62 protein-coding genes and 4 tRNA genes (2 of these 66 only partly in view) are annotated in these 56,995 nt (G+C 39.2%); 27 read left to right on the top strand and 39 right to left on the bottom strand.

Annotated features, from left to right (window positions below):
• The 3 genes in view from E6C50_RS11420 to udk are tightly spaced (at most 22 nt apart) and all read right to left on the bottom strand, a layout consistent with a single transcriptional unit that may run on beyond the window.
• Nucleotides 1-391: the start of a methylmalonyl-CoA mutase subunit beta gene (locus E6C50_RS11420; RefSeq protein ID WP_136403359.1), read on the bottom strand. The gene continues 974 nt to the left of window position 1, outside the view; 391 of the gene's 1,365 nt are visible here — the first part of the coding sequence; its start codon is at nt 389-391; its stop codon lies off the left edge, out of view.
• 9 nt (nt 392-400) lie between these two features.
• Entirely contained in the window at nt 401-748 is a 348-nt protein-coding gene (locus E6C50_RS11415; RefSeq protein ID WP_230979000.1) for an FtsB family cell division protein, read from the bottom strand.
• Nucleotides 749-770: 22 nt separating this feature from the next.
• Complete coding sequence (udk, locus tag E6C50_RS11410) at nt 771-1,379, bottom strand: uridine kinase (RefSeq protein WP_136403358.1); 609 nt, start codon at nt 1,377-1,379, stop codon at nt 771-773.
• A gap of 157 nt (nt 1,380-1,536) precedes the next feature.
• On the opposite strand from udk, the gene E6C50_RS11405 reads away from it, so the two are divergent.
• The 6 genes from E6C50_RS11405 (at nt 1,537) to E6C50_RS17665 (ending at nt 5,217) form a co-directional block, all read left to right on the top strand.
• The gene (locus E6C50_RS11405) at nt 1,537-2,106 is read left to right on the top strand and encodes a Crp/Fnr family transcriptional regulator (protein ID WP_136403357.1); all 570 of its coding nucleotides are present in this window, start codon (nt 1,537-1,539) and stop codon (nt 2,104-2,106) included.
• Nucleotides 2,107-2,169: 63 nt separating this feature from the next.
• Nucleotides 2,170-3,138 carry a quinone oxidoreductase family protein gene (locus tag E6C50_RS11400; RefSeq protein ID WP_136403356.1) on the top strand — a complete coding sequence of 323 codons (969 nt, stop codon included), beginning with the start codon at nt 2,170-2,172 and terminating at the stop codon, nt 3,136-3,138.
• A gap of 81 nt (nt 3,139-3,219) precedes the next feature.
• Complete coding sequence (locus E6C50_RS11395; RefSeq protein ID WP_136403355.1) at nt 3,220-3,501, top strand: putative quinol monooxygenase; 282 nt, start codon at nt 3,220-3,222, stop codon at nt 3,499-3,501.
• A 10-nt stretch (nt 3,502-3,511) separates the two neighbouring features.
• Nucleotides 3,512-4,183: an energy transducer TonB gene (locus E6C50_RS11390; RefSeq protein ID WP_168732792.1), complete on the top strand. Its 672-nt coding sequence runs from the start codon at nt 3,512-3,514 to the stop codon at nt 4,181-4,183.
• Between the two features lie 54 nt (nt 4,184-4,237).
• The gene (locus tag E6C50_RS11385; RefSeq protein WP_136403353.1) at nt 4,238-4,909 is read left to right on the top strand and encodes an energy transducer TonB; all 672 of its coding nucleotides are present in this window, start codon (nt 4,238-4,240) and stop codon (nt 4,907-4,909) included.
• Nucleotides 4,910-5,070: 161 nt separating this feature from the next.
• Nucleotides 5,071-5,217 carry a hypothetical protein gene (locus E6C50_RS17665; RefSeq protein ID WP_168732791.1) on the top strand — a complete coding sequence of 49 codons (147 nt, stop codon included), beginning with the start codon at nt 5,071-5,073 and terminating at the stop codon, nt 5,215-5,217.
• Between the two features lie 75 nt (nt 5,218-5,292).
• Here the strand turns inward: E6C50_RS17665 and E6C50_RS11380 are convergent, their stop codons facing one another.
• Nucleotides 5,293-5,511 carry a helix-turn-helix domain-containing protein gene (locus tag E6C50_RS11380; RefSeq protein ID WP_136403352.1) on the bottom strand — a complete coding sequence of 73 codons (219 nt, stop codon included), beginning with the start codon at nt 5,509-5,511 and terminating at the stop codon, nt 5,293-5,295.
• 93 nt (nt 5,512-5,604) lie between these two features.
• Between E6C50_RS11380 and E6C50_RS11375 the strand changes: the two genes are divergently transcribed.
• Both E6C50_RS11375 and E6C50_RS17850 read left to right on the top strand, forming a co-directional pair.
• Nucleotides 5,605-5,808 (top strand): SymE family type I addiction module toxin, encoded by a 204-nt coding sequence (locus tag E6C50_RS11375; protein WP_136403351.1) that lies wholly within the window; start codon nt 5,605-5,607, stop codon nt 5,806-5,808.
• Nucleotides 5,809-5,902: 94 nt separating this feature from the next.
• The gene (locus tag E6C50_RS17850) at nt 5,903-7,066 is read left to right on the top strand and encodes a hypothetical protein (protein WP_211089539.1); all 1,164 of its coding nucleotides are present in this window, start codon (nt 5,903-5,905) and stop codon (nt 7,064-7,066) included.
• A 68-nt stretch (nt 7,067-7,134) separates the two neighbouring features.
• Here the strand turns inward: E6C50_RS17850 and E6C50_RS11365 are convergent, their stop codons facing one another.
• The 10 genes from E6C50_RS11365 to E6C50_RS11335 form a co-directional block, all read right to left on the bottom strand.
• A complete protein-coding gene (locus tag E6C50_RS11365; RefSeq protein WP_136403350.1) occupies nt 7,135-7,335 on the bottom strand; it encodes a hypothetical protein in 201 nt (66 codons plus the stop codon).
• A 185-nt stretch (nt 7,336-7,520) separates the two neighbouring features.
• A complete protein-coding gene (locus E6C50_RS11360) occupies nt 7,521-8,048 on the bottom strand; it encodes a hypothetical protein (protein ID WP_136403349.1) in 528 nt (175 codons plus the stop codon).
• Between the two features lie 42 nt (nt 8,049-8,090).
• Nucleotides 8,091-8,633, bottom strand: a complete 543-nt coding sequence (locus E6C50_RS11355; RefSeq protein ID WP_136403348.1) for a hypothetical protein — start codon at nt 8,631-8,633, stop codon at nt 8,091-8,093.
• 11 nt (nt 8,634-8,644) lie between these two features.
• A complete protein-coding gene (locus tag E6C50_RS11350) occupies nt 8,645-9,124 on the bottom strand; it encodes a TPM domain-containing protein (protein ID WP_168732790.1) in 480 nt (159 codons plus the stop codon).
• Between the two features lie 97 nt (nt 9,125-9,221).
• Nucleotides 9,222-9,734: a hypothetical protein gene (locus E6C50_RS11345; RefSeq protein ID WP_136403346.1), complete on the bottom strand. Its 513-nt coding sequence runs from the start codon at nt 9,732-9,734 to the stop codon at nt 9,222-9,224.
• 226 nt (nt 9,735-9,960) lie between these two features.
• A complete protein-coding gene (locus E6C50_RS11340) occupies nt 9,961-11,175 on the bottom strand; it encodes an ImmA/IrrE family metallo-endopeptidase (protein WP_136403345.1) in 1,215 nt (404 codons plus the stop codon).
• A gap of 536 nt (nt 11,176-11,711) precedes the next feature.
• Nucleotides 11,712-11,773, bottom strand: a tRNA-Ala gene (locus E6C50_RS17660).
• A 56-nt stretch (nt 11,774-11,829) separates the two neighbouring features.
• A tRNA-Ala gene (locus tag E6C50_RS17655) sits at nt 11,830-11,891 on the bottom strand.
• A 55-nt stretch (nt 11,892-11,946) separates the two neighbouring features.
• Nucleotides 11,947-12,011: transfer RNA gene (locus tag E6C50_RS17650), tRNA-OTHER, on the bottom strand.
• Between the two features lie 49 nt (nt 12,012-12,060).
• Nucleotides 12,061-12,135: transfer RNA gene (locus E6C50_RS11335), tRNA-Pro, on the bottom strand.
• Nucleotides 12,136-12,303: 168 nt separating this feature from the next.
• Between E6C50_RS11335 and trxB the strand changes: the two genes are divergently transcribed.
• Nucleotides 12,304-13,251, top strand: a complete 948-nt coding sequence (gene trxB / locus E6C50_RS11330; RefSeq protein ID WP_136403344.1) for a thioredoxin-disulfide reductase — start codon at nt 12,304-12,306, stop codon at nt 13,249-13,251.
• Nucleotides 13,252-13,305: 54 nt separating this feature from the next.
• Here the strand turns inward: trxB and E6C50_RS11325 are convergent, their stop codons facing one another.
• From E6C50_RS11325 to E6C50_RS11305, 5 genes are all read right to left on the bottom strand, one after another.
• Nucleotides 13,306-14,139, bottom strand: a complete 834-nt coding sequence (locus tag E6C50_RS11325) for a GIN domain-containing protein (protein ID WP_136403343.1) — start codon at nt 14,137-14,139, stop codon at nt 13,306-13,308.
• 122 nt (nt 14,140-14,261) lie between these two features.
• Nucleotides 14,262-15,005 (bottom strand): head GIN domain-containing protein, encoded by a 744-nt coding sequence (locus tag E6C50_RS11320; protein ID WP_168732789.1) that lies wholly within the window; start codon nt 15,003-15,005, stop codon nt 14,262-14,264.
• 84 nt (nt 15,006-15,089) lie between these two features.
• The gene (locus E6C50_RS11315) at nt 15,090-16,823 is read right to left on the bottom strand and encodes a PspC domain-containing protein (protein WP_136403341.1); all 1,734 of its coding nucleotides are present in this window, start codon (nt 16,821-16,823) and stop codon (nt 15,090-15,092) included.
• 2 nt (nt 16,824-16,825) lie between these two features.
• Nucleotides 16,826-17,158, bottom strand: a complete 333-nt coding sequence (locus E6C50_RS11310; RefSeq protein ID WP_136403340.1) for a PadR family transcriptional regulator — start codon at nt 17,156-17,158, stop codon at nt 16,826-16,828.
• Between the two features lie 73 nt (nt 17,159-17,231).
• A complete protein-coding gene (locus E6C50_RS11305; RefSeq protein WP_136403339.1) occupies nt 17,232-17,687 on the bottom strand; it encodes a DUF4870 domain-containing protein in 456 nt (151 codons plus the stop codon).
• Between the two features lie 460 nt (nt 17,688-18,147).
• Between E6C50_RS11305 and E6C50_RS11300 the strand changes: the two genes are divergently transcribed.
• Together E6C50_RS11300 and E6C50_RS11295 are read left to right on the top strand one after the other, a co-directional pair.
• Entirely contained in the window at nt 18,148-18,600 is a 453-nt protein-coding gene (locus E6C50_RS11300) for a DUF4442 domain-containing protein (RefSeq protein ID WP_136403338.1), read from the top strand.
• A gap of 145 nt (nt 18,601-18,745) precedes the next feature.
• Nucleotides 18,746-19,654: a TIGR01777 family oxidoreductase gene (locus E6C50_RS11295; protein WP_136403337.1), complete on the top strand. Its 909-nt coding sequence runs from the start codon at nt 18,746-18,748 to the stop codon at nt 19,652-19,654.
• A 56-nt stretch (nt 19,655-19,710) separates the two neighbouring features.
• Here E6C50_RS11295 and E6C50_RS11290 read toward each other — a convergent pair whose 3' ends face one another.
• Nucleotides 19,711-20,376: a YceI family protein gene (locus E6C50_RS11290; RefSeq protein WP_136403336.1), complete on the bottom strand. Its 666-nt coding sequence runs from the start codon at nt 20,374-20,376 to the stop codon at nt 19,711-19,713.
• A 286-nt stretch (nt 20,377-20,662) separates the two neighbouring features.
• Here E6C50_RS11290 and E6C50_RS11285 point away from each other — a divergent pair, with 286 nt between their 5' ends.
• The 8 genes from E6C50_RS11285 (at nt 20,663) to E6C50_RS11250 (ending at nt 29,344) form a co-directional block, all read left to right on the top strand.
• On the top strand, nt 20,663-21,205 hold the full coding sequence (locus E6C50_RS11285; RefSeq protein WP_394346697.1) for a nucleotide exchange factor GrpE: 543 nt from the start codon (nt 20,663-20,665) through the stop codon (nt 21,203-21,205).
• Between the two features lie 71 nt (nt 21,206-21,276).
• Entirely contained in the window at nt 21,277-22,407 is a 1,131-nt protein-coding gene (gene dnaJ, locus E6C50_RS11280; protein WP_136403334.1) for a molecular chaperone DnaJ, read from the top strand.
• A gap of 165 nt (nt 22,408-22,572) precedes the next feature.
• Complete coding sequence (locus E6C50_RS11275) at nt 22,573-23,496, top strand: ABC transporter ATP-binding protein (protein ID WP_136403333.1); 924 nt, start codon at nt 22,573-22,575, stop codon at nt 23,494-23,496.
• On the top strand, nt 23,496-24,800 hold the full coding sequence (locus tag E6C50_RS11270) for an ABC transporter permease (RefSeq protein ID WP_136403332.1): 1,305 nt from the start codon (nt 23,496-23,498) through the stop codon (nt 24,798-24,800). Before E6C50_RS11275 ends, E6C50_RS11270 begins: the two co-directional genes overlap by 1 nt.
• A gap of 8 nt (nt 24,801-24,808) precedes the next feature.
• Nucleotides 24,809-25,636, top strand: coding sequence for a mechanosensitive ion channel family protein (locus tag E6C50_RS11265; protein WP_136403331.1), 828 nt, complete (start codon nt 24,809-24,811; stop codon nt 25,634-25,636).
• Between the two features lie 96 nt (nt 25,637-25,732).
• Nucleotides 25,733-26,896 carry a sigma-54-dependent transcriptional regulator gene (locus E6C50_RS11260; protein ID WP_136403330.1) on the top strand — a complete coding sequence of 388 codons (1,164 nt, stop codon included), beginning with the start codon at nt 25,733-25,735 and terminating at the stop codon, nt 26,894-26,896.
• Between the two features lie 43 nt (nt 26,897-26,939).
• Complete coding sequence (locus E6C50_RS11255) at nt 26,940-27,590, top strand: DEAD/DEAH box helicase (protein ID WP_136403329.1); 651 nt, start codon at nt 26,940-26,942, stop codon at nt 27,588-27,590.
• 122 nt (nt 27,591-27,712) lie between these two features.
• Nucleotides 27,713-29,344: an ABC-F family ATP-binding cassette domain-containing protein gene (locus E6C50_RS11250; RefSeq protein WP_136403328.1), complete on the top strand. Its 1,632-nt coding sequence runs from the start codon at nt 27,713-27,715 to the stop codon at nt 29,342-29,344.
• A 130-nt stretch (nt 29,345-29,474) separates the two neighbouring features.
• Here E6C50_RS11250 and E6C50_RS11245 read toward each other — a convergent pair whose 3' ends face one another.
• The 5 genes from E6C50_RS11245 to E6C50_RS11225 form a co-directional block, all read right to left on the bottom strand.
• On the bottom strand, nt 29,475-30,632 hold the full coding sequence (locus tag E6C50_RS11245; protein WP_136403327.1) for an ABC transporter permease: 1,158 nt from the start codon (nt 30,630-30,632) through the stop codon (nt 29,475-29,477).
• A 4-nt stretch (nt 30,633-30,636) separates the two neighbouring features.
• Nucleotides 30,637-31,590 (bottom strand): HlyD family secretion protein, encoded by a 954-nt coding sequence (locus E6C50_RS11240; protein ID WP_136403326.1) that lies wholly within the window; start codon nt 31,588-31,590, stop codon nt 30,637-30,639.
• 10 nt (nt 31,591-31,600) lie between these two features.
• A complete protein-coding gene (locus tag E6C50_RS11235; protein WP_136403325.1) occupies nt 31,601-32,977 on the bottom strand; it encodes a TolC family protein in 1,377 nt (458 codons plus the stop codon).
• A 1-nt stretch (nt 32,978) separates the two neighbouring features.
• Nucleotides 32,979-33,425: a MarR family winged helix-turn-helix transcriptional regulator gene (locus tag E6C50_RS11230; protein ID WP_136403324.1), complete on the bottom strand. Its 447-nt coding sequence runs from the start codon at nt 33,423-33,425 to the stop codon at nt 32,979-32,981.
• A gap of 238 nt (nt 33,426-33,663) precedes the next feature.
• Nucleotides 33,664-34,497: a DUF6929 family protein gene (locus E6C50_RS11225; RefSeq protein WP_136403323.1), complete on the bottom strand. Its 834-nt coding sequence runs from the start codon at nt 34,495-34,497 to the stop codon at nt 33,664-33,666.
• Nucleotides 34,498-34,627: 130 nt separating this feature from the next.
• Here E6C50_RS11225 and E6C50_RS11220 point away from each other — a divergent pair, with 130 nt between their 5' ends.
• Nucleotides 34,628-35,506: a PPK2 family polyphosphate kinase gene (locus E6C50_RS11220; RefSeq protein WP_136403322.1), complete on the top strand. Its 879-nt coding sequence runs from the start codon at nt 34,628-34,630 to the stop codon at nt 35,504-35,506.
• 30 nt (nt 35,507-35,536) lie between these two features.
• On the opposite strand, the gene E6C50_RS11215 is transcribed toward E6C50_RS11220, so the two are convergent.
• From E6C50_RS11215 to E6C50_RS11205, 3 genes are all read right to left on the bottom strand, one after another.
• Entirely contained in the window at nt 35,537-35,962 is a 426-nt protein-coding gene (locus E6C50_RS11215) for an META domain-containing protein (protein ID WP_136403321.1), read from the bottom strand.
• A 6-nt stretch (nt 35,963-35,968) separates the two neighbouring features.
• A complete protein-coding gene (locus E6C50_RS11210; protein ID WP_136403320.1) occupies nt 35,969-36,430 on the bottom strand; it encodes a copper resistance protein NlpE in 462 nt (153 codons plus the stop codon).
• 109 nt (nt 36,431-36,539) lie between these two features.
• Nucleotides 36,540-37,031, bottom strand: coding sequence for a hypothetical protein (locus E6C50_RS11205; protein ID WP_136403319.1), 492 nt, complete (start codon nt 37,029-37,031; stop codon nt 36,540-36,542).
• Between the two features lie 228 nt (nt 37,032-37,259).
• Between E6C50_RS11205 and E6C50_RS11200 the strand changes: the two genes are divergently transcribed.
• Together E6C50_RS11200 and E6C50_RS11195 are read left to right on the top strand one after the other, a co-directional pair.
• Nucleotides 37,260-38,660, top strand: coding sequence for an MATE family efflux transporter (locus E6C50_RS11200; RefSeq protein WP_136403396.1), 1,401 nt, complete (start codon nt 37,260-37,262; stop codon nt 38,658-38,660).
• A 20-nt stretch (nt 38,661-38,680) separates the two neighbouring features.
• Nucleotides 38,681-38,908: a hypothetical protein gene (locus E6C50_RS11195; RefSeq protein ID WP_136403318.1), complete on the top strand. Its 228-nt coding sequence runs from the start codon at nt 38,681-38,683 to the stop codon at nt 38,906-38,908.
• 2 nt (nt 38,909-38,910) lie between these two features.
• Here the strand turns inward: E6C50_RS11195 and meaB are convergent, their stop codons facing one another.
• From meaB to E6C50_RS11180, 3 genes are all read right to left on the bottom strand, one after another.
• Complete coding sequence (meaB, locus tag E6C50_RS11190; RefSeq protein WP_136403317.1) at nt 38,911-39,996, bottom strand: methylmalonyl Co-A mutase-associated GTPase MeaB; 1,086 nt, start codon at nt 39,994-39,996, stop codon at nt 38,911-38,913.
• Between the two features lie 92 nt (nt 39,997-40,088).
• Nucleotides 40,089-40,736, bottom strand: coding sequence for an NAD(P)-dependent oxidoreductase (locus tag E6C50_RS11185; protein ID WP_136403316.1), 648 nt, complete (start codon nt 40,734-40,736; stop codon nt 40,089-40,091).
• Between the two features lie 46 nt (nt 40,737-40,782).
• Entirely contained in the window at nt 40,783-41,190 is a 408-nt protein-coding gene (locus E6C50_RS11180) for an RrF2 family transcriptional regulator (RefSeq protein ID WP_136403315.1), read from the bottom strand.
• Nucleotides 41,191-41,313: 123 nt separating this feature from the next.
• On the opposite strand from E6C50_RS11180, the gene E6C50_RS11175 reads away from it, so the two are divergent.
• From E6C50_RS11175 to E6C50_RS11165, 3 genes are read left to right on the top strand one after another with little or no spacing between them, the layout of a single operon-like run.
• Nucleotides 41,314-42,552, top strand: a complete 1,239-nt coding sequence (locus E6C50_RS11175; protein ID WP_136403314.1) for a multidrug effflux MFS transporter — start codon at nt 41,314-41,316, stop codon at nt 42,550-42,552.
• Between the two features lie 6 nt (nt 42,553-42,558).
• Nucleotides 42,559-43,773 (top strand): MFS transporter, encoded by a 1,215-nt coding sequence (locus E6C50_RS11170; RefSeq protein ID WP_136403313.1) that lies wholly within the window; start codon nt 42,559-42,561, stop codon nt 43,771-43,773.
• 24 nt (nt 43,774-43,797) lie between these two features.
• Entirely contained in the window at nt 43,798-45,195 is a 1,398-nt protein-coding gene (locus E6C50_RS11165; RefSeq protein ID WP_136403312.1) for an FAD-binding oxidoreductase, read from the top strand.
• Nucleotides 45,196-45,297: 102 nt separating this feature from the next.
• Here the strand turns inward: E6C50_RS11165 and E6C50_RS11160 are convergent, their stop codons facing one another.
• From E6C50_RS11160 to E6C50_RS11125, 8 genes are all read right to left on the bottom strand, one after another.
• The gene (locus tag E6C50_RS11160; RefSeq protein WP_136403311.1) at nt 45,298-45,945 is read right to left on the bottom strand and encodes a T9SS type A sorting domain-containing protein; all 648 of its coding nucleotides are present in this window, start codon (nt 45,943-45,945) and stop codon (nt 45,298-45,300) included.
• Nucleotides 45,946-46,137: 192 nt separating this feature from the next.
• A complete protein-coding gene (locus E6C50_RS11155) occupies nt 46,138-47,382 on the bottom strand; it encodes a cation:proton antiporter (RefSeq protein WP_136403310.1) in 1,245 nt (414 codons plus the stop codon).
• Nucleotides 47,383-47,522: 140 nt separating this feature from the next.
• Nucleotides 47,523-50,888 (bottom strand): preprotein translocase subunit SecA, encoded by a 3,366-nt coding sequence (secA, locus tag E6C50_RS11150; RefSeq protein WP_136403309.1) that lies wholly within the window; start codon nt 50,886-50,888, stop codon nt 47,523-47,525.
• Nucleotides 50,889-50,970: 82 nt separating this feature from the next.
• Nucleotides 50,971-51,192, bottom strand: a complete 222-nt coding sequence (locus tag E6C50_RS11145) for a DUF2795 domain-containing protein (protein ID WP_002986941.1) — start codon at nt 51,190-51,192, stop codon at nt 50,971-50,973.
• A gap of 170 nt (nt 51,193-51,362) precedes the next feature.
• A complete protein-coding gene (locus E6C50_RS11140) occupies nt 51,363-51,935 on the bottom strand; it encodes a cob(I)yrinic acid a,c-diamide adenosyltransferase (RefSeq protein WP_136403308.1) in 573 nt (190 codons plus the stop codon).
• 43 nt (nt 51,936-51,978) lie between these two features.
• Nucleotides 51,979-52,668, bottom strand: a complete 690-nt coding sequence (locus tag E6C50_RS11135; protein ID WP_136403307.1) for an ABC transporter ATP-binding protein — start codon at nt 52,666-52,668, stop codon at nt 51,979-51,981.
• Between the two features lie 101 nt (nt 52,669-52,769).
• Nucleotides 52,770-53,552 carry an O-methyltransferase gene (locus E6C50_RS11130; RefSeq protein WP_136403306.1) on the bottom strand — a complete coding sequence of 261 codons (783 nt, stop codon included), beginning with the start codon at nt 53,550-53,552 and terminating at the stop codon, nt 52,770-52,772.
• 10 nt (nt 53,553-53,562) lie between these two features.
• Complete coding sequence (locus E6C50_RS11125) at nt 53,563-55,419, bottom strand: ABC-F family ATP-binding cassette domain-containing protein (protein WP_136403305.1); 1,857 nt, start codon at nt 55,417-55,419, stop codon at nt 53,563-53,565.
• Nucleotides 55,420-55,534: 115 nt separating this feature from the next.
• Between E6C50_RS11125 and E6C50_RS11120 the strand changes: the two genes are divergently transcribed.
• Together E6C50_RS11120 and E6C50_RS11115 are read left to right on the top strand one after the other, a co-directional pair.
• Complete coding sequence (locus E6C50_RS11120) at nt 55,535-55,936, top strand: hypothetical protein (RefSeq protein WP_136403304.1); 402 nt, start codon at nt 55,535-55,537, stop codon at nt 55,934-55,936.
• Between the two features lie 61 nt (nt 55,937-55,997).
• Nucleotides 55,998-56,995 carry the 5' portion of a glycosyltransferase family 2 protein gene (locus tag E6C50_RS11115; protein ID WP_136403303.1) on the top strand. The gene runs 166 nt beyond the window's last position, so 998 of the gene's 1,164 nt are visible here — the first part of the coding sequence; it begins with the start codon at nt 55,998-56,000; its stop codon lies off the right edge, out of view.

Genomic DNA, 56,995 nt, shown 5'->3' with positions numbered 1-56,995 from the left:
ACGGAAGATCCAGAAAATGAAAATTCAGATATACCGGAGTGGTTTCCAACGGAAGGGACGTCAATAGTTTTTCGATATCGACTTTTTCATTTTCCAATGTAAAACGCAAACTTTCGGCACCGCGGGATAGGGTTTCCTTAGCGCGGGCAATCGATTTTTCCAGATCGTGCACAAAAATATTCTGTACGATTTTAAATCCGGATACCTCGGTCGGAATAGTTAAAGGCTCCGCAGCTTCGTCAATATGATAAAACGGGCGTACTTTAATCCCTTCGGGGCTTTCCCAAACCAGGGTTTCGTTGTAATCGGCTCCTTTTAATTCGTATTGAATCTGTGTTTTCCATTGTTTGGACGATACCGCCTCAAAATCTGTAAACAGTTTGTTGCTCATAATGCAAAATTAAAGTGATTTTGTGTCCTCTTCGGGCACATCTTCTTCAAACTCGATGATATAAATATCTTCTTTGTCCCGTTTCATATAATATTTTTCACGGGCATACTTTTCAATCTGATCCGGATTTTTCAGCTTTTTGATGTTTTCGCTGTCTTTTTTAATCTCGTCCTGATAGTATTTTTTATTGTCTTCGAGTTCGTTTATTTCCTTGTCCAGAACGCGGTGTTCCAGATAAGAGTAGTTGTCCAGAAACAGCATCCAGATCGCAAAAAAAAGGCTCACCAATACATAGCGGTTCCCGAATATTTTCAGGAAAGGGTACTGGGTAACTATTTTTTCGAATGCTTTTTTCATGGCTTATAAAGGTAATGATAAATTATGATATTCTTTGGTTGATCACCGCACGCACCACGTCGATAGCAACCGTATTGTACTTGTCGTTCGGGATGATAATGTCGGCATAGGCTTTCGATGGCTCGATAAATTGTTCGTGCATCGGTTTTAATGTCGACTGGTAGCGGTTTAATACTTCTTCCATATCACGACCACGTTCGGCGATGTCCCGTTTTAAACGACGGATCAAACGCTCGTCGGAATCGGCATGAACAAAGATTTTTACATCAAACATATCACGCAATTCCGGATTGGTCAGGATTAAAATTCCTTCTACAATCATTACTTTACGCGGATGTGTCACGATGGTGTCGTCGGTTCTGTTATGGGTTACAAACGAGTATACCGGTTGTTCGATGGTTTTACCGTCTTTTAAGTCTTTTAGATGGCTTACCAATAATTCAAAGTCAATTGCTCTGGGATGATCAAAGTTGATAAGCGCACGCTCATCAAAGCTCAGGTTGTGGGTGGCCTTATAGTAGGAGTCCTGTGAAATAATCCCTACTTCGGTTTCGGGTAATTCATTCATAATCTGATGGACTACTGTCGTTTTTCCACTGCCAGTTCCTCCGGCAATACCAATTATAAGCATAAATAGTTTTGTTGTTTTTATCACCGCAAAAATAATAATTAATAGGAAGTAGGGTTTATTTTTTTTAGTTTTATGCTGTTTGAGGATTATTCAGACCCGGTATAAATTGTATCGGACTTAAATTACTTTATTTTAAAACTTCAGGAACTGCACTAGTATGGCGATAGCAATTCAGGACGATAAAACAGCGGGAAAGATGATGCTTTACCTGGCCGAAAAGTACCAACTCGAATTGATTTCGGTCGATGCCCGGGTGACTTTACTGGAAGAAGGCGAAAAAGCACGCCGTATTTATTTTATAAAGGAAGGTTGCCTGCGTTTGTGGATGAATAGTAATGGAAAGGAAATTACGAATCAGTTTTTTTTCGAAGGAAGTCTGGTGGCTTCGCTGGAAAGTGTGCTTACCAATCAGCCGAGTGATTTTTATCTGGAAAGCCTTGAAAAAAGCGTCCTTTATGTGCTCGAAAAAGAACGTTTTGAGCAGTTATGGGAAGAGGATGCCGAATTTAAAGCCTGGTTTGATCACTATATTCTAAAGCGGTTTATCTATTATTCGAAACATTTGTTGTCGTTTTTACGGGATAAACCCGAAGAACGCTATCGTAATCTTTTACAAAAGAACCCGGATATTTTCCAACGGGTGCCACAGCATTATATTGCAACGTATCTCGGAATTACGGCCGTTTCGCTGAGTCGTATCCGGAATAAAGTCGCTAAGACAAAATAACGATCTTAACAATTGTTATCGTTTTACTACAGTTGGTTGCTGGAATTTTGCCTAAAAAAAAATATGAAAGCAGCTGTCTTAACCCAATTGGGAACGGTTCCGGTTTATGCCGAATTTGCCGATCCACAACCCAAAAACGAGAATGAAATTGTAATCGATGTCAAAGCTGCATCGGTAAAGAACCTGGACAAACTTCGTGCCAGTGGAAAACATTATGCCAGTTATACGGAATTACCCACTGTAGTTGGTTTTGACGGCGTGGGAACGCTGGTCGATGGAACCTTGGTTTATGCACAGGGAATTACCGGAATGCTGGCTGAAAAAGCATTGATCCACAAAGACAAATACCTGGTACTTCCTCCGAATATTGATGTGGCTACGGCGGCGGCTTTGCCGAATGCGGTAATCGGATCGGCGATGGCCTTGGTGTTTCGCGCTAAAATCCGTCAGGGTGCTGTTGTGTTGATTAATGGCGCAACGGGTGTCACAGGACAAGTAGCGGTACAGTTGGCAAAACAGTATGGAGCGTCGAAGGTAATCGTAACCGGTAGAAATGCCGTTTCACTGGAAAAACTACTGACTTTGGGTGCCGACGAAATCGTGTCGTTGCAAGATGAGGATTCGATTATCATCGAAAAACTAAAAGCAATTCAGCTGCAAAGTCCGATTGATATTGTGATCGATTATATCTGGGGGCATTCGGTGGAGTTGTTGTTACAGGCATTTAAAGGGAAAGGCGGTTATACGCATCCGGTTAAGATCGTAACGGTGGGTAGCATTTCGGGCGAGGAAATTGTATTGCGTTCGGATGTATTGCGCAGTACGGCGATCGAAATTCTCGGATCGGGTATCGGGAGTCTTTCCGAACATGAAATGAAATTATATATAGAAGAAGTATTGCCGGAGGCGTTTCAACTCGCAGCGGCCGGAAAATTACAGATTGCCACCGAAGTAGCACCCTTAGCCGAAATTCATAACTATTGGAACAAAACGATCGATGCCGGAAAACGACTGGTGGTTGGTGTTGGGTAGAATAAAGAATAAAGAGGGTTGATGTTCTAAATTTTTAAGAAAAATATCCGATGTTTGTGAGAAAATTAAATAGTAAGATATATGATCACTATAGTGGCCACACTTAGGGCGAAAGCGGAATACCGGGAAATGGTTTTGACGACATTGCAGGAATTGGTAAAAGAATCGTTACAGGAAGTTGGATGCAAAGAATACCGATTGCATATTTCCGCGAATAATCCGTTGGAGTTTCTTTTTTATGAGACTTGGGAGAGTAAAGAAGCGATTGATGCGCATACGCAAACCGCACACTTTTTGGATTTTCAGCAAAAAGCAACGGAATGGTTGGAACAAAGTGAAATCAATCTTTATCAAGAACTATAGTCTAATTTTTATGATCAATAAATTAAAAATGCTAACCGTGTGTGTACTGGTTGGAATGGGGGCTTTTGCGCAAAGTGCTGTTAATTATGAAGGGGAAACCATTAACCATTTGGATAAAGACGGAAAGAAACAGGGGGTCTGGAAATTGTTCGATACAGAAAGAGGTATTAAAATCGTCGGTAAAACCAAAGACGATGTTTTTGTGTCTACTATCGAGTACTATTTTAAAGATTATTTAGTGCTTACCTATAACACAGAAACGAAAGGGTATACCTTTTACGAAGATTTAAAAGGGAGTCCGGTAACGATAGTAGATAAAGGGAATAAGCTAACTGAAGTAGTAAAGGATAATGGAGAAGTTCTCGATGAGAAGAGGCGAAAAGTTTTTTTTGGTGTTCAGGAGTTGCGCCCAATATTTTACGGGGGGAAGCAGGGGATGGTTAGTTTTATCGAAAATGCTGTAAAAAAGAGTACTTTACGATATTCGGGTAAAGTAAAGTTAATGTGGACAATCGATAATGATGGAATCGTTAACGATGTAAAAGTAATGGAAAGTGAGAATAGTGCTTTAAATGAAGAAGCTGTTCGGATTATCCAAAGTATGCCGCGTTGGCAACCCGGTATTCAGCACGGACGGTTTGTACGGGTGAATTTTACCACATCGCTTGTATTTAATAGCTAAGTCTGTTTTTTAGAATGCTTTCAAGGGAATAGAGTATGATAAATTAATAAATAAATGAGCACAAAATTAAAAGCAATGGCACTATGCCTGCTGATTTCAGTCAGCGCATTAGGACAAAGTGAAATCAAATTCGAAGGCGAAACGATTAACCGTATCGATAAGGACGGTAAGAAACAGGGTGTCTGGAAATTGTTTGACAAAGACAACGGAATTACGATCGTGATGAAAATGGAAAACGATGCCTTCGTATCCAATGTCGACTATTACCGGAATGAACAGCGAATCGTTTCACAGGATAAAACCGATCCCGGGAAATATAATTTTTATGTGGATTCCAAGCCGGTTCCGGTTAAAATAATAGTCGAAAATGACAAACGAAAAGTGGTACAGGAAAACGGAAAAGCATTGGATGACAAAAGTCAGGAGGCTTTTTTTAGTGTTCTGGAGATAAAAACGATGTACTATGGAGGTGAATCGGTCTTGCGAAGATTTCTGGCGAATGCGAGTAGTGGCGATTGGGATAGTTCGGCCAGTATACTGTTAAAATGGGATATCGATAAAAATGGAGCTGTTGAAAACATAAAAGTGATCAAAAGCGATAATGAAACGTTTAATGAAACGGCCATTAAAATTATCCAAAAAATGCCGCGTTGGCAACCGGTTTTTTCGAACGGACGTTTTTTAAAAGGAATGTATAATACCCGGATTAGTTTTATGGAGAGTTAAGCAAACACATTAATACCTAATCGAAACTTTCGGCGTCTTCAACACCTGACAGGTTTTTAAAACCTGTCAGGTGTTATTTATATATGTGTTTGTGGTTTTCCGTAAGGGATTGAAAATAGGATGAGTTACCTTTCGCGATAGTAATTTTAAATTGTATTATTATGGCTAAAACAACAGCATTTCACAGTATTCATCGTGATGTACATCACAACAATACCAGCTGTACAGAAGGGAACAACATCGAAAAAGAAAACCGAAGAGAGGGAACCGGAGGGAAACCACTTTGTAAGCATTGTGAAAGACTTTAACGAAGAAGGCCGCGATTAGCGGCTTTTTTTAGGCATCTGAATTCTAGGATCAACTGTATATTTCTAAAAGTTGTGTTAGTGGATGTTAACTAATTTTGATAAGGAAACTTCCAAAGCGTTAGCGATTTCCAATAAAGTATAAAGCGTAGGATTGACTTTCCCATTTTCAAGTTTTTCAATAGTTTGTCTATCTTTTTTGCAAGCACGTGCCAAGTCGGCTTGGCTCCAACCTTTATTTTCGCGTAATTCTATGATTCGCTGGCCGATTTTCTTTTTTAAGATATCTCGTGTCATGTGTCAAAGTTCAATTAATTTGTTGAAAAAAGTGTCATATAGAAATATGACACTTCAATTTTTTATTTATATTTGTCATATAATTATATGACAATGAAGAAGTATAGAAGATTAAAAATTTATCGTAAGTTTCAGGATCGACGCTATGGCGTAGTGGCGATTCCGGAAATCCGACTGGAAGGAAAGTGGCTCGAAGCACTCGGTTTTAAACAGGGAAAAAGAATTAAAATTTTACAGGAAAAAAATAAATTGACGATCACTATCGATACTACACGGAAGAAATACCAACGCAGTTAACAATACCTGAAGGTTTTTAAAACCTGTAAGATGTAAGATGTAAAAAATAAAAGCTAACTTTCAAATTTTAAAATCGGCACCTAAAAATGATTTTATGGAGCATTTAGCACAATATATTCCGCTAACATTCGGTCTTACTACGGTAATCACGATATTGCTTTTTGGCTGGACAATGCAGTGTTCGGAAGCGACGCGTAAAAAGGGAAAATGGATTGTATTGAGTTTGTTTCTATGGATGTTTGTTCAGGCTGTTTTGACTCGGTATGATATCTATAATACGGATACCGATTCTTTTCCTCCTAAAATTATGTTGTTTGGGATTTTTCCGATGTTATTGAGTATCGTGTTATTATTTGCCACGGTAAAAGGACGGCAATTTATCGATAGCTTATCGCTGGAGCGTTTAACCTATTTGAATACGATTCGAATCCCGGTTGAAATTGTTCTATATTGGCTTTTTGTGAACAAAACAATTCCGGAGCTCATGACGTTTAGCGGAATAAATTTTGATATTCTGGCCGGGTTTACAGCTCCGATTGTTGGATATTTTGGGTTTACAAAACCAAAAATCAGCAGACGTGCTATTCTAATCTGGAATTTTGTAAGCCTGGGGCTTTTGCTGAATATTGTGATTTGCGCCGTACTTTCTACACCCTCACCGATACAAAAACTAGCATTTGATCAACCGAATATTGCGATTTTAAATTTTCCGTTTAGCTGGTTGCCAACCGTAATCGTTCCAATTGTTTTGTTGGGACATCTAACTGTTATCCGACAGTTGTTAAAAGAAGTTTTTCAGAGAGCATCTAAAAAATATACGATTGAAAGCGGTACTGATGCTGTTGGAATCCATACGGATTACCTCATCTTCGGTATTTTTAAAAGTGGCGATTACCGGGGTTCCTATACCATCTACAAAGTAACCGATACCGGATTATGGGCCGATACCCGGGAAGTATGGCATTCGGAACGGTTTAAACCGGAAGGTTATGTTTTTAAAGGAAAGCCGCTTTCGTTGGAGAAATGGAATAAAGCTAAAGAGTTGATCAATACTGTTCCGCAGGAGTTGCTAACCGCTGATTGGGACAGTTTTTATAGCACCGGAAATAAAAATGAGGATAAACTGGTTCTGGCATTCGGGAATCCGGAATTTGAGAAGACGATTAGCATCGACGACTATGTAATCGCAACCGAAAAACTCCCGATAGCGGTTCGCAACTTTAGACGTGCCGTTGAAAAACTGGTGAAGGAGTTGTAATAACAAATATGACAAATTGAAAAACAGTCTTAAAGCAATTGCTTTAAGGCTGTTTTTGTATGAGCGTATTATGCTTTTCGAATCGTTTTATAGACCAATCCGGAGCCAAAATAGAATGTCGAAACCAATAAAAAAATAATGCCCACCATTCCGAAAAATTCTGTAAATCGGAGTAGCATACTAGGTTCTTTTGCATCGCCATCCATTAAAAAACCGATTAGGGTGAGTATCGAAGATAAAGCAAGGATGTTTAAAAATTTTCTTTTCATGATAAATATTTTGTGGTTAGGTTATGGTTAGTAAACGGTTTGCAACCGGATTTAGTATGATGAGGTTTGGCATTATGGATCGAAAAAAAATGATTTTACCGGATTTGCTTTTATGATGTGTTTCGTATCCTTTTCGAACAAGCTATAATAGCGGTCTTACTGGTAATTAAGGGTTTGTTCTGGTATTAATACGAATTGTTTTGATAGACATAGGTTGTGTCTGGTATATAGGAATATGTTTTTGGATCAAATTTAAAAACGGATACGTGTAGCTTAGATGGGTTAAAGGCTTCCGCTTCTTCGTACGAATTAATAAGTAATTGACCATTTTTGTCTTTTTCGAATTCCGGATTTTTCAGATAGTCCATAAATGCTAATTGGTACCGATCCGCATATTGCTTTAAAAATAAACCATACATACAACCTCCCGTTCCACAGGCGCCCATATAAACCAGCACATCTTCTTTTTTATCGTTATTAAAGTCCGCTAGTTTATAAGGAAAAAGTTGAGCCGTACTATCGGGAAGTTCAAAATTCCGGTCAGGAGCGGTAATTGCAACGGTGTTTCCACTCGCATCAATTGTAAGTGTATACAAGGTGTCTTGTTCTTTGATAAAGTTGTTTTTTTGGTTGGTAGTTATCGCTGTATTTTGTTTGTTGGAGCAGGAGCCTAATGATAGCAATAGGAGTCCGAGACCTATACTTAGTTTCATATGAATATAGTTATGAGATGGTATGAATAAATGCTTAAACAATCAAACCGGTTGGTCTTTGGTTAAACGAATAGTAGCCGGATTTTTTCGGGATCTAAAGTGCTTTTTTCGGTTATAGATAAAAAACAAAAAGGTCCCGATGAGTCCTCCAATGCCGACATAAATCCCAAGACTTTCTTTATTTTCATATTTGGACTTGGGAATTAAAATAATCCTGTTTCGTTCGAGCTGTAGCAGCGTAAAATCAATATTTTTTTTCGGATATATGCGGCTGTAATAATATACCGTTACCGTATCTCCGATGTTTATTTTTTGAACAAACGTGTCATAGTTTCGAAACGTCCTAAATACGGTAAGCCTTTGATCGAGATTTTTAAGTTTAATATAGAATATTTTGGCTGTTTTTCCTTTAATTCCGCGTTCGGAATCAATTCCCCGGTCTGCTACAATACTGGTAATTTTGTCAGCTTCCTTTAAATCGAGGTTTTGGCTTTCGAATCCTATTAAAATGCATAAGGAAAAGATTATCGTAAGTAAAATGAGCTCGACTATAAATTGTGCTTTTCTATATCGTTTTTTTAGCATCGAATAGGACTTTATTGTAATTCTTTCTTTATTTCACGAATTCCATTTTCCAATCCGGTAAAATAATTCCCCTTTTTTAATTCGGGTATAATATAATGATCAATAATGGATTTCGTTTCTTCATCGGTCAGTTTGGATACGATGGCATCACAGTTTTGTATCTGAAGGGCGCGCATATTTTTGCAAACGACAATGACAATGCAACCAAATGTTGTCTGTTTAGCCAGGTCTAATGAGTAATCATAGATGTCGGTATACGGCGAAATGGAAGGAACGGTTACGATTATGATTCCAATATTGTTTTGCTTTTCCAGTTCTTTTGCATAGGCTTTAAGGGTTACTTCCTGCGAAAGGGATAAGATATCATCATAATCATTTACATAATCATGGATCTCCGGAAAAACGACTGTCGGGTTGTTTGTCGTAACTTCATTTTGACCAAAGACAAAACCGAAAGACAAAAGTGCAATAAGGATTAAAATCTTTTTCAAAGCAGTTTTGAGAATTAGGTTTTTAAGGATATGTAAAATTTAAAGAAAGAAAATGAAACAAATTATTGCGTTAGACCACTATTAGTTAAAGTGTTTTTTAATCAATGATTGAAAAATATTTTTCTGTAAGTCTTATTCTTGTATAAGGAGAAAGCATTTCATTATCTTTGAGTTGAAACCATATTAATCCTTCTTCTTCAAGTTTTTCTAGTTCAGCTACAGTATCACTATGCTTCCAGCCATAAGCTTCTTCTGCAGCGTCAGTAATGGTTCGTATTTCTACGATAGAGTTTTCATTTCTTGCTTTTGCAAGTTTGGTTATTAAGTAATTACGTTTTATATTTTTCTCACTGAAATATTCTTCTTTTATTTTTTTTAGCATTGGGTTTGAAACTTTTTTAATTGAACTCTTAGTTTCAGTTTTTCCTATCGAAGAATTGTTTACAATAGTTTGAGAAAAGTTGATTTTTTCTGCTTTTAAATGGTTTTGCTGTGAATTGTTATCAGTATAATGTTTCTTTCGGTTGAAGTATTGAATTATTAGTCCTAGTGCAAAAATTCCTGCTCCAGAAAAAATCCATTCTTTATTTTTTAAAAAATACTCTATCATTTTTTATTAAAACTCAAAGATAGGATATTTTGAAAATCAAGTGATTGTTTTTTGAATGCAGCTTGTTAACAACGTATTGTTAATATTGTAACTAACGTTACATGCATTTGAGGAGCAGCGGAAACTAGGAGTAGAATTCTCTCAACTAAAAGAAGCTTTCTTAGTTTTGAAAAAGTTCAATCATCAACAATTTGCGATTTATTAAATACGCTGTTTGTTAGAGAACCTAGATTTTAGAGTGTTCTAATAAACTTCTATAAGAAAACCTTGTTGTGTCTTTTAGTAAATTAGTGTCGATTAGTCGTAATCTAACAGCTTCTTGTGATGCGTTAAATTTATTACTCATTTCAGAAATTAACTGGGTAGCCAATAATTGATTAATGGGTTGTTTGTCTAAGTGAATGTAATTTTTAGAAATTTTGTTTTTAATAAAAAACTTAAAAACTTCGAGTTGAAAGTGTTCAGATGGTAATAATAAATAGCTAGCAAAAATATTAGCCTGAATCTCAATTCTACGTGTAATTAAATCTGTGATTGTATTGTTCAGTGACAATGTGTATTCACTGTCTTCCTTTTTTTTAATTTTATTTTCAAATATTTTTTTATGTAAAACTAAATGTCCGATTTCATGACATAATGTAAATCTCTGTCTGTGCTCATCTAGTGTGGTATCAATGACTATTTTTAATGGATCAAATTCAACTTTTCCCATAATTGGATAAAGTCTTTCAAATTGAATTTCAATCAAATATTTTTCATTGATAAATTGTATCAACTTTTTAGTATCAAGTACACCATAGTTTGTGACATCATATTTTAGTATTCTGTCAGCTATAGATTTAATATAATCAGCAGTCAAAAATTTTACAGTTAAAAATTTATCTTTCTGATTGTAAAAGTCGATTGCCTTAATTGCAAGTAAAAAATCAGCAATGTTATTGCATATCTTGTTTCCGACTTTTGCTAAAAAAGGTTCAGTTTCATCATTTTCAAAATCAATTGTCTCATACTTTTTGCGATAGTTAATCCATTCAAATTCGTTATTGCTTTTGATTTTGAGTAAACCAATCTTTAGTGATTTTGCGAAATTAATTGTAGTTTTAGCAAAGCCTTTATTTGAAACTATAAAACCTTTAGAATTATGTCTCCCTATTTGGTTAAGCTTTGAATCAAATTCTTCAATATCATCAATTGCGACATTCTTATTTAAGAATTTACATTCAATAATATTCAATATTGAATATTCAGTAGCGCCAGGAAGAAAAGTTTCTATTGAGATATCGGTTATGATTTCATTTTTTCTATTTTCTGAATAGTATCCTTTTTTCTGATGAATACGGCTTCGTTTTCCAGGTACTGTAAACTCATCTTTTTCTAATAAGTCATTTATTAAAAAAAATACTCTATTCTCAAAATCATTTCCTTTCTGTGTCGTATTCATTTACGGATTTTTAAGGTATTTCAGATAACCTCTTTTTTACGAAACTCATCATGGCTATTCCTTGAAATAAGATATAAAAATAGAAAAATATTTATTAATGAAAATATTAAATTCTATAGGATAGTAAAATATATAAAGTCCAAAAACAAAAAAAGCCCTAACTTTCGTTAGAGCTTTCTGTCGGGGTGGCAGGGTTCGAACCTGCGATCTTCCCGATTGCAATCGGGACGCGATAACCGTTCACCTGTTAGAAAAACTATAATACAAAAAAAGCCCTAACTTTCGTTAGAGCTTTCTGTCGGGGTGGCAGGATTTGAACCTGCGATCTTCCCGATCGCAATCGGGACGCGATAACCGTTCACCTGTTAGAAAAATTATAATACAAAAAAGCCCTAACTTTCGTTAGAGCTTTCTATCGGTGTGGCAGGGTTCGAACCTGCGATCTTCCCGATTGCAATCGGGACGCGATAACCGTTCACCTGTTAGAAAAACTATAATACAAAAAAAGCCCTAACTTTCGTTAGAGCTTTCTGTCGTGGTGACAGGATTCGAACCTGCGATCTTCCCGATCGCAATCGGGACGCGATAACCGTTCACCTGTTAGAAAAACTATAGTACAAAAAAAGCCCTAACTTTCGTTAGAGCTTTCTGTCGTGGTGACAGGATTCGAACCTGCGATCTTCCCGATTGCAATCGGGACGCGATAACCGTTCACCAGTTAGAAAACTATAATACAAAAAAAGCCCTAACTTTCGTTAGAGCTTTCTGTCGTGGTGACAGGATTCGAACCTGCGATCTTCCCGATTGCAATCGGGACGCGATAACCGTTCACCATTTAGAAAACTATAATACAAAAAAAGCCCTAACTTTCGTTAGAGCTTTCTGTCGGGGTGGCAGGATTCGAACCTGCGACCTCCTGGTCCCAAACCAGGCGCGATGACCGGGCTACGCTACACCCCGTGCGGTCTGTTATTGTGGGTGCAAATATAGAACTTAATTTTAAATTGCAAAACCTTTTTAAAAAATAAATCATTTTTATTTTGGCATAGTTAAAACTGATCTATTTTGTGTACATCTTTTTTAATTAAGGCTTACATTTGCTATCGCTAAAAAAATAAAAACAGAATTATGTCAGATACCATTGAAAAAGTAAAATGTTTGATTATTGGTTCGGGACCTGCGGGCTATACTGCAGCGATTTACGCAGCCAGAGCAAACATGAATCCGGTGCTATACCAGGGAACACAACCGGGCGGACAATTAACAACAACCAACGAAGTGGAAAACTTTCCGGGCTATCCGGATGGTGTAACCGGACCGGAAATGATGGTACAGTTACAGGACCAAGCCAAACGTTTTGGTACCGATGTTAGAGACGGATGGGCTACAAAAGTGGACTTTTCCGGACCGGTACATAAAGTTTGGATCAACGATACCAAAGAAATCCATTGTGAGACGGTAATTATCAGTACCGGTGCTTCTGCTAAATATTTAGGATTACCATCCGAACAAAAATACCTGCAATTAGGAGGTGGTGTTTCGGCTTGTGCGGTTTGCGACGGATTTTTCTACCGCAATCAGGATGTGATTATCGTAGGAGCCGGTGATAGTGCCTGTGAAGAAGCACATTACTTGTCTAAATTGTGTCGTAAAGTGACAATGTTGGTGCGTAGCGAAAAATTCCGTGCGTCTCGTATCATGGAAGATCGTGTTCGTAAAACCGAAAACATCGAAATCCTGTTAAACACCGAAACCGATGAGGTAATTGGCGACGGACAAGTGGTTACGGCGGTTCGTGTGAAAAACAGAACTACCGGAGAACTACGAGAAATTCCGGTTACCGGATTCTTCGTAGCAATTGGTCACCAACCGAATACCGATATTTTTAAAGAGTATATCCAACTGGATGAAACCGGATATATCATCAACGAACCGGGAACGTCTAAAACCAATGTACCGGGTGTTTTTGTAGCCGGTGATGCAGCCGATCATGTATACCGTCAGGCGATTACAGCAGCCGGGACAGGATGTATGGCAGCTTTGGATGCCGAAAGATATTTGGCTTCAAAAGAGTAAGCAACGCTCACTTTTCGATATAAAAAAAGCTCCTCGTTAGAGGAGCTTTTTTATTTATTGTTGTTTCTTATATAAGGTCGCGTTATCGGCAAAATTCTTCATGTCGACTTTTGGTGCTCCGAATAACTGAATTTCGGATTTTCCGGTGGCAAAGATGCTAATCGTTTTAAGTGCATTTACCGTACACGTGGTATACGATTCGGTGATCAGTTCCATATCGGTTACCGAAAATTTCTTCGCGTTTAAGGTCGCATTATTATCCAATCGGATTTTAGAAATACCGGAATCACCTTCGATCGTTGCGGTGGATTTCTGATATAAGTCAATTTTAGACTCTGCAGCGGCAACTAAAACCTTTAAATCAGCATTTTTACTTAACTCAAAAGCGGCGAATTCGGCTTTTACGTTTAATTCGGCTTTACTTTTGTCGTTAAGCAAAATTGTAAAAGAAGATGATTTTACATTCAAATAGGATTTCGAATAATCGAAATTTTTTACCGTGATGTTATCCAATTGTAAATCGGCCAAAGCGTTTAGTTTGGTTTCATTTTTAGCCGAAATCATTTTTAAATCGTTGGTATAGGTAACACGAACGCTTAGTTTTTTGGCATTCGAAATGTCTTTGTCGGTGTAAACACGCAGGGTACTGCCGTACATTTCGGCTTTGATGGATTCGTGAAGGTTGTCGTCGGCTTCAATTTCCAGTGCCTGTTTGTCTCCTTTTACCAGAAATACTTCAAGATTATCTTCAAATTCCAGACTTTCAAATTTTTCAACATCTTTCTGCGTAACGGTTACAATTTTAGAACCTTTTAGTTTTTCTTTTTTCTGAGCAAATGTAAGCGTTGCTGTAAGCAATAGGGCAAATAATAAAATCGTTTTTTTCATGAACTATTTGAATTTGAAACGCAAATTTAGGTAAAAAATAGCTGCGCGCCGGCTATTTCCACAGTTGATTGCCTTAAATTAATCCTAAAAAAAAGCACCGCGATGGCGATGCTTCTGATTTATTAGTAAGGTGACACACTACCACCGGATGAGACTTTCTTTTTTAAAAGGCTTGGACTTCCGATATAGGAAACCGAACTGCCACTGCTTGCTTCAGCAGTAAGACTTTGCATAGCATTGAGTACAATACTACTGCCACTTGAGGCATCTGCGGTGGCATCTTTTACGGTAAGCTTGTCCGCAACGATGCTACTTCCACTGGAAGAATCCGTTTCCAGGCGGTTTGCTTTTCCTTTAATTTTTATTTCGCTACTGCTACTGCTTTCACAACTAATAGTTTCGGCATTTACTTTTACGTCGATACTACTACCACTACTGGATGAAAATGCAATCGTATTGTTGCGTAGCACATTGGAACTGCTCACACTTACACCACTTGAGGCCTGAAAAGAATCGAGTTTGGGAAGGGCTACATATACGGTTTTCGATTCCGCATTTCGGATGTTTACATCGGAAGTAATTCGCAATTCCCCTTCAACGATTTCGGTTTTGATGTGGTTTTGTAAATTGCTATCGGCTTTAACGGTTATTTTAGTTTCCGGTGCTTGTACCAAAATAACTTCCAAGCCGCGGGAAGCCGAAATAGCGGTAAAGTTTGATGTAATATTTCGCGTTTGAGTGGTTACATGCCCGTCACCGTCAACTTTTTGAAAGTTAGGCATGTTGATATTGTTGCAGGAACCGAATAGTAATGCTGCCGCAGCGGCAATCACTACTTTTGCAAAATGAACAGCTAATTTGATCATAATATTCGTTTTTGAGGGTTGGTTGATGCTCTTTTTGAAACGGTAAAGCCGACGTTCGAATTGGCCGACTTTACCGCAATTCATTTATTTGGTGTTGATGATAATTTTATCTTTTCGCAATTCAACACCTTCAACACTTTTGGTTACTTCTTTTTTCGAATTTTCTTTAATCTGAACCCCTTTACCGTTAATGGTTACGGTTGTTGTAGTATTGGTACTGTCGGCGTCATCTTCGTTCCATTCTTCATTTTCATCTATTGGGCAGTCCAGACATTTTAATTCTTCTTTTTCAACACGGTAGTGGTATTGATCATTGCCACTCTGCAGGTAATAATTCGAATAATTGTTTTCCAGGTAATCGTCTACATTTTCACCCGGATGGATAATGGTACCTTCCGGAAGATATAGGTATACTTTAACTTTTTGGTTACGGTATTTATTCGCAATACCAGTCAGTAAATAGTTGTCTAAGAATAAGGTACTGTTTTTAATTTCAAAGTTGTATTTGATTTTTTCAGCTCTTTTACGCGCATCGGATAACGAATGTCCTCCGGCTACTTTTTCGATTTGAACATAAGGTGCTTCCGACGTTCTTAGTATATGGACTTCAATATTGTTGGAATAAATGACCTCGTTTTGTGCCGAATCCTGCGCAAATCGGAATTCGGTGTCGCTATCGGCTGTTTTGGAGAAATAATCATTAAAACGCATCTTAATATGTAAGGTGTCATTAACGGTTAAATCAATATTCTTTTTTTCGACTACTTTGCCTTCAAAACCAACTTCTGTCGCCTGACGGATTCCTAAATAGATCAACATGATCAATGAAATAATCCAGATTCCCAATAAGGTGAATTTCGCTACATTTCCAATAGATCGCAGGTTGTTTACCAGAATTTTTAATCCTAACAGGAAGAAGAAAAATAATGGGATTCCAATACTTAAAAAGGTTAGCAGACCCAATAACCACATCGGCATATCGGTATAGTTAAACGCATTCATAAAGTCAAAGAAAGGAGAGTTTGGAATCGCTGCGGTAAAAATCATCATAAAGGAGGTGACCACAATTCCGATTAATCCCATTAAGGAAAAGATCACGATTATAGCGCCGATTACTTTGGCAAATACTTTAAAAATTACCAGGAAAACATCCTCTATAGTGGTAGCGACTTTTGTAGCACCACTTTTGGCTTCATCGGCTATTTTTTGATGATCAAGATTATTGATCTTGTCGGTAATTTCCCCAAAGCCTTCACGAACCTTCTTTTCGATATTCGATATCGTGATCGGTTCTCCGGTCATTTCCAGTTTCTCGGCTGTTGATTTTGCTTCCGGAACCAGGATCCATAAAATGATATAGGCTACAATTCCGGCTCCAAATCCGGCTAATGTTAATAAGATCAGAATAATTCGTAACCAAAGCGGATCCAGTCCGATATAGTGCCCGAAACCAGCGGCGACACCACCAAGCATTCCCTTTTCTTTGTCACGGTATAATTTTTTGGAACCGTTTGTGGTATAGGTTGTATAGGTTTGTTTCGGAGTATCTGCATCGTCTTCCAGTCGGTAATCTTCCGGCTGGCCCATTACGGCGATAACCTGATCGATCTCGTTTAGACTTACTACTTGTTTGTCGCTCGAAAGTTTCTCCGATAAAAGTTCTGCAATTCTACTTTCGATGTCATTCATAATTTCGTCCCGGCCATCTGGGGATAAGGAGCGCTTGATTGCATCGAAGTATCGGTTCAATTTCTGAAAGGCGTCTTCATCTATATGAAAGAAAAAACCTCCTAAATTTATACTTACTGTTTTGTTCATGGCTATTGGTTTTGGCTGGTTATAATGGTTACTGCATCAGATAGTTCTGTCCAGGTACTATTTAATTCTTTTAAAAATTCGTGTCCTTCTTCGGTTAGGCTATAGTATTTTCTCGGTGGCCCGGAGGTCGATTCTTCCCAACGGTAGTTTAATAATCCGTCGTTTTTTAACCGGGTCAACAAGGGGTATACGGTACCTTCCACAACGAGTAGTTTTGCGTTTTTTAGGGTGTCCAGAATTTCGGATGTATAGGCATCTTTTTCCTTGATCACGGAGAGGATGCAGAATTCCAGAATTCCTTTGCGCATCTGAGCTTTAGTGTTCTCAATGTTCATAGAATTTCTTTTTTGTGATTAAACTGTTCATTTTTTGATTGATGATTGATGATGTGATTGATGATTGATTTTTTTATCTTAAAAAGTTGATGCTTAACGGATAATGGTATTTCTGTCCGTTACTGCTTTTTACCGCGGCATAAATAACCAGGAAAAATTCCATTACTTTTAAAAAGCAGAATAGCAGTGCGGCAATTGCGGCTACAATTACGATTCCGGAAACATTGGCTGTCGACATTTCGCGGATAATCAGGTCGCTACCGTCAAAGTTGCTGAATGAAATGTTTTTAAAAATCGTATACAACAATATCGGTACCGATAGTAATAATAGGATTAGAGAGTATAACAACATGCTTAATTGGAAATTAAGGGTTTGTTTACCATTGTAATCCACAAATTCGGATTTGTCTTTTTTAAAAGCCCAGATTAATATCGGGAAAAAATAATTCCCAAATGGAATAAAATACTGACTTAAGGTGCTTAGATGCATGATCGTCGCGGTGTTCTTTTCGTTAGTTGTTGCGTTCATACTACTATTGTTTTTTGATTGATGATTGATTCTCGTTTTTATAATACTATTGATTAGCTATTATTTTCTTATGCAAATATATATCTAAAGGATGGTATCTTGTATTACATAGTACATTAATTTAACTTTTTTTTAACAATTGTAAAATCGGAGAAATCGCATTATCTACTCGTTAAGTATAGTAGAATAAGGGTTTTGTATTAAAAAGGGAAAACTCAGCTCATATATAAGACAAAATGGAATAGTCTTATTTGTTTGTTTTGTTTTTCAATAGTGTATTGAAATTGTACATGTCTTGTTTCTAAAGGATGTCATTATATAATACATTTTTGTGGGAACTAAAGACGATGGATTAATTTTTGAAAAAAAAAGGGGGTTGTAAAAAAGGGGGTAAGGTAACTTTTAAATTTTTATATGAGCGCATAGTATTTTTTGTATTTTTATAGAAAAATAAGGCTTTATGAAATTTACACCTTCAAAACTAAACACCTTCTTGTTCTTTAAATTACCATCGGCTTTTTGGAGTGGTGTACGTGTGCGAAAGATATCGGAAGTTTCCTGTGAAGTAACGGTCAAGCATCGCTGGTTCAATCAAAATCCGTTTAATTCGATGTATTTTGCCGTTCAGGCAATGGCAGCCGAATTGACTACCGGTGCTTTGGTGATGTACCAGATTCAGCTTAGCGGAAAAAAGATTTCGATGCTTGTTGCGAATAATAAAGGTAATTTTTCAAAAAAAGCACGAGGCCGAATTACGTTTGTTTGCAACGATGGTCATCTGATCGAAGCGGCAATTAAAAATACCATTGCAACCGGCGAAGGACAAACTTTTTGGATGAAATCAATCGGAAGAGACGAAAAAGGAGATCAGGTATCGGAAATGGAGTTTGAATGGAGTGTACGGATTAAGTAATCTTTTAAGGTTGATTTTACTACGTTAAACCTAACTTAAATAACTTTTATATTCCCGATATAGCGTTTAAATTTGTAATAAAATGCTGAAAATGAAAAGAGTGTAAGCTTTATTGTTGTCGGTGTTTTTGAAAAAGAAAGGGTGTATGAAAGTATTAATTACAGGAGCTACCGGTTTAGTAGGTAAGGAATTGGTTGCGTTGCTGTTGCAAAATGGTATTGCGATTCATTATCTCACTACTTCCCGGAAGAAAATTGAAAAAGAATCCTGTTACCACGGGTTTTTCTGGAATCCGGAACAGGGTATTATAGATGAAAACTGCTTGTTGGGAGTGGATGTAATCGTACATCTGGCAGGTGCTTCCATTTCAAAACGATGGACTTCGGCCTATAAAGAAGAAATTATTGAAAGCCGGATTTTGTCGTCCAATCTTTTGTATAAAGTACTCAAAGAAAACCCAAATCAGGTCCGACAAATTATCAGTGCTTCCGCTATCGGAATTTATCCGGATAGCCAAACCGTGCTATATAGTGAAGAATCGAAAGAAGTAAGCGATACGTTTCTTGGGAATGTTGTGCTTAAATGGGAGGATGCTGTCGATCAATTCCGTCGACTCAATATAAATGTATGCAAACTCCGTTTTGGATTGGTGCTGTCCAATCAGGGTGGCGTTTTAATGGAAATGCTCAAACCAATTAAAATGGGAATGGCGGCCGGTTTTGGTTCCGGTAAACAATTTCAGTCCTGGATTCATATTCACGATCTGGCCGATATGATTTATTTTGCAATGGAAAACAACTGGAATGGTGTTTTTAATGCCGTTGCGCCCAATCCGGTAACGAGTCAGGAAATGATAAAAGCAATCGCCGACGCGGTAAATAAAGAGGTGATTCTGCCAAATGCACCTCGTTTTATGATGAAGCTCATTTTGGGCGATATGCATATATTGTTGTTCGAAAGTCAGAAGGTGAGTGCGCAAAAAGCGCTGGATAATGGATTTCAGTTTAAATACAAATTCCTTGATAAAGCATTGGATAATCTGTTACGACCATAAAAAAAGTGCTGAAAATATTCAGCACTCCGTAGCATAATTGTAAGATGAAGTAATAATTATTTTGTTGCTTTTACGCTAACTTTTAATTCGATATCGTCATTGATAAATTTGTCTCCTAAATTGTCAAATACAGATTTGGATCCATAATTTACATTCCATAATGTTCGATTTATTGTAAAAGGCTCACTTTCGATGCTGATACCGTTGGCATCGGCAGTAATAGAGGCCGGGAATTTCACACTTTTCGTGATGTCTTTTAACGTCAGGTTACCTTCAACCATTTTCTTTCCGGCTTCTTCGGTTACTTTGGTAATTTCAAATACCGCTTCCGGATATTTTTTGGTGTTAAAGAAATGATCCACATCGCTTTCTTTTCCAAGACCTTTTAAATGACCTTCCAAACTTGTTTTTTCGTCACCTTTTAAATCGGTTACGGCAATTGATGTCATGTCGATAAAAACCTTTCCGGTTTCAATAACACCATCTTTGGCATATAGTTCACCATTTTTAATGTTGATCGTTCCGGTATGTTTTCCGGTTGGTTTGCTACCTACCCAGTTGATGGAAGATGCTTTGGCATCGACATTAAACTTTACGGCTTCGTTTGACGTAACAGGAGCTTCTACCGTTTCTTTAATCTCTGCTTCATTGGTTGTTTCTTTTTTGCAGGAAGCCAGTGACAAAGTCGCTAAAACAAATAAACTTAAAATGCCTTTTTTCATAAAAATAAATTTTTAGTTTCCACAAATCTATCGAAACGAAACGAATAAATTCTTAAAATTATATTAAATTTCTATTACGAATCGCACTAAAAAGCCATTTTTATTGTGCTTTTTTTGGAGGTAAATGACCTTTGAAAGGCCGGTAAAACCTTGTCTTTTTTGCAGTTAATAACGGTTTTTAAAAAATAGTTGGGTGACAAATTGACATTTTTAAATATTTGGCAATACTTTTGCAACCCAAATTAGCGATATAAACTGAAAAATGTTCAAGAAAATATTTAAAAATATGAGCCAGGAAAATACTGAAAACATAGAAAAAGAAACAGCACAAGGTGAAAATGTAGCAGAAAATCAGGGGATTCCACAACCGGAACTTACTGTTGAAGAACAATTGCAGGAAGAAATAGCGAAAGAAAAAGACAAATTCCTACGATTGTTTGCGGAGTTTGAAAATTATAAAAAACGAACTTCTAAAGAACGATTGGATCTGTTTAAAACAGCCAATCAGGAAGTTTTACAGGCAATGTTGCCGGTATTGGACGATTTTGACAGAGCTTTGCCGGAAATCGCAAAAAACCTTGGTGACGAAAACCTGACAAAAGGAGTGACGCTGATTTATGATAAGTTAAAATCGACATTAGTGTCGAAAGGTCTTGAAGAAGTAGAACTTAAAGCAGGTGATGCTTTTGATGCGGATTATGCAGAAGCCATTACCCTGATTCCGGCACCGTCGGAAGAATTAAAAGGGAAAATTGTGGATGTTATCGAAAAAGGATACAAACTTGGCGACAAAATTATCCGTTTTCCAAAAGTAGTGGTAGGACAATAAAGCTTAAAAAACAGAAACTCCGGAGGCATTTTTAGTGACTTCGGAGTATTTCAATTGGAATAATTTGGTTTATGAAAAAAGATTTTTACGAAATATTAGGTATTGATAAAAGCGCTTCTCCGGAGCAAATTAAAAAAGCGTACCGAAAAAAAGCGATCGAATATCATCCTGATAAAAATCCGGGCGATAAAGAAGCCGAAGAAAAATTCAAACTCGCTGCCGAAGCGTATGAAGTACTAAGTGATCCTGACAAAAAAGCACGTTACGATCAATATGGTCATGCAGCTTTCGACGGTGCAGGCGGTTTTGGCGGTGGCGGACATATGAATATGGACGACATATTTAGTCAGTTCGGGGATATTTTCGGAAGCGCTTTCGGTGGCGGATTCGGCGGTTTTAGCGGCGGATTCGGTGGCGGTGGCGGACAACGTCGTATGAAAGGGAGTAACCTGCGTATCAAAGTGAAATTAACACTGGAAGAAATCGCAAACGGCGTTGAGAAAAAAGTCAAAGTGAAACGTAAAGTTCAGGCGCAAGGGGTAACCTATAAAACCTGTCCAACCTGTAACGGTTCGGGTCAGGTGACTAAAGTGACCAATACGATTCTGGGCCGAATGCAAACCTCTTCTCCCTGTCATACCTGTAGTGGTAGCGGACAAATTATCGATGGCAAACCGTCTAATGCCGATGCACAGGGAATGATCATGGAAGACGAAACAGTATCGATCAAAATTCCGGCAGGAGTAGTAGACGGTATGCAGTTAAAAGTAGCCGGAAAAGGAAACGACGCACCAGGTGGAAACAGCGTTCCGGGCGATTTGATCGTGGCTATCGAAGAGGTGGAGCACGAAAAATTAAAGCGTGAAGGCGAAAACCTGCACTACGATTTGTATATCAGTTTCCCGGAAGCCGCTTTGGGAACCTCAAAAGATATCGATACCGTAAACGGAAAAGTACGTATCAAACTGGAAGAAGGAATACAATCCGGTAAAATTCTGCGATTAAAAGGTAAAGGAATCCCAAGTCTGAACAATTACGGTAGTGGTGATTTACTGGTACATGTTAATGTATGGACACCGAAAACACTGAACAAAGAACAGAAACAGTTTTTTGAGAAAATGTTGGAAGACGAACACTTTGTCCCGAAACCGGAAAAATCGGATAAATCATTTTTTGAAAAAGTTAAGGACATGTTTTCATAATGATTATAAAAGTTATACTTTTGAAATTCACTAGCTAAGGCTGGTGAATTTCTTTTTCATAGCAATTTTTCCCATCCTTGCGAAAATCAGGGGTGGGTTTTTTTATAAGAATTAATCCTATTTGGTAACTATTTTTTACTTTTACAGAAATCTATAGTCAATCAAATGAGTTCAATCTTAGAGGTTAAAAACGTTGTCAAGCAATATGGTGATTATACGGCTTTAAACAGCGTTTCTTTAAAAGTTCCCAAAGGAAGTATATACGGACTGTTAGGCCCGAATGGTGCCGGAAAAACATCCCTGATCCGGATTATTAATCAGATTACGATGCCCGATAGCGGCGAAGTAATTCTCGACGGTGAAAAATTAGCACCACACCACGTACAACATATCGGTTATATGCCCGAAGAAAGAGGCTTGTATAAAACCATGAAAGTGGGCGAGCAGGCGTTATACCTGGCACAGTTAAAAGGACTTTCGAAAGCGGAAGCTAAAAAACAATTGCAATATTGGTTCGAAAAACTGGAAATCCAGGGATGGTGGAACAAAAAAATCCAGGAGCTTTCCAAAGGTATGGCGCAGAAAATTCAGTTTGTGGTAACGGTATTGCACCAACCAAAATTATTGATTTTTGATGAGCCTTTCTCCGGTTTTGACCCGGTGAATGCCAATATTATCAAAGACGAAATCCTCGAATTAAAGAAAAAAGGATCCACCATTATTTTTTCAACGCACCGTATGGAAAGTGTGGAAGAAATGTGCGACGATATTGCGCTGATTCATAAATCTAACAAACTGATCGAAGGAAAACTGATCGACGTGAAAAAAGAACACCGTACCAATGCTTTCGAAGTAGGGATTTTATCCGATAATATCGAACGGCTGATGTACGAACTGACGCAGCAATTTACGCTCGAGCAAACCAATTTTAAGTCACTTAACGACGAGTTAAAACTCGAAGTACAACTCGGAAACGGAACGCCGAATGCGTTGTTGAACATTTTAACCCAAAATGGACAGGTAACCCATTTCGTGGAAAAAATACCAAGTGTAAACGATATTTTTATTCAAACTGTAAGCCGTAAATAATGAGCGTTTTATCCCTAATCATAAAGAGAGAATTTATCGCCAAGGTGCGTAATAAATCATTTATCGTGATGACGTTCCTGAGTCCGTTGCTAATCGTGGGAATGTCATTCCTGATTGGCTATTTGGTCAATATGAACAATGCAGAAGTCAAAAAAGTAGCGATACATGACGAATCCGGAATCTTTAAAAACGATTTCAAGGACACCAAAAAAACGATCTATGTCGATTTGTCGGCAATGCCACTACAGGTCGCAAAAGATACGGCCAGTAAAAGTTATGAAGGATTGATCTACATTCCGAAAGTAAACAACCCAAAAGAATTGCTGACTAAGGTTGAATATATCTCAGACGACAGTCCAAGTATGGATTTTATCATGAGTATGGAAGAAGTAATTGATCATCAGTTAACACAGAACAATCTGAAAGAACTGGGGTTTGATTATGATAAAATCGAAAAAGCCAAAACCAATGCCAGCATTCACCTGACAAAATTTTCGGGTGAGGATAGCATTAAAGGACTTAACGAGATCAAAATCGTAATTGGTTCGGCCTTTGGCTACCTGATCATGATGTTTATCATTATTTATGGTAACTTTGTAATGCGCAGTGTAATCGAAGAAAAAACCAACCGTATTATAGAAATTATCATTTCGTCGGTAAAACCATTCCAGTTGATGCTCGGTAAAATTATCGGAAACTCATTGGCGGGACTTCTACAGTTTACGATTTGGGCAATAGTGGGTATCACATTATTGATTGGAGTTGCTTCCTTTTTTGGAGTACAGACCGGAGCGCAGGCTTCGATCAATCCGGAAATGATTAATGCAGCGCAACAGGAAATGGGCGGAACCATGCAATCCTATATCAAAGAAATATTAAACCTGCCTTTGGGTACATTGATCAGTTGTTTTGTGATCTATTTTATCGGGGGCTACTTTTTATATAGCTCGCTATATGCGGCTATCGGTGCTGCCGTCGACAGTGAAACGGATTCGCAGCAGTTCCTTTTACCAATTATTATGCCGATGATGTTAGGGGTTTATGTAGGATTCTTTACGGTGATGAACGATCCGCATGGAACCGTGGCTACCGTGTTTTCGATTATACCGTTAACCGCGCCAATCGTAATGTTAATGCGGATTCCGTTTGGTGTGCCATGGTGGCAATTGGTCATTTCGATTACCCTATTATTCGGAACCTTTTTACTGGTAGTTTGGTTTGCTTCCAAAATTTATAGAGTAGGAATTCTGATGTACGGTAAAAAACCAACCTGGAAAGAATTATACAAATGGCTTAAATATTAGCAAATACGATGCTGGAACATATAAAGAATATATTGGGATTTAGGTTGATCGACACCAAAAGCATCGATTTTTCGGTGTTCGATCTGCTGGTCTTGATTTTCGCTTTTATGTTCACCGGTATTGTGCTACGGATTATCTTCAGAATCATTATTAAAAAAATACCGGAGCAGGATAAAAATAAATTTGTAGGCGTATTTCAATTTTTTAAGTATATCGCCTACATATTTGTGGTGATGTTCACGCTGCATGCTTCCGGTGTCAATATGAACGTCTTTCTAACCGCTTCTGCAGCACTTTTTGTTGGAATCGGGCTGGCGTTACAAACCTTTTTTCAGGATATTATTTCCGGAATTTTGATGATATTGGATCAGTCGTTACATGTGGGCGATGTTATCGAAGTGGATGGAAAAGTCGGAAAAGTAACCGAAATCCGTTTGCGTACCACCCGGGCTGTAACCCGTAACGACAGGGTTATGATTATTCCGAACCATCAGTTTATGAGTGAAACGCTTTTTAACTGGACACAAAATAACAGTACGAACCGCGAACAGGTAACTGTTGGTGTAGCCTATGGCAGCGATGTGCAACTGGTTAAAAAATTACTGGAAGACTGTGTTCGGGAAACGGAAGGGGTAGTGGTTGATGAAGGAATTACCGTCCTTTTTCAGGATTTTGGCGATTCGTCTCTGGATTTTGCCGTGAGTTTTTCGGTTAGCGATGGCATGAAAAGTCCTAAGATCCAAAGTGAAATCCGATTTAAAATTGATGCTGTTTTCCGACAACATAATATTAGCATACCATTCCCGCAACGGGAAATTACAATCCTGAACCGCTAAATTGTTTTTTTGGAACAGGAGTTTAGCATAAACTTCACAAACTTTGTTTTGCTTTTTGTTATTTTAGCAAACGATAACTTTCAAATACGGTCGATAATGCCCAAAATACTAATCATAGAAGACGAAGCAGCCATCAGAAGAGTCTTGTCCAAAATACTTTCAGAAGAAAACGATACTTACAAAGTAGAAGAAGCGGAAGATGGATTACAGGGATTGGAAAAAATCAAAAATGAAGATTACGATCTGGTACTGTGCGATATTAAAATGCCGAAAATGGATGGAGAAGAAGTACTGGAAGCCGTAAAAAAAATAAAACCCGAAATCCCAATGGTGATGATCTCCGGTCATGGCGATTTGGAAACGGCTGTAAATACCATGCGTTTGGGCGCTTTCGATTATATCTCCAAACCACCCGATTTAAACCGTTTATTAAATACGGTTCGCAATGCTTTGGATCGTAAAAAACTCGTAATCGAAAATAAAATACTGAAGAAAAAAGTCAGTAAAAATTATGAAATGGTCGGAAATAGCGATGCAATTAATCAGATTAAAGACATGATCGATAAAGTTGCGCCTACTGAAGCCAGAGTATTGATCACCGGACCAAACGGAACCGGTAAGGAACTTGTGGCGCATCAGTTACACGAAAAAAGCGAGCGTTCAACTGCACCGCTAATCGAAGTGAATTGTGCCGCCATTCCGTCGGAATTGATCGAAAGTGAATTGTTTGGTCATGTTAAAGGCGCTTTTACATCGGCGGTTAAAGATCGCGCCGGAAAGTTTGAAGCAGCCGATAAAGGAACAATCTTCCTGGATGAGATCGGAGATATGAGTTTGTCGGCTCAGGCTAAAGTATTACGGGCGTTACAGGAAAATATGATCACAAGAGTTGGCGCGGATAAAGATATCAAAGTGGATGTACGTGTTGTAGCCGCCACCAATAAAGATCTGAAAAAGGAAATTGAAGAGGGACGTTTCCGTGAAGATTTATACCATCGTTTGGCGGTTATTTTGATCAAGGTACCGGCATTAAACGATCGACGTGAAGATATTCCGTTATTGGTGACACATTTCGCCGAAAAAATAGCCTCCGAACAGGGAAGTACCTGTAAAAAGTTTTCGGCTCAGGCGATTAAACTATTACAGGAATACGATTGGACCGGGAATATCCGGGAACTTCGAAATGTAATCGAACGATTGATCATATTGGGAGGCGCTGAGATTTCTGAAAATGACGTAAAAATGTTTGCAAGTAAATAATATAAAAGAACAGGGAAACCGGTTCTTTTTTAGGGATTATCATATGAAATTAAAAAAAATAGACGAAAAACTGGCGCAGGCTTTGGTAGAAAACGGTATTACCGAGCCTAACGAAATCCAGAAGGAGTGTTTCGGAACGTTGAAAAGTGGTGCCGATGCAGTGGTGATCATGCCGGATAATGGTGGGAAATCCACAACAATTGTATATACCGTAATTCAGAAACTGGAAAAAGCAGAAGGAGAATCCACACGGGCGATGGTTATCGTGAAAGACAAAGAAGAAGTGTTGAAAATGGTCGATTTGTTCCGTAAACTCGGAAATTACCATAACCTTCGCGTTTTTGGAGCGCACGACAAAGGGGATATCGATTACGATAAAAACCAGATTTCATTGGGCGTGGATATTTTGGTTGGGACACCCCATAAAATAAACGCGATGTTTTCTTCGGCCGGATTTAACATTAACACGGTAAAGTTATTTATCGTAGATGATGCCGACGAAATATTCCGTTTGCGTCAGGATGCGATAATTTTGCGATTGTCGAATAGTATCGAAAAAACGCAACGGGTGTTTTTTGCACATGCCTTGACGGAACGTGTCGAAGCATTGGCCGACAAGACCATGATCGAACCGTATTTATTCGGTTTGGAAGAATACGGAGAAGAAGCCGAAGACGAAAATCTATATATCTAAACTGATAAAAAGCCGGTAGTTACCGGTTTTTTTATTTCCAAAAACTTACGGTAAATTCCACAGGAACTGTCTAATAAAAAACTATCTTTGCGCCTTAAAATTAAAAGGCATACAACCATAACATGATTACAGTTAACGATATTTCGGTGCAGTTTGGAGGTACAACATTATTTAGTGATGTGACTTTCGCCATCAATGAAAATGACAAAATCGCCTTAATGGGGAAAAACGGAGCGGGTAAATCGACTTTGTTAAAGATTATTGCAGGTGTAAATAAACCGTCTACCGGAGCGATATCGGCACCAAAAGAAGCCGTGATAGCCTATTTGCCACAGCATTTGCTAACAAAGGATGATGCGACAGTTTTTGAAGAAACCTCAAAAGCATTTGCCGCGATTTTTGCAATGAAAACCGAAATCGATGATCTGAATGAGCAACTGACCGTTCGTACCGATTACGAAAGTGATGATTATATGAAGCTGATCGAAAGGGTTTCGGAATTAAGCGAAAAATTTTATTCGATCGAAGAAGTTAATTACGAAGCGGAAGTTGAAAAAGTATTAAAAGGACTGGGGTTTGTTCGTGAAGATTTTAACCGCCCGACATCCGAATTTAGTGGTGGATGGCGTATGCGAATCGAACTGGCTAAAATATTATTACAAAAACCGGATTTAATTCTGTTGGATGAGCCAACCAACCACATGGATATTGAAAGTATTCAATGGTTGGAAGATTTCTTGATCAATTCGGCTAAAGCGGTAATGGTCATTTCCCACGACCGTGCTTTTGTCGACAATATCACGAATCGTACAATCGAAGTAACGATGGGACGTATTTACGATTATAAAGCTAAATATTCCGATTATCTGGAATTGCGTAAAGACCGACGAATTCACCAGCAAAAGGCCTACGATGAACAACAAAAAATGATTGCCGAAACGCAGGAGTTTATCGATCGTTTTAAAGGTACCTATTCCAAAACCTTACAGGTACAGTCGCGGGTAAAAATGCTTGAAAAACTGGAACTGGTTGAAGTGGATGAAGTGGATACTTCGGCATTACGCCTGAAATTCCCACCGTCGCCACGTTCGGGGCAATATCCGGTTGTAGTGGAAGAGCTTTCAAAATCGTATGGTGATCATGTGGTGTTTAAAAATGCCAGTATGGTGATCGAACGCGGACAGAAAGTAGCCTTTGTCGGAAAGAACGGAGAAGGAAAATCGACGATGATCAAAGCGATTATGAAGGAGATCGATTTCGAAGGAAAACTGGAAGTGGGACACAATGTAAAAGTGGGGTATTTTGCTCAGAATCAGGCGTCTTTATTAGATGAGAATCTAACGGTTTTTGAAACAATCGATCATATCGCGGTAGGCGATATCCGTACCAAAATCAAAGATTTATTAGGGGCTTTTATGTTTAGCGGTGATAATACCACGAAAAAAGTAAAAGTATTATCCGGAGGAGAAAAAACACGTTTGGCAATGATCAAGTTATTATTGGAGCCGGTTAACGTATTGATTCTGGATGAGCCAACAAACCACCTGGATATGAAAACCAAAGATATCATTAAGGATGCCTTAAAAGATTTCGACGGTACGTTGATTCTGGTGTCGCACGACAGGGACTTTTTGGACGGATTGGCAACCAAAGTATTTGAGTTTGGAAACAAACGTGTACGGGAGCATTTCGAAGATATCAAAGGATTCCTGGAATTTAAGAAAATGGAAAACCTTAGGGAAATTGAAAAATAAAAAAGAAAGAGCGGTGTAGAGCCGCTCTTTTTTATTGCGTTGATTACACCTGACAGGTTTCCAAAACCTGTCAGGTGTTTTGCTATAAGAACCAATTGTTTTCAAAACCTGTCAGCTGTAACATTTAAAGTTATTCTTCTTTAAGTACGGCTTTGCGTTTAAAATACAATGCCACATACGAAGCAATTCCGCAGATTACGGCAATTAGTATCATATTCCGGATCGCACTTACCGTTTGGGATAAATCACCATTCTCGATAATCAGAATACGAAAAGCTTTTAAGAAATGCGTTAGCGGAATGACATCGGCGACACATTGTACCCAAAATGGCATCTGACTTAACGGCCATGTAAAGCCACTCAAAATAAAACTTGGTGTCGCAATGACCATTAGGATTTCGGTGGCTTTAAGCTGGTTCGGAATCAGGATACTGACCAAAATACCGATAAAACAAACCGCAATCACAAAAATACCGGCTACAAATGTCAGCGGTCCTAAATTATCGAAAAACGGAATACGGAACCATAGGGTAAACAACCAGTATAAAATCCATAAACCAAAACTCATAATCAGATACGGAACAATTTTTATCGTGATCAGTTTTAATAGCGATGGGCATTTTTGTACCAATTCTTTAAACGTTTCGTTTTCATATTCCGATGCAAACGATAAGGCGAGTCCCAATAATAAAACCTGTTGTAAAACCGTAGCCAAAACACCTGGCCATAAGAAATACATATAGTTGGTACTGCGGTTGTATTTTTTGATAAAGGTGGTTCGGAACGGCTCGTATTGTGTCATAACCAGATTTTCCGGTGTACCTTGTTTGCGCAGCGTTTCGATTTGTACGCCGGCTTTCAGGGTTCCGAGGCAAACCTGTAAAGCGGTTGAAGCATAATTGGCCGTTAGTACGTTGGAAGTATTGACAATCGTGACGATCTCAGGATACTTTTTGGTGAGTACCTTTTTTTCAAAACCTTTGGGAATCAATACTACACAGGTGGCTTCTTTATCGATTGCAATCTGCGATAAATTGTTCTGATCATATAAGGTTGCGGCGATGTTCAGTACTTCGTTGTCCTGAAACATCTGGATCGCCTTGGCGCTCATTTCACTGCGATCTTCGTCTACAACTACGATGGGTAAATCGGTTACTTTTCCTTTGCCGTATACATAACCCAGCAAGATACCATAGAGCAATGGTGCTCCGATAAATAATAAACGGAGGACTTTGTTCTGCCAGAAAAACCGAAATTCTCTTTTTATCAGTGATCCGAAATTTTCCATAGGCTTATAGTGCTAAAGTGACTGTGGTTTTGGTGATCAGGTCTTTGGATGCATTGGTGTCGATAGGCGTTATTTTGATCTCAAACAAACTTTCCTGCATTTCATAATCCGGGTAGGCGGTTGCAATGTTTCCGTAGGCTCCCAATTGTTTGATCGTGGTCACTTTGCCTTTAAAATCCTGCTTTTTATACGGTACATAAACGGATAATTCCTGTCCTTTTTTGACTTTATCCAATTGGCTTTCCGGTAGTGTAAATCGGAAATACAACGAATTGTCAACATAACCGTTAAACAAGGTATAACCGGGTAATGCCAATTCACCTACACTCAATGTGATTGTCTCGATACTCATATCCTGTGGTGCGATGACATACCGCTCTTTATCGGCGGTTTCTACTTCTTTGAGTGCACCCAAAGCACGATCCTGTTGTCCTAGAGCCATGGTTTGTTGTTCGATTCGTGCCCCTTTTTTGGCATCGTCCAGTTCGGCTTGTACGGCTATATATTGGGATTGTGCGCCCTGGTATTTGGCAAAAGCTTCGTCATAGGTTTGTTGGGAAACCAGTGAGTCTTTTAGCATATTGCTCAATCTACGAATGGATTTTTGGGCAAAATCATATTGTTCTTTCAGGGCTTTTTGCTTGGCTTCCAATTGTTTGATCTGGTTATCTGTCGCGCCTTTAACGGCCATATTGTATTGTGCTTTGGCCGAAATAACGGCACCTTCGGCCTGACTTTTTTTAGCGTCAACTTCCGGGATATCCAGTATGGCCAACGTATCGCCTTTATGAACCAGGTCGCCTTCTTTGACAAATATTTTGACAAGCTTACCCGGAACTTTGCTCACAACGGCAATCTGTTCTTTTTCGACCTTCCCTTGTATCTTTTTGTCGTTTTCGGGCTTATTACATCCAATAAGTAAGGAAACTGAGGCTAGTAGCGTAAGTGTATGTTTCATAATGCTGGTTTTATTTGGATAAATAATTGGTAAGTTCGCCGGTTGCGATCACGGTTTCGATGGCCGACAGACGTTGTTCGATTAATGTACTGACTTTGTTTAATGCGGCTTTATACATATCGTTTTCGGCTTCCAGTCGTTCGGAAATATTGATCAGTCCTTCTTTGTATTGTTTGATCGCCAGATTCAAATTGTTACGGGCTACTTTTTCCTGTTGATCGGCGATTTCCGTTTTCTGATTCAACACGTTATAATTGGCATAATTGTTTTCCAGTAACAACTGTAGTTTTTCTTTGGTGTCGTCAATCTGATTTTGAACCTGTTCGATGTTGATTTTCGCTTCGTGAACTTTGTGTTTGCGTTCAAAACCACTAAAAATTTCCCATTTTAAAGCCGCACCAATAATCCAGTTCTGACTAATGGTAAGTTCGTTCAAGCCTAAATTTAGCGGTTGACCGAATATCGGAAGTGGCGGTGTGGTCGCATTCGCATCAAATAAACTGGAATAGGTAACGCCTCCAAAAGCACCTAAAGTTGGCAGGAAGGTTCCTTTTTCTTTTTTCAATGCATAGTGATAAGCCGATTTAAATGATTCCAGTGCTTTGATTTCCTGTTTGTTATCAGTTGTCAGATTTTGACTGATTAAATACGGAGCCAGTTGGTACTGTACGTTTTTGATTTCTTCATTTGAATAACCGGTCAGGTAACTTATTTTTTTGAGTACGACTTTGCGTTTTCCTTCCATTTCGATTTTTTTGGACGAAAGTTCCAGTGTCGCCAGTTTTATTTTATCCCGGTCATACGGGATAGCCAATCCTTGTTCAATAGCTTTTGTTACGCGTAAAGTCTCAGCATTTAGACGTTTCTCACTGTCGTTGATCAGGCGTTCGACTTCGTCCAGAAGTGCCAGCTGATCAAAAGTGTTAATCACATCTTTTACGATACCGTCTTTTTCCGATTCGGTTAAGTAGGCGGTTCCGATCGCTTTTTGTTCGATCGCTTTCGCACCGTTTGGTATCTGAAGTCCGCTGAAGAGTACCGTTTTGGCCATAACACCGCCATGAAAAATATTCCCGTAGTTGTCAAAGGAAGTCTTACCATCCAATAACGGATAATTGGCAACCGTAACCGTAGGTAAATCGATGGTCATCCGGTTGTCGAAATATAGATACATCGCCGTAGCTTCTACCGTTGGGATGTATTTATTCCAGATACTCTTTTTTTGCAGATTTAGTTTTTCGATTTCCAGTTCTTTGTTTTTTACCGAACTGCTCTTTGCCAATGCTTTTTGTATCGCATCGTCCAGTGAAGCCGAAACCGCTATCTGCGAATAGCCTTCCGCCAGACAAAAGAGTGAAATCAAAGAGAGTAGTACGTGTTTTTTCATTTTATTTTTTTGTTTCCAGGTTATTATAAATCCGAATAAAAGTGTCTCTTACCAATTGAATAACTTCCGGATCGATATCGCGTACGGCTGAGTTAACGGTCTGATCAACGACTTTCATAGCGCCTTCTTCCAACGACCGACCTTGTTCGGTTAGGAAAATCAGGTTCAGACGTCGGTCTTTTTTATCCGGACGACGTTCGGCTAAGCCTTCTTTTTCCAAATGATCAATTAAACGGGTGATGCTGGGTTTGTCACGATAGGTTTCGTCGGCCAGCACTTGTTGGGAGCAACCATCTTTTTTCCATAAAACAGCCAAAATGGACCATTGTTCTTTGGTTAAGTTGATGCCATTGGCTTTAAACTGGTTTAATAAAGCGCGATTGAAGGCCGACGGAATGCGACCCGATAGTAAGTTATATAGATTCTCCGTAGTAAAAATGGTTTCCATAACAATGGTTGTTTAAGCAACTACAAAAATAGGAACTCCAGTGCGGATGACACTGCTTTTTGTTGGGATTAACAAATTTTTATCAGAAAGAGTTCCTTATAAATGTAAGAATTATTTTTGTAAATAACTGTATTCCAATATTAATTTTTGTTTATACTGTTAGCAGATTACAAAAAAAAATATCCGTAGACAACAACGGGTATTGGAATAGTGTAACGATTTAATTAAAGAAAAATGTTTATTTTTTTAAGCGCAAACGATAGATATCGGCTTGGAGTTTTTCGGTATCATTGTCTTCGCATAGTAAAAAGGAAATTTCCGCTTCAGAATCAGCATACAAGGTAAGTCCTTCAAATTTATGAGTGTCCGTTATCGTTCGGGTAAAATCAATTTTCATTTTTTCGATGTCGATCCGCCCGATTACACTTCCTAAAACCGCTCCGTCGTTATAGGTCGAATTGGTGTCTTCGGCCGCGGCCAAAAAATAAAGCTTGTCCTGAACCAATGTCGCATCGGTAAAACCGGTACGCACCCCTTTGATTTTCGGTAGTTTTAATTCGCTGAAAATAATATTAAAATCATCCACCAGGTTTTTACCTTCTATCGTAAAAACAATATTTTTTCCGGTTGTACCATTGCCTCTGTTAAAAAAGTACCAGCTTTTGCCATTATAGGCCACGCCTTCGATATTAAAATTTTCGGAACTAAGCCCGGCAAAGGTTTGCATGGCTGCATATAAGTCGGAAATATCAACCACTGATACAACTTTTTTGGTCTTTGCATTTACTTTTACCATTTTGTTTCGGTTTACTGTAGACCCTGATCCGAAAAGATATAAGGTGTCGGCATACGAAGTAATCGCTTCAAAATCGGGTTTGATTTTTTTGGCGATGTTTTCAGCCGGGTTTTCCAATAACGGATGGCGTTTAAGATTCGCCGATTTGGTTTCGTATTCGTATAAATAGGAGCTGTTATCGCTGATTATATTCAAAACGGAATGGTCGAAAATAAGCCCGGAAGCCGATCCGACGCCGATGATCTGAAATAATAATTCCAAAGTAAGTCGATTCATGATGATGCGCTTAATTAGTACTATCAAAGTACCGCATTATTTTTGAAAGTTGCGGAAAAAGCCACGGAAAATTCTTCCGAATGCGTCAAAATATTCTTATTTTTATAGAAACATCTAATTCCCCAGGCGTATGAAAACTATTAAGTGCGATGATTTTAGAGTGGACAGTAGCATTAAATTATCTGATTTACCGACTGCTTTAAATATAGATACTTCCGAAAAAAAGAAATCCAAAGCATTGGAAAAAACCAGAGAAAAACTGAGCAAACTTCAGGACAAAATGTATGCACACAATCGCTATGGCGTACTGATTTGTTTGCAGGGAATGGATACCGCCGGAAAAGATAGTCTGATTCGGGAAGTTTTTAAGGAATTTAATTCCCGTGGCGTGGTAGTGCATAGTTTTAAAACACCCAATTCGTCCGAACTGGAACACGATTATTTATGGCGGCATTATATGGCGTTACCGGAAAAAGGAAAGTTCTCCGTTTTTAATCGTACGCAATACGAAAATGTACTGGTCACTCGTGTACATCCGGAATATATACTGAATGAGAATTTACCCGGAATCGAATCGGTAGCCGATATACCGGCCGATTTCTGGCAAAAGCGGTACGAGCAGATCAATAATTTTGAAAAGCATATTGTCCAAAATGGTACCATTGTTTTAAAGTTTTTTCTGCATTTGAGTAAGGAAGAGCAGCGTCAGCGCTTGTTACGACGTTTGGACAAAGAGGAGCACAACTGGAAATTTTCACCCGGGGATTTAAAAGAGCGGGCTAGATGGGACGAATACCAGCAGTATTATGAAGAAGCGATTAATAATACATCCAAAAAACATGCGCCCTGGTATGTGGTTCCGGCTGATAATAAAGAGACGTGTCGTTATATCGTAGCAAAAACAATATTAGACGAGCTGGAAAAATATACGGACATTAAAGAGCCGGAATTGGATCCGGAAATTAAAAAGCATATCGTATCTTATCGCGATGCCTTACAAAAGGAGTAAGTACAAAAAAAACGCCCGGAGGCGTTTTTTTTATTTTGCAGCTTCAAATTTTGCCAGTGGCGCCATTCGGGCTTTATTTAGTTGTAATGTTTTACCGTTGTGGTTGTAATTATCCACAGTGCGAAGTACTTCTAAAAAAGCGGTTTCGGTGTCCAGATCCGGACAAGCCATCAGTGTACCCATTAATTGTGAAAGTTCGATACGGCTTCCTTCTTTAAGGGTATAGGTACCGCCAAAACCATTACAACCACTAAACCCTGAAATGCGATGGTCTTTTGCGTCCAACTGCAGGTAAACATCCTTACCCATTTGGGTTTGTGAAACCGGTTTTCCGTTTAATTCAACCAATTTCCATTTGGTTCCTTCGAGGGAAGCGGTTGCGGTTGTTTTTTTAGCAGTGTTACAGCCTATGGAAACTAAAGCCAGGGTTAGTAATGATAAAGTTACTTTTTTCATATTCGTTTAATTTTCTGGGACATTCATCTCTTTGTTTAAAACATATTTCTTTGCAAGTGCCCCGGTTATTTTTTTTCCTTCCATGTCCAGCATGATCAACTGATTGGCGCCTACCAAAAACTTGTTCGGGCCATCTTTTATATTTTCCAGTTCTACTGTACTGCCATCATCACTCCAGCTGAAGGATCCTGTTACCTGGAGGATGTCGTTCCCTTTGCCCTGGTATTTGGTCGTCATCACATACGTTTTATCCCGGTTAAGGGTAACGGTGGTTTCGATACCTTCACAATCGGCACAAGGGGTTACACCTTTATAAGTTCCGTCCCAATCCAATACATTTTCACTACTTTTTGCCAGTGACGTGCTGCTTTTTTCAGTGTTTGCTCCGTCACTATCGGCTTTGTTTTCTTTTTTACACGAGGTCATCGCAAAAGCGATACAAACTACGGCTAGAATTACTTTTTTCATTAGAAGTGATTTATAAGTTGTTGATTATCCAGAGAATTCACTTATAAAGGTAGTGATATTTTACGAACATTTTTCGAATTAATGCTAAAAAAATATCACCATTTTCCTGTTATAATTTAAAGCCGTAGGCCAGGCGGAGTGACACCTGTCCGGTATTAAAATGGTTGTAATCTTCATAGCGCAGGCTAATGTCGATGTTTTTGGTTGCAATACCAATCCCGGGTGCCCAAAGGAAGGAAGTTCCCATACCGTCTTTGACTCCAATACCGGCACCGACTTCACCCAAAACATAAATCTGGTTTCCTAAAAAGGATTTAAAACCCAGTTTGGCCGGAATAAAACCACCGTCTGCTTCCTTGCTGAACAAATGGGTATACCCTGTTGTGGCGGCCAATGACGTTTTTTGCGTTAAATCGTATTGCAATCGCGCATCTGCTCCTAAACTGAAGTCGTACGAACTGTTTATCGGAATCCCTCCGTTTAGTCCGAACCCTACACGCCATCCTTTTTCATATCCCTGTGTCTGAGCCTGGGAATCTGTCGAGAAGAATAGTGCTGAAGCTATCGCAGTCAGTCCTAAAAGCCTTTTAACATTTTTCATATTTAATACGTTTTATGTTTAACAATATGGATTTTAACAACAATCAGGCCATTTTGTTATTTTTTAAAACTTAATTTTATGTTAATTTAATATGAAATAGCGTATTAAAACAGTGTAAAATATTGATTTTTAATATTTTGTATTCTTTTTTTGGCTGGACTGAAAATTACTATTTTTAATGGTACTATGGCGTGGCAAGTTCTTACCTTTGCCGGAAAATGGAGTAAAATGAGATTCTCGGTATACACAAAAGAGTTTGGTTATAACCTGCGATTGGCCTACCCGATTATTTTGGGGATGCTGGGGCATACCCTGGTGGCTATCGTGGATAATATTATGGTGGGTAAGCTCGGACCAACCGAATTGGCGGCCGTTTCCCTTGGGAATAGTTTTGTATTTATTGCCATGTCGCTGGGCGTAGGTTTTTCTACGGCTATAACGCCTTTGATCGCAGAAGCCGATGGTGAAAAGAGCCTCGAAAAGGGGAGAAGTGTTTTCCATCACGGACTGGTATTGTGTACGATATTGGGAATTTCATTGTTTGCGCTGATCTATTTTTCAAAACCGATTATTCGTTTTATGGGACAACCGGAAGAAGTGGTGGAAATGGCAAGACCATTTCTGGATATTGTCGCTTTTTCGTTGATTCCGCTTATCATTTTTCAGGGGTATAAACAGTTTGCCGATGGAAAGTCGGAAACCAAATATGCCATGTGGGCTACGGTGATTTGTAATATAGTTCACCTGATCATTAATTATTTTCTGATCTATGGAATCTGGATTTTCCCCAAAATGGGAATTGTCGGGGCAGCTATAGGTACCGTATCGTCCCGTTTTGTAATGCTGATCTATATGCATTATGCCCTAAAAACAAAAGAAAAGTTTAAACCCTATTTTGAAGGATTCCGTTTAGCAGCGATCAAAAAATCGATGAGTAAAAAAATTATTGCGTTGGGCTTACCGTCTTCGATGCAGATGTTTTTCGAAGTAGCTTTGTTTACCGGTGCCGTATGGCTTTCCGGCCGACTGGGAACAACCAGTCAGGCGGCCAATCAGATCGCATTGAGTATGGCTTCGTTTACCTTTATGTTTGCTTCCGGACTAAGTGTGGCCGGGATGGTGCGCGTTGGAAATTACAAAGGAATGCAGGATTATAAAAAATTGCAGGTAGTGGCGCGTTCCATTTTCCTGTTGGCAATTATCATTGAGACGATTTTTGCTTTATTGTTTGTAGGTTTGCATCAGATATTACCAGCACTTTTTGTCAATGCGAATAGTGCCGCCCATATAGCCGATACTGCTGAAGTAATCCATATCGCTTCCCGTTTACTAATTGTAGCGGCAGTTTTCCAGATTTCGGATGGAGTACAGGTAGCAGTTTTAGGAGCTTTACGTGGTATTCAGGATGTGAAAATCCCGATGTATATTACTTTTGTTGCCTATTGGGTAATCGGATTTCCAATTTCGATTTATCTGGGCTTGTATACCAAATTGGGAGGCGAAGGAATCTGGATCGGATTATTAGCCGGATTAACCACTGCAGCAATATTTTTGTATATTCGCTTTAGCCGTCTGACGCGAAAATTGCTTCTGGATGATGCTAAAGCAGTTACCAAAATTATTAATTAAGAGAATTAAATAAGAACCATATGGAATTACCAAAATTTGTACTGGCCGATAACACCGATTTTCCGGATGATATTTTTATTATCCACCTGGAATACCCTCGTTTCTTGATCAACCTTAAAGATGACTCGATTGAGTTTTTGGAAGAACTGGACGATGAGGATGAGGAAGATATGGAGGCCGAAATGGAAAAATTAATCCAACTTGCAGGTGAGTTTTACGACCGTGAGATGGAGCGTTACGAAGAGTAAGCCTATTTAAAATAGTTGTCAAGTAATAATTTAGCGGCTGCAAACGGTGATATTTCATTGTTTTGCACCGCTTTTTTGTTTTCCTCCAGTAAGATCTGAATGTCGGGATGGTTATAGAAATTCTGTTTTAACTGTTCATTAATTGTCTCCAATAACCAATATTGGTTTTGTTCTTTTCGTTTTTGATGAAAATAACCGTTTTCTCGGGTGAGTGTAAAGTATTCTTCAATGGTGTTCCAAACATCCGGAATGCCTTCCTGCGTTAAAGCACTACAGGTGGTTACTTTAGGAGACCATCCGGAGTTTTTCATCGGAAATAAATGTAAGGCCCGGTTGTACTCGGTTTTCGCCAGTCGGGCGCGCTTGATGTTGTCGCCGTCCGCTTTGTTGATCACAATCGCATCGGCCATTTCCATGATTCCACGTTTGATTCCTTGTAGTTCGTCTCCGGCTCCGGCCAGATTTAACAACAGAAAGAAATCGACCATACTGTGTACCGCCGTTTCACTCTGACCAACGCCAACGGTTTCAATTAGGATGGTGTCAAATCCGCAGGCTTCGCAAAGAATGATCGTTTCACGGGTTTTACGCGCTACACCGCCAAGACTTTCTCCTGATGCCGACGGTCGGATATAGGCATTTTCGTCTTTTACCAATTCTTCCATTCGGGTTTTATCACCCAAAATACTGCCATGAGAAATTGAACTACTCGGATCGACAGCCAATACGGCCACTTTTTTACCTAATCCGGTCAGGTATTTTCCAAAAGCTTCGATAAAGGTACTTTTTCCAACTCCGGGTACACCGGTTATCCCAACGCGTACCGATTTATTGGCATACGGTAAACAGGCTTTGATAATTTCATTGGCTTTTTCCAGATGGGTGGTACTCGTGCTTTCAATTAAAGTGATGGCACGACTCAATGCAATTTTGTCTCCGCTCAAAATCCCGGCAATCAGTTGTTCCGATGTCGGTTGTTGACGGCGGTATTGCCGGATTTGGGCTACTGAGTCCGAACTGACAATTTCCGGTTGTTCAATACCGTCTTTTTCATGTAAAGCCGTAGGATGCGATTTCTTGTGTGCCACTGGATAGTTTTAAACTGTAAAATTAAAGAAAAAGTGCACAATCTTCAAGTCGAATTGAATATTGTGCACCCTGAGTTAAATTAGAAGGAAAATTAGTAAGCGGCTGTAAAGCGTACCTGATGGTGTTTTGGGTTTTCGGTTTCATCGGCAATAACTACGGCCAAATCCTGAACTGATAAGATACTACGCTGATTGTTATCAAATACCGGGTTGTCCAAACCTAAACGATAGTTACCGGTTCTTCCGGTGGTAATACCGGGATGCATTTCGAATGCCGGACTAAAAAAGGCCCAATCCAGTTCTTTTTCGTCTTTTAAAAAGTTTAGGTAGTCACGTGCGGCAGAAGCTCCGGCATGGTATTCTTTTGGGAAATCCGGAGTGTCTACAGCTTGTAAACCAGGAGCCACAAATAAACTTCCGGCGCCACCAATCACGATATAACGTTTTACACCCGATTGTTTTACGGCTTCCTGAATGGCTTTGGAACCGTTGATAAAATCATCGTAAATATTTGGGTTGGTCCATCCGGAATTATAAGCGCTGATCACTACGTCATGACCGGCTAATACGTTGGCAAGTTCCGAAACATTAAAAATGTCGGCTTTTACCCAGTTTACATTAGTATGGGTTGTTGTGTTCGGATTTCGGGCAATAGCGGTAACCTGGTGGTTGCGGTTGCTAATTTCATCTAAAAGGGTAGAACCTACAAATCCTGTGGCTCCGATAATGGCTATTTTCATATTTCTATATATAATAAAATTTGTTACAGTTTTGAGTAAAAAAATATCAGAACTGCTCACTGAATTCTTCAAGCGAGATGGACTTCAATTTATTGACAATCGCTATGTTGATGTCGTCATATAAAGCAGTCAGATTATTATTGATTTGTTTGCCAACCGGACATTCCGGGTTTGGATCGTTTTTCGAGAAACCAAAGCTCATCTTTTCGAAAGTCATGTTAAATATTGCTTCCATTGAGATCATCGCAGCTGGTTTGATCAGCTTCGTTCCGCCATTTTTTCCCTCTTTGCTTTCGACCAAATGGTGTTTTTTAAGGTTGGCAATTTCTTTGCGAACCAACACCGGATGAATGTTCAGGCTGCCGGCGATATAGTCCGAAGCCATGTATTCGTCTGGGAATTTTGCTAAGAGCGTTAGTATATGTGTGGTGATGGCAAACTTACCGGTAATCATAACTGTAATAAAATGTATTACAAATGTATGCCGCTTCTTTTAAAGAAAAAATATTTTGGCTTTTTTTTAAGAAAAATTATTGGCGCGGATTGTCGAAATTTGCACCTTGATACTGCGAATATAATGACGTTTAAACAAAAATATACCCTCCTTTTTATCCTCGCAGGTTTATCGGCTCTGGCTCCTTTCAGTATCGATATGTACCTGCCTGCATTTCCGGCCATAGCGAAAGGACTGCATACGGATATCGCACAGGTTACCCTGTCGCTTACCAGTTATTTTATAGGAATTAGCATCGGCCAGCTTTTCTACGGACCGATTATTGATAAATTCGGACGAAAGAAACCTTTATTATTGGGGTTGTTATTGTTTATCGTGGCTTCGATCGGTTGTGCATTTTCCCCTTCGATTTACTGGTTGATCACTATGCGGGTTGTTTTAGCACTGGGCGGATGCGTCGGTATGGTTGTGAGTAGGGCCGTAGTACGCGATTTGTTTCCGGTTTCGGAGATTGCTAAAATATTTTCTATTCTGATGTTAATCGTAGGTGTGGCTCCGATTCTGGCGCCCTCTATCGGTGGTTGGGTGGTATCGGTTTCCGACTGGCGGTCTATTTTTTATGTGCTGGCGATAATCGGATTGTTGTTGACCCTGGCGGTGTATTTTTTTCTGCCGGAGAGTATAAAAGAAAAAACTGCGGAGCCACTTAATTTTAACAATAGTATCCGTGACTATAAAGCTGTGTTTTTTGAAAAGACCTTTTTATTCTACGCTTTTGCCGGTAGTGCGGCCATGGCAGGAATGTTTGCCTATATCAGCGGATCACCGTTTGCGTTTATGAAGTATTTCGGATTAACGGAAGCGCAGTATGGCTGGGTTTTCGGAATCAATGCGATGGGTTTTATCGCAGGAAGCCAGTTAAATCGTTTGTTGTTAAACCGATTAACGTCGTTGCAAATTATTACGCTGTCCGGAGGAACCTTATTTATTGTGGCTTTGTCGTTGATCACATTATTACAACTGCAATTGTTTACACCCGTAATCCTGATTTTGCATTTGTTTACGTTCCTGTTTTGCCTCGGAATATTAGTACCGAACAGTACGGCAATGGCCTTGGCACCGTTTTCTGAAAATGCAGGTAGTGCTTCGGCATTAATTGGATTTTTGCAGATGGTTTGCGGGGCGATTTTATCGGCAATTGTAAGTGCATTACACGATGAAACCTTGTTTCCAATGGTGGGCGGAATGGCTACTGCCGGGATAGTGGCTTTTGTCATTATTCTGCGTTTGAATATCAATACTAAAAAAGGAAAAATTAACCCGGCGCCCATACCGGTACCGGTTGCTACTAAAAAGTTATAGAATACCATGAAAACCAATGAAATTGCTTTAGAAGCAAACCCGTCACAGGAACTGTTGCAAAAAACCGCGTATTCGATCCTGTTTTCGATAAGTTTTGCGCATTTATTAAACGATTTATTGCAGGCGGTTATCCCGGCTGTTTATCCGATATTAAAAGATAATTTTCAGTTGTCCTTTACACAGATCGGATTGATCACTTTTTCGTATCAGATGGCGGCTTCTATTTTACAACCGTTTGTTGGATTTTATACCGACAAATATCCAAAACCCTTTTCGCAATTATACGGAATGTTGTTTACGTCTGTAGGGATTATTGCCCTTTCGTATGCAACCAGTTTTTATATGATCTTGTTAGCTGTGATTTTGGTTGGAATCGGATCGTCCATTTTTCATCCGGAATCGTCCCGGGTTTCGTATCTGGCTTCGGGCGGCAAAAGAGGATTGGCACAATCGATTTTCCAGATCGGTGGAAATGCCGGAACGGCAATAGGACCTTTATTGGTCGCATTATTTGTAGTGCCCAACTCACAACAGTATATTTTGTGGTTCCTGATTTTTGCAATCATAGCGATGATGGTATTGAGTAGAATTGCATTTTGGTATCGCGATCACCTGAGCCTGCGAAAATCAAAAAAGACAGAACCGGAAATCCTGCACAGCCTTTCAAAAGGAAAAGTAAATCTTTCGATCGCGATCCTGTTGTTGCTGATCTTTTCCAAGTTTTTCTATACAGCGAGTATGTCAAGTTATTTTACATTTTACCTGATGGACAAATTCCACGTATCGGTTCAGGATGCACAGTTTCACTTGTTTTTGTTTCTGATGTCGGTGGCGGCCGGAACACTTTTAGGCGGGCCATTAGGGGATAAGTTCGGACGTAAATATGTAATCTGGTTTTCGGTTTTGGGTGTGGCACCGTTTACATTGTTATTGCCATTTGCCGATTTATTCTGGACCGGTGCCTTATCGATGATCATTGGTGTGATCCTATCGTCGGCTTTCCCTGCAATCTTAGTATATGCACAGGAATTATTACCTAAAAAACTCGGAATGGTTTCCGGATTATTCTATGGTTTTGCCTTTGGAATGGGCGGTCTGGGATCGGCGTTGTTGGGTTATCTGGCCGATCATACGAGTATCACGTTTGTGTATCATATTTGCGCTTTTCTGCCTTTGATCGGACTTATTGCGTATTTCCTTCCGAATATTAAGAAGAAATAGTACTTTCACTTAAAATTTAGCGATATGAATCCGGAAATTATAGCGAAGCTTCAGGGAATTGTAGGTGTTTCTTATGTTTTTACCGACGAAGAAACCCGAAATAGTTATGGACATGATGAAACGGAAGATCTGGTATTTCCACCTCAGGTGGTGGTAAAACCGGCTTCGGCTGCTGAAATTTCGGCTATAGTTATTTTGGCGAATGAATATACAATTCCGGTGGTTCCTATTGGTGGGCGTACAGGTTTAAGCGGTGGTGCTTTAAGTATCCATGGTGGCATTGCGCTTTCGACCGAACGATTAAACCGGATTCTGGAAATTGATGAAAAAAATCTACAGGTAATCACCGAACCGGCTGTTATTACGCAGATTTTACAGGATACGGTACTGGAGAAAGGTTTGTTTTATCCGGTCGATCCCAGTAGTCGCGGCAGTTGTTTTATCGGTGGAAATGTTGCCGAAAATGCCGGTGGCGCCCGTGCTGTAAAATATGGAGTGACCAAAGATTACGTTCTGAATCTGGAAGTGGTGTTGCCTACCGGTGAGATTATCTGGACGGGAGCGAATACACTGAAAAATTCCACAGGATATAACCTGACACAATTGCTGGTTGGGAGCGAAGGTACGTTGGGAATCATTACCAAAATAGTGTTGAAATTACTACCGAAAAATCATCATAATGTATTGATGCTCGTACCGTTTTTTAAAGCGGGTGAAGCTTGCGAAGCGGTATCGGCCATTTTTCGCGCGGGAATTGTACCGAGTGCACTCGAATTTATGGAGCGTGACGCGATTGACTGGACGTTGCGGTTTATCGATGGCATTAATGTTCCGGTAAAAGAAACGATCGAAGCGCATTTACTAATTGAAGTCGATGGAAATTATCCGGATATTTTGTTTGCCGAAGCCGAAAAAATCATGCAGGTATTGGAATCGTTTGAAATTGATGAAATCCTTTTTGCCGATTCCGACGATCAGAAAAATGCATTATGGAAAATGAGAAGGGGTGTAGCCGAAGCGGTAAAAGCGAATTCGGTTTACAAAGAAGAAGATACCGTTGTACCGCGTTATGAATTACCACGACTTTTGGAGGGAATCAAAATAATTGGAGCGAAATATGGTTTTCAGTCGGTTTGTTATGGTCATGCCGGCGATGGTAATTTACATGTGAATATCATCAAAGGTGCTATGACGGACGAAAACTGGAAAACGGAAGTGCCAAAAGGAATCCGTGAAATTTTTGAGCTGACGGTTGCTTTAAAAGGAACACTTTCCGGTGAACACGGTATTGGTTACGTACAGAAAAACTATATGGATATTGCTTTTAGCGACAAACAGCTGCTGCTGATGAAAGGTATTAAAACACTATTTGACCCGAACAACATTCTTAATCCGGGGAAAATATTTCCGGATACGCTATAATAACAAAGCTGTCTTATTTAAGACAGCTTTGTTATTTTTATCGATCACACCTGACAGGTTTCAAAAACCTGTCAGGTGTGAAAACGGATACTTTATAATTTTTTATTTTTTAATGATTTTTCTTTTAATCTGTGTGCCATCCGTATTATAGATGCCGACATAATAAATACCACCGGGATAGTTTGTCAGATCGAATGTGGCTGAGGGCGTTTTTAAGATAGATCGACCATATTGATCCAGTATTTGAATTTCGGAAATAGAATCGTTTGGCGTGATGGTAAACACACCATCGGAAGGATTCGGATAGAGATCTATTGTTTTTTGATTTTCAAAGCCATCTTCTATGGATAATTGCTTTGTCACTGTAAAAGTACCCAGTGGCCACCATTTAGGATGTTCTGATTTTGAGCCTTTTACCAATAGAATTTTATAATTACCTTCTCGGTTAATAGTATGTGTAAAAACACCTCCTTTATAAATATAGTTGGTTGATTTGATGCTATTTTTCTTATCCGAAAAATCAGAATCAGTATATGTTTCTTTGGATGGCATAATTATAAACCAAAAGTGAGCTTTTTTTGCCAGCGAAGGAAAACCTTTATAATGTAAATTGATACTCGTGTCGGTTTGAATTGATTTTTCAACAGGCTCATAATTGATTTTACCATCCACATAGTTGATATATATATTTACTTGTGCTATTGACAAATAGCCGGTTAAAAGAGAAAATAAGAATAAAAATTGTTTCATATGATTTAAAATTGTGTTATAAATTTAACATATAAGATCATACGGTGATTTTTAGATTCTTTTTTGTCTGTTTGTTTAGATGTTTTGGCTTATCTTTATAAAAAAGGCTGCTTTGATCATCAAAGCAGCCTTTTTAGTTTACACATCAGACAGGTTTTAAAAGTTTGTCAGGTGTGTGAAAAGATTGGAAATTTATGCCTCTTTTGGTAATACCTTATTGGCCAGTTTTCCGATGCTTAAACCTTGTACGACAATCGAAAATACTACCACAAAATAGGTAATCGCAAGAAGCATTTGTTTGTGTGGCCCTTCTTCGATTGATAAGGCCAAAGCAATTGAAACACCACCACGTAAACCACCCCAAACGAGGATTTTAATCGTTCCGCGGTTGAATTTTTCTTTAAAAGGAATCACCAGTGTCGGAATCCAGATGGAAAGGAAACGGGAGAATAATACCAACAGTATACAGATTAAACCGATTTGCCAGTAGCCCAAAATATCCGGAATCAAAAGCAATTCAAATCCGATAAACAGGAACAGAATGGCGTTCATAATTTCATCGATCAGTTCCCAGAATTTGTTCAGATAATCTTTGGTAATGGGAGACATGGCGGTTTTTTTACCATAGTTTCCAATGATAAGACCGGCAGCCACCATGGTTAACGGACCGGAAATATGCATCGCATGAGCGATCAGATAACCACCCATAACAACGGATAATGTAATTAAAACGGACACTTTATAATCATCGATTTTACGCATCGCTTTCGACGCGGTAATACCTAATACCATTCCTAACAGGAATCCGCCCAGCGCTTCTTTGATGATCAACCAGGAAATATGGCTAAAGGATAAATCGATGTTGCGACCTTGCGCCAATTGCAGGATTACGGCAAAAACCACTACTGCTACACCATCGTTAAACAACGATTCACCGGCAACTTTGGTTTCAAGCGATTTGGGTACATTAGCATTTTTCAGGATTCCCAATACGGCAATAGGATCGGTCGGTGAGATAAGTGCTCCGAAGAGTAAACAGTAAATAAACGGGACTTCTATTGATAGTAAGGGTAAGATATTATAAAGTAATACACCGACGATCAGAGTGGATAAAATAACGCTTAATGTTGAAAAGACGATGATGGGCCAGCGTTGTTCTTTCAGATCCAGCATGTTAATATGGATCGCGCCGGCAAAAAGCAGGAAGTTTAACATGGCACCCATCAGGACTTCGGTAAAGTCAAATTCGGCGATGAGTTTGGAAAACCGGGTTAGGGTATCCGGAAAAATGTGTCCGAAAACAACCAGAATAATCGAAGTGATCATTGCGATGATCATTACTCCAATAGTCGAGGGAAGTTTTAAAAAACGAAGGTTTAAATAGGCGAAAAATGAGGCTAAAACGAGTAAAATAGAAAAAGAATAGTATAACTCCATACTAATAATTTAAAGGATTAGAAATAATTTTTATATCGGAAAAAAGATAAGAAAAAAATAGAAAAAAGATGTTAAGCCTATTATAAAAATAAAAATCCCGCTGTTTTACAGCGGGATTTTTAGTATTTGTGAGGATTATGTTATTCGTTAACGATAACCCATTCGCCTGATGCTAATAATGCTTCGGCTTTTTTAAATTTCATGGTTTCGGATTTACCGGACATTACGTGTTTGATCGTCACGTTGTCGTTACGGTTAATCTTCGGAGCATCGCGTACGATTGTTTCCGTTACCGGTTGCTGTTGTGCTTGTTGTTGCATCGCAGCCTGGTGGTTACGCTCGGCAATTTCTTCCGAGTTTAATACCTCTTCTTTTGAAATGGTGTATTCTTCCTGTTGTACCGGAACTTCTTCTGCTTCGTGAATGTTGTTCGGGTTTTGTGATGGAAGATCCCCTTTAAATAAGAACGAAATCACTTCTTTGTTTACGTTGTCCAACATGTTTTTAAACAGGTTGAATGCTTCGAATTTATAGATAAGCAACGGATCTTTTTGTTCGTGTACGGCTAACTGAACGGATTGTTTTAATTCGTCCATTTTACGTAAATGTTTTTTCCAGGCTTCGTCTACGATTGCCAGCGTAATGTTCTTTTCGAAATCAGCCAGTAAAGATTTTCCTTCTGTTTCGTAGGCTTTTTGTAAGTCGGTGAAAACATTTAACGATTTGATACCGTCTGTAAACGGAACCACGATACGCTCGAATTGTCCGTTGTTGTTTTCGAATACGTTTTTAATTACCGGGAAAGCTTCTTTGGCACTTCTTTCGGATTTTTCCGTGTAGTGTTGTAATACAGCTTTGTATAATTTTCCAACTAATTCACGATCGGATAAACGAGTGAAATCACTTTCTGAAACCGCACCACTGATAGCGAAATAACGAATCAATTCGAATTCGAAGTTTTTAAAATCTCCGGATGGTTTGTTGTGTTCTACTACCAATTCGCAAACGTCGTACATCATATTGGCTAAATCCACTTTTAGACGTTCTCCGTGTAGCGCGTGTTTTCTACGTTTGTAAACTACCTCACGTTGTGCGTTCATTACGTCGTCATATTCCAACAAACGTTTACGAACACCGAAGTTGTTTTCTTCTACTTTTTTCTGTGCTCTTTCGATCGATTTGGTCATCATTGAGTGTTGGATCACTTCGCCTTCTTTTAGCCCCATACGGTCCATAATTTTGGCTACTCGTTCCGATCCGAACAAACGCATCAGGTTGTCTTCCAATGATACATAGAACTGGGAACTTCCCGGATCTCCCTGACGTCCGGCACGACCTCGTAACTGACGGTCAACACGACGGGAATCGTGACGCTCGGTACCGATGATCGCTAAACCTCCGGCTGCTTTTACTTCGTCTGTTAATTTAATGTCGGTTCCACGACCGGCCATGTTGGTTGCGATGGTTACCACGCCCGGTTTACCGGCTTCGGCAACGATTTGTGCTTCCTGTTTGTGTAATTTCGCGTTCAATACGTTGTGATTTACACCACGCATTTTTAACATTCGGCTTAATAACTCGGAGATTTCTACCGATGTTGTACCGATTAATACCGGTCTTCCGGCTTCGGATAACTGAACAACATCTTCGATCACGGCGTTGAATTTTTCACGTACCGTTCTGTAGATTAAATCTTCTTTATCTTTTCGGGCAATTCCTCTGTTGGTTGGAATTTCCACTACGTCCAATTTGTAAATTTCCCAGAACTCACCAGCTTCAGTAACCGCAGTACCGGTCATACCCGATAATTTGCTGTACATTCTGAAGTAGTTCTGTAACGTAATTGTAGCAAAGGTTTGTGTAGCTGCTTCAATTTTTACGTTTTCTTTGGCTTCGATCGCCTGGTGTAAACCATCGGAATAACGACGTCCGTCCATGATACGACCAGTTTGCTCGTCGACGATAAGGATTTTGTTATCCATGATAACGTACTCCGTATCTTTTTCGAATAACGTATAGGCTTTTAAAAGCTGTGTTAACGTGTGAATACGCTCGCTTTTTACTCCGAAGTCCTGGAATAATCTTTCTTTGGCTTCAGCTTCTTCTTCTTTTGAAAGATGTTGTTTTTCGATTGCGGCGATTTCGGTTCCGATATCCGGTAAGATAAAAAACGTATCATCCGTATCTTTGGATAGGAATTTGATACCGTTATCGGTCAATTCTACCTGGTTGTTTTTTTCTTCGATTACAAAGTACAAAGCTTCGTCCACTTTTGGCATCTCACGGTTGTTGTCGGCCATATAGTGGTTTTCCGTTTTCTGAAGAATTTGTTTTACACCTTCTTCACTCAGGAATTTAATTAAAGCTTTGTTTTTAGGTAAGGCACGGTGTGCGCGTAATAACTGGAATCCTCCGTCTTTGGTGTTTCCTTCTTTTAGCAAACGTTTCGCTTCGGTCAGGAATCCGTTTGCCAATTGACGCTGAAGATTGTATAGATTTTCTACTTTCGGTTTTAATTCGTTGAATTCGTGACGGTCACCTTGTGGAACCGGACCGGAAATGATCAACGGCGTACGGGCGTCATCCACTAAAACGGAATCCACCTCATCGACAATCGCATAATTGTGTTTGCGTTGTACCAGTTCTGCCGGCGAATGTGCCATGTTATCTCTTAGGTAGTCAAAACCAAATTCGTTATTCGTACCGTAAGTAATGTCGGCTTCGTATGCTTTTCTACGTCCTTCTGTATTGGGCTGGTGATTGTCGATACAGTCAACCGTTAATCCGTGGAATTCGAATAAAGGTGCTTTCCACGAGCTATCACGTTTGGCAAGGTAGTCGTTCACCGTTACCAGATGTACACCGTTTCCGGTTAAGGCATTCAGGTAAATTGGTAAGGTTGCTACTAATGTTTTACCTTCACCCGTTTGCATTTCGGCAATTTTCCCCTGGTGTAATACCACACCACCAATCAACTGTACGTCGTAGTGGATCATATCCCAGGTAATTTCTTTTCCGGCAGCATTCCAGGAATTGGCCCAAACGGAATTATCGCCTTCAATTACGATATACGGTTTGGTAGCCGATAACTCGCGGTCTTTTGGAGTAGCGGTTACCGTGATATGTGTGTTTTCTTTAAAACGACGTGCGGTTTCTTTTACAACAGCAAAGGCTTCCGGTAGAATGTCCAATAAGGCTTTCTCAGTAAGGTCGTAAGCTTCTTTTTCTATAGCATCAATCGAAGCGTATAGATCTTCTCTTTTATCAATATCTTCCGTTTGTTCAACTTCCTGTTTTAAAGCCTCAATTTTCGCGTCTTTTTCAGCGCGGGCTTTTTTGATGATGTCTTTAAAATAGACTGTTTTCTCCCGTAACTCATCATTTGATAATGCCGCTAGTGGCCCTTCAAATGACTTGATTTTATTGATAAGGGGTTGGATTGCTTTTACGTCTTTTTGAGACTTGTCTCCTACAAAAGCTTTTAATATGCTGTTTATGAAACTCATAATTTTTAGTTTTCTAATAAAAGTGTGCAAATTTAAGCAAAAAAAAAGCCTCATAAGGAGACTTTTCATTGCTTTTTATTTTTTAGTATTCATCCTCGTTCCAAAGATAATCTTCGTCGGTTGGATAATCGGGCCAAATCTCTTCCATGGATTCATAAATCTCTCCTTCGTCTTCTATCGATTGCAGGTTTTCAACCACTTCCAATGGCGCACCAGTTCTAATAGCGTAGTCGATAAGTTCGTCTTTTGTGGCTGGCCACGGCGCATCGCTCAAATAGGATGCTAATTCTAATGTCCAATACATCTTGTTATCGATTTATAGTTTTATGCAAAAATAAATTTTCTACTGAAATAGTCAAGTAAAATTTTGTTTATTTTAAAAAAAGTTAAGAACGTGTGTCTGAAATCCGGTCAAATAAGCTGTTTTTGCCGGATTTCCGGAGCTATTCGCTGGTGCAATTCCAAACGACCGATTTACGATTTCCGTGGAATCCACTTTACTTCATCGGCTTGCAGGTCAAATGACAACTTTCGTGCCAAGACAAAAAGGTAGTCAGAAAGTCGGTTCAAATAGGTTAAAACCAATGGGTCGACAGGTTCCAGTTCATGTAAATGTGTCGCTAAACGCTCGGCACGACGACAAACACAGCGTGCAATATGACAATATGACACGGTGGTGTGGCCTCCGGGCAATACGAAATGTGTCATTGGCGGTAAGCTTGTATCCATCTGGTCGATCTCATTTTCGAGATAGGCAATGTCTTCCGGCGAAATGCGATTGATGTTTAGTCGCTGCTGGCCGTTTTTTAAAACTTCTTTTTCCGGCGGCGTGGCCAGGATAGCACCCAATGTAAACAGCCGATCCTGTACTTCAATTAATACATTTTTATAGAGTGTATTCATTTCCTGATCGCGGATTAGTCCGATATGAGAATTTAATTCGTCTACGGTTCCGTAGCTTTCAATACGGATATGGTGTTTCGGGACGCGGGTTCCGCCAAAAAGGGCAGTGGTTCCTTTGTCGCCGGTTTTGGTATATACTTTCATAATACTGCAATTATTTGCTCACGGTTGTGAAACAGGGTTGGGGTTATTTGTTTTTATTGTCGCTTTCGATAACACCATCGCGCAAACGGATGATGCGGTGTGCGTGTTCGGCGATATCTTCTTCGTGTGTTACCAGAATAACGGTATTTCCATTGGCATGGATCTCGTTAAAAAGATTCATGATTTCTATGGAAGTCTTACTGTCGAGGTTACCGGTTGGTTCATCGGCAAGAATAATTGAAGGACGGTTAACCAGAGCGCGGGCTACGGCTACACGCTGGCGTTGTCCACCCGATAATTGGTTTGGTTTGTGATCCATACGATCGCCCAGACCTACCTGGTTGAGTACTTCGGTGGCCCGTTCGATACGTTCACTTTTGGAATAACCGGCATAGACCATTGGAAGGGCAACATTGTCTAATGCGGTGGTACGCGGTAACAGGTTAAACGTCTGGAAAACGAATCCGATTTCTTTATTTCGGATTCCGGCCAGTTCATCGTCGTCCATTTTGCTAACGTCTTTTCCGTTTAGGATATATTCGCCGGCAGTAGGGGTGTCTAAACATCCTAAAATATTCATCAGGGTAGATTTTCCGGAACCGGAAGGCCCCATTAAGGCTACATATTCCCCTTTGTTGATCGTTAAATCGATTCCTTTTAATACATATACGGTTTCGTTACCCAAAGGGAAATCTCTCGTAATTTCTTTTATTTCTATGATTGGTTTAGCCATTGCCTTTATATCGATGGTTGATTTTCGTTTTTAAAAATACTAAAAAGGTTTTTTTAATACCCTATAAGTGCACTAAACTTTAGAAATGTTACAGGAAATGATCAAACGCGTATGATGAAATGTTCTTTTTCCTGTTCGCGTCGGAAAAAAACTAATCCCCATTGAAAGGTGTCGATTGTAACGGTTACCTGCGGATGTTCTTTGATTTTTTGCCAGGCTTCTTCCATATCGGCCGACCAATGGATGTCGTCGAAGATCCAAAGCGTGTCATTGGTTATTGTGGGAAGTAAGGTGTCGAAATACCGTAGCGTGGCTTCTTTTTGATGGTTGCCGTCAAAATAAATCAGATCGTAGGTTGTATTCTGATTGGTGCTGGTATTCAGATACGCCTGAAATTCGGAAACAACAGAATCGATGTTGTTATACCCGAATGTAGTCATGTTTTCGCGGGCGATACGAGCCGTTTCGGGACAACCTTCTATAGTGGTAATGTTGGCTTTGGAGTTTCCTGAAGCCAGCGAAGCAGTGGCCAATCCGAGCGAAGTGCCGATCTCTAAAATGTTTTCCGGTTGGAAATAACGGACTAACCGGAACAACAAACGGGCTCTTTTTTTTGAAATCCCGGCATTTTTCGCAATATGGGCAACGGATCGGTTGTTGGATTTAAAAACCCGGGATCCGGCTCCGAAATCGGTTACCGAAATCGTGGAAGTATTTTGTAAAAGCGCTTTTCTGTAATTCCCTAATGTGGCATATTCCGGTTTGCTTTTTTTATCGTAAAAACATTTGGTAACCAGACGAAACACAAAAGGCGAATGGACACCATGCTGGTTTTTGGAATGCCATAAGAATTTTAGATAGGCTTTAATTGGATATGTGATCATGGATTGCGGTTTAAGATTCCATTTTAGCGCTCAATTCAAACCAGCGTTCTTCTTTTTCCTCCAGTTGCGTGATGATTTGCTGTAATTCGGTGGCTTTTGCCGAAATGTCATTGTCGGCTACTTTGCCGTCAGAAAAAAGTTTTTCGATTTCCGCTTTTTTGTATTCCAGATCTTTGATTTCGCGTTCTACTTTCTGAAATTCTTTCTGCTCATTAAAGGATAATCCTTGTTTTACCTGGTTTTGTTTCCAGTTGACTTTTTCTTTGACTTCTTCCTTTTCCGGTTCGGCACTATCTTCGTACGATCGGAAATCAGAATAGTTTCCGGGGAAATCTTCGATCACACCCTGACCGCGGAATACAAACAAGTGATCCACGATTTTGTCCATAAAGTAACGGTCGTGCGAAACCACCAGTAAACAGCCCGGATAATCCAACAGGAAGTTTTCGAGTACGTTTAGTGTTACGATATCCAAATCGTTTGTAGGTTCATCCAGAATCAGGAAGTTTGGATTCTGAATTAAAACGGTACATAAATACAAACGTTTTAGTTCGCCACCACTTAGTTTTTCAACGTAATCGTGTTGTTTTTTACGGTCAAACAGGAAACGTTCCAGTAATTGTCCGGCCGAAATAGTACGCCCTTTGGTTAGTGGAATGTATTCGCCGTATTCTTTAATGATGTCGATAACCTTTTGTTCCGGTTTCGGATTGATACCGCTTTGGGTGTAATAGCCCACTTTTATCGTTTCGCCAATAACCACTTTTCCGTTGTCCGGTTGAATGGTTTGGGTTAGTATGTTTAAAAAAGTCGATTTACCGGTTCCGTTTTTCCCAATAATTCCGATGCGCTCTCCGCGGTTAAACGTATAGTCAAAACCATCCAGAATCACACGGTCGTTGAATTTTTTGGAAACTTTATGGAGTTCGATAATCTTGCTTCCCATACGTTCCATATTGATTTCCAGTTCGACCTGGTTTTCCTTACGGCGGCTTTGGGCTTTTTCTTTGATCAAATAGAAGTCGTCGATTCTCGATTTGGATTTGGTGGTACGGGCTTTGGGTTGACGACGCATCCAGTCGAGTTCTTTTACAAAAAGATTTTGTGCTTTGTCAATGCTGGCATTTTCGGAGGCAATTCGTTCCTCTTTTTTCGCCAGATAATAGGAGTAGTTACCTTTGTATTGGTATAATTTTCCGTTGTCCAGTTCGATGATTTCGTTACAAACGCGTTCCAAAAAGAAACGGTCGTGTGTGACCATAAACAGGGTTATGTTTTCTTTGGCAAAATAATTTTCAAGCCATTCGATCATTTCCAGATCCAAATGGTTGGTTGGCTCATCCAGAATCAATAAATCGGGTTTGTTGATCAGAATAATGGCAAGTGCCAAACGTTTTTTTTGCCCTCCGGAAAGGTTTTTGACTTTAAGTTTTAGGTCTTCCAGTTTTAGCTTAAACAGGATTTGCTTATACTGGGTTTCAAAATCCCAGGCATTGTGCAGCTCCATTTTTTCAAAAGCTTTCTGGTAGGATTCCTCATCTTCCGGGTTTTCAAGTGCCTTTTCGTATTGTTCAATTACCTTTAGTATCTCATTGTCAGAAGCGAAAATGCTTTCTTCAATCGTTAGTTCCTGTTGTAAACTCGGTTCCTGTGATAAGAAAGCCATCTTGATTTCTTTCCGCATTACGATCTGACCGCTGTCGGGCGTGTCTTCACCGGTAATGATTTTTAAGATTGAAGTCTTTCCGGTTCCGTTTTTGGCCACAAAAGCAATTTTCTGGTCTTTGTTGATTCCAAAGGAAAGGTTTTCAAATAAAACACGTTCTCCAAACGACTTGGAAATATTTTCTACTGATAGGTAATTCACGACAATACTTTTTTGCAAAAGTAAGCTTTATTTATAATTTTCGATTTGTGAAATTTTTAGAATGATAAAATAAGAAAAGAACTACTTTTGGACTCGTTTTTAAAGAAAAAGAATAATGAAGTTACGATTGATGAATTTTTTTGTCATTATAAGCGGATCGCTACTACTGCATTCGTGTAGTTACGGAACCTATGTAGGTGAGACATTTACGCCATTAACGGAGACAATTGAAGCCTGTACAACACCGCCGGAACAAGTGGATTTGTTTTTCGAAGGTGAGAAAATTGATTTTGACTATGTGAAAATCGGACTCATTCAGGTGGAAGGGGCTATAGATACATCACAGAAAGAATTGATCATTAAATTGAAAAAAGGCGCGCAAAGTAAGTGCGCCGATGCGATTATCGGAATTAAAAAAGTATACCAAACCAGAGAAAAAGGGTTGTTGTTTACCGATGTAAAACCTGAGGTATATTCTTCGGAAGTTTTTTATGGAGTGGCGGTACGCAAACGTTAAAAAAATATTCCCGGATAGCTATACCGGATCATTTTGAACTTTTACTGTTTATATTTGTAGCATGCAGTTATCGGTTATTATTCTGAATTACAACGTCCGCTATTTTTTGGAACAATGCGTTTTGAGTGTACAAAAAGCATTGCAAAATATTGAGGCTGAAATTATTGTTGTGGATAATGCTTCCGCGGATGATAGTTGTGCAATGATGCGCGAACGTTTTCCGGAGGTTATGCTTATTGCAAATCAGGAGAATCTGGGATTTCCGAAAGGGAATAATATAGGTGTTGCTCAGGCAAAAGGAGAATATGTTTGTATCCTGAATCCGGATACAGTAGTGGCCGAAGATACGTTTGAAAAAGTGCTTGCTTTTGCACAAAAACAAACCGATTCGGGGATTATCGGTTGTAAATTGATCGATGGTACCGGAAATTTTCTGCCAGAATCCAAACGAGGCGTACCAACACCCTGGGTGGCTTTTACCAAAATTACAAGTCTGTATAAATTTTTTCCGAAAACACGATTGTTTAATCAGTATTATGCACAGCATCTGGATGAAAATCAGACCGGTAAGGTGGCAATTCTTGTCGGAGCTTTTATGGTGTTGAAACGCGAACTGTATCTCGAAGTTGGCGGATTTGATGAAAATTGTTTTATGTATTCCGATGATATTGATTTGTCGTATCTGGTACTGAAAACAGGGAAGTCCAATTACTATTTTAACGAAACCACGGTGATTCATTATAAAGGAGAAAGCACCGTAAAAGACGGCACCTATATGAAGCGTTTCCGGGAAGCGATGCAGTTTTTTTACCGGAAACATTTTAAAGCCTCGTTTTTCTTTACCGTATTTATGGAAATTGGAACGTTTGCTTTTGCATTGTTTAAAAAAAAGCAGACCGGTGCAAAAAAACCGATGGAAACGGAAGCCTATTACTTGTTTTCTAACGATATGGAGCTAAAGGAAAAAATAGCAAAGCAGTTACAAAAAAAGCTTTATTGGAATAAAAATATTAATGAAAATGCGTTATTTTCGCAATCGGATTTAAAAGGGAAACAAAT

It is taken from the genome of Flavobacterium supellecticarium (assembly GCF_004801375.1).
Classification (GTDB): Bacteria; Bacteroidota; Bacteroidia; order Flavobacteriales; family Flavobacteriaceae; genus Flavobacterium; species Flavobacterium supellecticarium.
This window is presented reverse-complemented; position numbering and strand designations above follow the sequence as displayed.

Coding starts and splice junctions, on each gene's coding strand:
- E6C50_RS11415 (WP_230979000.1), bottom strand. CDS start 748: ATGAAAAAAGCATTCGAAAAAATAGTTACCCAGTACCCTTTCCTGAAA.
- udk (WP_136403358.1), bottom strand. CDS start 1,379: ATGCTTATAATTGGTATTGCCGGAGGAACTGGCAGTGGAAAAACGACA.
- E6C50_RS11405 (WP_136403357.1), top strand. CDS start 1,537: ATGGCGATAGCAATTCAGGACGATAAAACAGCGGGAAAGATGATGCTT.
- E6C50_RS11400 (WP_136403356.1), top strand. CDS start 2,170: ATGAAAGCAGCTGTCTTAACCCAATTGGGAACGGTTCCGGTTTATGCC.
- E6C50_RS11395 (WP_136403355.1), top strand. CDS start 3,220: ATGATCACTATAGTGGCCACACTTAGGGCGAAAGCGGAATACCGGGAA.
- E6C50_RS11390 (WP_168732792.1), top strand. CDS start 3,512: ATGATCAATAAATTAAAAATGCTAACCGTGTGTGTACTGGTTGGAATG.
- E6C50_RS11385 (WP_136403353.1), top strand. CDS start 4,238: ATGAGCACAAAATTAAAAGCAATGGCACTATGCCTGCTGATTTCAGTC.
- E6C50_RS17665 (WP_168732791.1), top strand. CDS start 5,071: ATGGCTAAAACAACAGCATTTCACAGTATTCATCGTGATGTACATCAC.
- E6C50_RS11380 (WP_136403352.1), bottom strand. CDS start 5,511: ATGACACGAGATATCTTAAAAAAGAAAATCGGCCAGCGAATCATAGAA.
- E6C50_RS11375 (WP_136403351.1), top strand. CDS start 5,605: ATGAAGAAGTATAGAAGATTAAAAATTTATCGTAAGTTTCAGGATCGA.
- E6C50_RS17850 (WP_211089539.1), top strand. CDS start 5,903: ATGGAGCATTTAGCACAATATATTCCGCTAACATTCGGTCTTACTACG.
- E6C50_RS11365 (WP_136403350.1), bottom strand. CDS start 7,335: ATGAAAAGAAAATTTTTAAACATCCTTGCTTTATCTTCGATACTCACC.
- E6C50_RS11360 (WP_136403349.1), bottom strand. CDS start 8,048: ATGAAACTAAGTATAGGTCTCGGACTCCTATTGCTATCATTAGGCTCC.
- E6C50_RS11355 (WP_136403348.1), bottom strand. CDS start 8,633: ATGCTAAAAAAACGATATAGAAAAGCACAATTTATAGTCGAGCTCATT.
- E6C50_RS11345 (WP_136403346.1), bottom strand. CDS start 9,734: ATGATAGAGTATTTTTTAAAAAATAAAGAATGGATTTTTTCTGGAGCA.
- E6C50_RS11340 (WP_136403345.1), bottom strand. CDS start 11,175: ATGAATACGACACAGAAAGGAAATGATTTTGAGAATAGAGTATTTTTT.
- trxB (WP_136403344.1), top strand. CDS start 12,304: ATGTCAGATACCATTGAAAAAGTAAAATGTTTGATTATTGGTTCGGGA.
- E6C50_RS11325 (WP_136403343.1), bottom strand. CDS start 14,139: ATGAAAAAAACGATTTTATTATTTGCCCTATTGCTTACAGCAACGCTT.
- E6C50_RS11320 (WP_168732789.1), bottom strand. CDS start 15,005: ATGATCAAATTAGCTGTTCATTTTGCAAAAGTAGTGATTGCCGCTGCG.
- E6C50_RS11315 (WP_136403341.1), bottom strand. CDS start 16,823: ATGAACAAAACAGTAAGTATAAATTTAGGAGGTTTTTTCTTTCATATA.
- E6C50_RS11310 (WP_136403340.1), bottom strand. CDS start 17,158: ATGAACATTGAGAACACTAAAGCTCAGATGCGCAAAGGAATTCTGGAA.
- E6C50_RS11305 (WP_136403339.1), bottom strand. CDS start 17,687: ATGAACGCAACAACTAACGAAAAGAACACCGCGACGATCATGCATCTA.
- E6C50_RS11300 (WP_136403338.1), top strand. CDS start 18,148: ATGAAATTTACACCTTCAAAACTAAACACCTTCTTGTTCTTTAAATTA.
- E6C50_RS11295 (WP_136403337.1), top strand. CDS start 18,746: ATGAAAGTATTAATTACAGGAGCTACCGGTTTAGTAGGTAAGGAATTG.
- E6C50_RS11290 (WP_136403336.1), bottom strand. CDS start 20,376: ATGAAAAAAGGCATTTTAAGTTTATTTGTTTTAGCGACTTTGTCACTG.
- E6C50_RS11285 (WP_394346697.1), top strand. CDS start 20,663: ATGAGCCAGGAAAATACTGAAAACATAGAAAAAGAAACAGCACAAGGT.
- dnaJ (WP_136403334.1), top strand. CDS start 21,277: ATGAAAAAAGATTTTTACGAAATATTAGGTATTGATAAAAGCGCTTCT.
- E6C50_RS11275 (WP_136403333.1), top strand. CDS start 22,573: ATGAGTTCAATCTTAGAGGTTAAAAACGTTGTCAAGCAATATGGTGAT.
- E6C50_RS11270 (WP_136403332.1), top strand. CDS start 23,496: ATGAGCGTTTTATCCCTAATCATAAAGAGAGAATTTATCGCCAAGGTG.
- E6C50_RS11265 (WP_136403331.1), top strand. CDS start 24,809: ATGCTGGAACATATAAAGAATATATTGGGATTTAGGTTGATCGACACC.
- E6C50_RS11260 (WP_136403330.1), top strand. CDS start 25,733: ATGCCCAAAATACTAATCATAGAAGACGAAGCAGCCATCAGAAGAGTC.
- E6C50_RS11255 (WP_136403329.1), top strand. CDS start 26,940: ATGAAATTAAAAAAAATAGACGAAAAACTGGCGCAGGCTTTGGTAGAA.
- E6C50_RS11250 (WP_136403328.1), top strand. CDS start 27,713: ATGATTACAGTTAACGATATTTCGGTGCAGTTTGGAGGTACAACATTA.
- E6C50_RS11245 (WP_136403327.1), bottom strand. CDS start 30,632: ATGGAAAATTTCGGATCACTGATAAAAAGAGAATTTCGGTTTTTCTGG.
- E6C50_RS11240 (WP_136403326.1), bottom strand. CDS start 31,590: ATGAAACATACACTTACGCTACTAGCCTCAGTTTCCTTACTTATTGGA.
- E6C50_RS11235 (WP_136403325.1), bottom strand. CDS start 32,977: ATGAAAAAACACGTACTACTCTCTTTGATTTCACTCTTTTGTCTGGCG.
- E6C50_RS11230 (WP_136403324.1), bottom strand. CDS start 33,425: ATGGAAACCATTTTTACTACGGAGAATCTATATAACTTACTATCGGGT.
- E6C50_RS11225 (WP_136403323.1), bottom strand. CDS start 34,497: ATGAATCGACTTACTTTGGAATTATTATTTCAGATCATCGGCGTCGGA.
- E6C50_RS11220 (WP_136403322.1), top strand. CDS start 34,628: ATGAAAACTATTAAGTGCGATGATTTTAGAGTGGACAGTAGCATTAAA.
- E6C50_RS11215 (WP_136403321.1), bottom strand. CDS start 35,962: ATGAAAAAAGTAACTTTATCATTACTAACCCTGGCTTTAGTTTCCATA.
- E6C50_RS11210 (WP_136403320.1), bottom strand. CDS start 36,430: ATGAAAAAAGTAATTCTAGCCGTAGTTTGTATCGCTTTTGCGATGACC.
- E6C50_RS11205 (WP_136403319.1), bottom strand. CDS start 37,031: ATGAAAAATGTTAAAAGGCTTTTAGGACTGACTGCGATAGCTTCAGCA.
- E6C50_RS11200 (WP_136403396.1), top strand. CDS start 37,260: ATGAGATTCTCGGTATACACAAAAGAGTTTGGTTATAACCTGCGATTG.
- E6C50_RS11195 (WP_136403318.1), top strand. CDS start 38,681: ATGGAATTACCAAAATTTGTACTGGCCGATAACACCGATTTTCCGGAT.
- E6C50_RS11185 (WP_136403316.1), bottom strand. CDS start 40,736: ATGAAAATAGCCATTATCGGAGCCACAGGATTTGTAGGTTCTACCCTT.
- E6C50_RS11180 (WP_136403315.1), bottom strand. CDS start 41,190: ATGATTACCGGTAAGTTTGCCATCACCACACATATACTAACGCTCTTA.
- E6C50_RS11175 (WP_136403314.1), top strand. CDS start 41,314: ATGACGTTTAAACAAAAATATACCCTCCTTTTTATCCTCGCAGGTTTA.
- E6C50_RS11170 (WP_136403313.1), top strand. CDS start 42,559: ATGAAAACCAATGAAATTGCTTTAGAAGCAAACCCGTCACAGGAACTG.
- E6C50_RS11165 (WP_136403312.1), top strand. CDS start 43,798: ATGAATCCGGAAATTATAGCGAAGCTTCAGGGAATTGTAGGTGTTTCT.
- E6C50_RS11160 (WP_136403311.1), bottom strand. CDS start 45,945: ATGAAACAATTTTTATTCTTATTTTCTCTTTTAACCGGCTATTTGTCA.
- E6C50_RS11155 (WP_136403310.1), bottom strand. CDS start 47,382: ATGGAGTTATACTATTCTTTTTCTATTTTACTCGTTTTAGCCTCATTT.
- secA (WP_136403309.1), bottom strand. CDS start 50,888: ATGAGTTTCATAAACAGCATATTAAAAGCTTTTGTAGGAGACAAGTCT.
- E6C50_RS11145 (WP_002986941.1), bottom strand. CDS start 51,192: ATGTATTGGACATTAGAATTAGCATCCTATTTGAGCGATGCGCCGTGG.
- E6C50_RS11140 (WP_136403308.1), bottom strand. CDS start 51,935: ATGAAAGTATATACCAAAACCGGCGACAAAGGAACCACTGCCCTTTTT.
- E6C50_RS11135 (WP_136403307.1), bottom strand. CDS start 52,668: ATGGCTAAACCAATCATAGAAATAAAAGAAATTACGAGAGATTTCCCT.
- E6C50_RS11130 (WP_136403306.1), bottom strand. CDS start 53,552: ATGATCACATATCCAATTAAAGCCTATCTAAAATTCTTATGGCATTCC.
- E6C50_RS11120 (WP_136403304.1), top strand. CDS start 55,535: ATGAAGTTACGATTGATGAATTTTTTTGTCATTATAAGCGGATCGCTA.